The sequence below is a fragment of the Bradyrhizobium sp. 76 genome (assembly GCF_023073025.1).
Classification (GTDB): domain Bacteria; phylum Pseudomonadota; class Alphaproteobacteria; order Rhizobiales; family Xanthobacteraceae; genus Bradyrhizobium.
In genome coordinates this window covers 169,209-225,869 of record NZ_JADPIS010000109.1, presented here as the reverse complement: position 1 = coordinate 225,869, position 56,661 = coordinate 169,209, and the positions used below count along the sequence as shown (strand labels likewise).

At 64.9% G+C, this 56,661-nt stretch carries 52 protein-coding genes (2 of these 52 running past the window's edge); 24 read left to right on the top strand and 28 right to left on the bottom strand.

The genetic code is table 11. The annotated features are described in order from the left end of the window. The 6 genes from IVB48_RS30800 to IVB48_RS30775 form a co-directional block, all read left to right on the top strand. Positions 1-455, top strand: the 3' portion of a protein-coding gene (locus IVB48_RS30800; protein ID WP_247406010.1) for an outer membrane beta-barrel protein. 271 nt of this gene lie to the left of the window's left edge; only the last 455 of its 726 coding nucleotides appear in the window; its start codon lies off the left edge, out of view; it ends in the stop codon at positions 453-455. Positions 456-619: 164 nt separating this feature from the next. Beyond that, the gene (locus IVB48_RS30795; protein ID WP_247362938.1) at positions 620-2,773 is read left to right on the top strand and encodes a methyl-accepting chemotaxis protein; all 2,154 of its coding nucleotides are present in this window, start codon (positions 620-622) and stop codon (positions 2,771-2,773) included. A gap of 94 nt (positions 2,774-2,867) precedes the next feature. Further along, positions 2,868-3,929 (top strand): MBL fold metallo-hydrolase, encoded by a 1,062-nt coding sequence (locus IVB48_RS30790; protein WP_247406007.1) that lies wholly within the window; start codon positions 2,868-2,870, stop codon positions 3,927-3,929. 16 nt (positions 3,930-3,945) lie between these two features. Then, positions 3,946-4,563, top strand: a complete 618-nt coding sequence (locus IVB48_RS30785; RefSeq protein WP_247406003.1) for a HEAT repeat domain-containing protein — start codon at positions 3,946-3,948, stop codon at positions 4,561-4,563. Positions 4,564-4,753: 190 nt separating this feature from the next. Continuing rightward, positions 4,754-5,983, top strand: coding sequence for a 5-aminolevulinate synthase (gene hemA / locus IVB48_RS30780; protein WP_247406001.1), 1,230 nt, complete (start codon positions 4,754-4,756; stop codon positions 5,981-5,983). Positions 5,984-6,127: 144 nt separating this feature from the next. Further along, positions 6,128-9,637: a PAS domain-containing hybrid sensor histidine kinase/response regulator gene (locus IVB48_RS30775; RefSeq protein ID WP_247405998.1), complete on the top strand. Its 3,510-nt coding sequence runs from the start codon at positions 6,128-6,130 to the stop codon at positions 9,635-9,637. 10 nt (positions 9,638-9,647) lie between these two features. Here IVB48_RS30775 and IVB48_RS30770 read toward each other — a convergent pair whose 3' ends face one another. From IVB48_RS30770 to IVB48_RS30760, 3 genes are all read right to left on the bottom strand, one after another. Further along, the gene (locus IVB48_RS30770) at positions 9,648-10,151 is read right to left on the bottom strand and encodes a cytochrome P460 family protein (protein ID WP_247406464.1); all 504 of its coding nucleotides are present in this window, start codon (positions 10,149-10,151) and stop codon (positions 9,648-9,650) included. A 121-nt stretch (positions 10,152-10,272) separates the two neighbouring features. After that, positions 10,273-11,304 carry an alpha/beta hydrolase gene (locus tag IVB48_RS30765; protein WP_247405995.1) on the bottom strand — a complete coding sequence of 344 codons (1,032 nt, stop codon included), beginning with the start codon at positions 11,302-11,304 and terminating at the stop codon, positions 10,273-10,275. Between the two features lie 37 nt (positions 11,305-11,341). Then, on the bottom strand, positions 11,342-11,761 hold the full coding sequence (locus IVB48_RS30760) for an organic hydroperoxide resistance protein (protein ID WP_027570050.1): 420 nt from the start codon (positions 11,759-11,761) through the stop codon (positions 11,342-11,344). Between the two features lie 200 nt (positions 11,762-11,961). Here IVB48_RS30760 and IVB48_RS30755 point away from each other — a divergent pair, with 200 nt between their 5' ends. Next, a complete protein-coding gene (locus tag IVB48_RS30755) occupies positions 11,962-14,802 on the top strand; it encodes a winged helix-turn-helix domain-containing protein (RefSeq protein WP_247405994.1) in 2,841 nt (946 codons plus the stop codon). A gap of 400 nt (positions 14,803-15,202) precedes the next feature. Here IVB48_RS30755 and IVB48_RS30750 read toward each other — a convergent pair whose 3' ends face one another. Continuing rightward, the gene (locus IVB48_RS30750) at positions 15,203-15,874 is read right to left on the bottom strand and encodes a response regulator transcription factor (protein WP_027515287.1); all 672 of its coding nucleotides are present in this window, start codon (positions 15,872-15,874) and stop codon (positions 15,203-15,205) included. 343 nt (positions 15,875-16,217) lie between these two features. On the opposite strand from IVB48_RS30750, the gene IVB48_RS30745 reads away from it, so the two are divergent. Beyond that, entirely contained in the window at positions 16,218-17,843 is a 1,626-nt protein-coding gene (locus IVB48_RS30745) for an MFS transporter (RefSeq protein ID WP_197031213.1), read from the top strand. A gap of 128 nt (positions 17,844-17,971) precedes the next feature. Here IVB48_RS30745 and IVB48_RS30740 read toward each other — a convergent pair whose 3' ends face one another. Beyond that, a complete protein-coding gene (locus IVB48_RS30740) occupies positions 17,972-18,442 on the bottom strand; it encodes a secondary thiamine-phosphate synthase enzyme YjbQ (protein ID WP_247405990.1) in 471 nt (156 codons plus the stop codon). A 122-nt stretch (positions 18,443-18,564) separates the two neighbouring features. After that, entirely contained in the window at positions 18,565-19,101 is a 537-nt protein-coding gene (locus IVB48_RS30735; protein ID WP_247405987.1) for a hypothetical protein, read from the bottom strand. A 406-nt stretch (positions 19,102-19,507) separates the two neighbouring features. Here IVB48_RS30735 and IVB48_RS30730 point away from each other — a divergent pair, with 406 nt between their 5' ends. From IVB48_RS30730 to IVB48_RS30710, 5 genes are all read left to right on the top strand, one after another. Beyond that, positions 19,508-19,882: an AtpZ/AtpI family protein gene (locus tag IVB48_RS30730; RefSeq protein ID WP_007599457.1), complete on the top strand. Its 375-nt coding sequence runs from the start codon at positions 19,508-19,510 to the stop codon at positions 19,880-19,882. Between the two features lie 114 nt (positions 19,883-19,996). Beyond that, on the top strand, positions 19,997-20,746 hold the full coding sequence (locus IVB48_RS30725) for a F0F1 ATP synthase subunit A (RefSeq protein ID WP_018459993.1): 750 nt from the start codon (positions 19,997-19,999) through the stop codon (positions 20,744-20,746). A gap of 53 nt (positions 20,747-20,799) precedes the next feature. Further along, positions 20,800-21,030, top strand: coding sequence for a F0F1 ATP synthase subunit C (locus tag IVB48_RS30720; protein ID WP_007599451.1), 231 nt, complete (start codon positions 20,800-20,802; stop codon positions 21,028-21,030). Between the two features lie 59 nt (positions 21,031-21,089). Further along, a complete protein-coding gene (locus IVB48_RS30715) occupies positions 21,090-21,653 on the top strand; it encodes an ATP synthase subunit B (protein WP_027570044.1) in 564 nt (187 codons plus the stop codon). A 5-nt stretch (positions 21,654-21,658) separates the two neighbouring features. Next, a complete protein-coding gene (locus tag IVB48_RS30710; protein WP_247405985.1) occupies positions 21,659-22,144 on the top strand; it encodes an ATP F0F1 synthase subunit B in 486 nt (161 codons plus the stop codon). 128 nt (positions 22,145-22,272) lie between these two features. On the opposite strand, the gene IVB48_RS30705 is transcribed toward IVB48_RS30710, so the two are convergent. From IVB48_RS30705 to thrC, 4 genes are all read right to left on the bottom strand, one after another. Continuing rightward, positions 22,273-22,929 (bottom strand): hypothetical protein, encoded by a 657-nt coding sequence (locus IVB48_RS30705; RefSeq protein WP_027570042.1) that lies wholly within the window; start codon positions 22,927-22,929, stop codon positions 22,273-22,275. Positions 22,930-23,051: 122 nt separating this feature from the next. Further along, positions 23,052-23,639, bottom strand: coding sequence for a GNAT family protein (locus IVB48_RS30700; RefSeq protein ID WP_007605081.1), 588 nt, complete (start codon positions 23,637-23,639; stop codon positions 23,052-23,054). Positions 23,640-23,679: 40 nt separating this feature from the next. Continuing rightward, entirely contained in the window at positions 23,680-24,969 is a 1,290-nt protein-coding gene (locus tag IVB48_RS30695) for a pitrilysin family protein (RefSeq protein WP_247283171.1), read from the bottom strand. Then, positions 24,966-26,384 (bottom strand): threonine synthase, encoded by a 1,419-nt coding sequence (gene thrC / locus IVB48_RS30690; RefSeq protein WP_247283169.1) that lies wholly within the window; start codon positions 26,382-26,384, stop codon positions 24,966-24,968. The genes IVB48_RS30695 and thrC overlap by 4 nt, the downstream gene beginning before the upstream one ends. A 177-nt stretch (positions 26,385-26,561) precedes the next feature. On the opposite strand from thrC, the gene IVB48_RS30685 reads away from it, so the two are divergent. Beyond that, positions 26,562-26,873, top strand: a complete 312-nt coding sequence (locus tag IVB48_RS30685) for a hypothetical protein (protein WP_247405982.1) — start codon at positions 26,562-26,564, stop codon at positions 26,871-26,873. 66 nt (positions 26,874-26,939) lie between these two features. On the opposite strand, the gene IVB48_RS30680 is transcribed toward IVB48_RS30685, so the two are convergent. Continuing rightward, positions 26,940-27,584: a response regulator transcription factor gene (locus IVB48_RS30680; protein WP_247405979.1), complete on the bottom strand. Its 645-nt coding sequence runs from the start codon at positions 27,582-27,584 to the stop codon at positions 26,940-26,942. Positions 27,585-27,669: 85 nt separating this feature from the next. Between IVB48_RS30680 and IVB48_RS30675 the strand changes: the two genes are divergently transcribed. After that, positions 27,670-29,010, top strand: a complete 1,341-nt coding sequence (locus IVB48_RS30675) for a histidine kinase (protein WP_247405976.1) — start codon at positions 27,670-27,672, stop codon at positions 29,008-29,010. A 64-nt stretch (positions 29,011-29,074) separates the two neighbouring features. On the opposite strand, the gene IVB48_RS30670 is transcribed toward IVB48_RS30675, so the two are convergent. The 9 genes from IVB48_RS30670 to coxB form a co-directional block, all read right to left on the bottom strand. Beyond that, entirely contained in the window at positions 29,075-29,440 is a 366-nt protein-coding gene (locus tag IVB48_RS30670; RefSeq protein ID WP_027515278.1) for a nuclear transport factor 2 family protein, read from the bottom strand. A gap of 114 nt (positions 29,441-29,554) precedes the next feature. Then, entirely contained in the window at positions 29,555-30,307 is a 753-nt protein-coding gene (locus IVB48_RS30665; protein WP_247405974.1) for an SURF1 family protein, read from the bottom strand. Next, complete coding sequence (locus IVB48_RS30660) at positions 30,304-30,705, bottom strand: DUF983 domain-containing protein (protein ID WP_027570036.1); 402 nt, start codon at positions 30,703-30,705, stop codon at positions 30,304-30,306. Before IVB48_RS30660 ends, IVB48_RS30665 begins: the two co-directional genes overlap by 4 nt. A 100-nt stretch (positions 30,706-30,805) precedes the next feature. Continuing rightward, on the bottom strand, positions 30,806-31,702 hold the full coding sequence (locus IVB48_RS30655; RefSeq protein ID WP_007599437.1) for a cytochrome c oxidase subunit 3: 897 nt from the start codon (positions 31,700-31,702) through the stop codon (positions 30,806-30,808). 77 nt (positions 31,703-31,779) lie between these two features. Continuing rightward, positions 31,780-32,430, bottom strand: coding sequence for a cytochrome c oxidase assembly protein (locus IVB48_RS30650; protein ID WP_247405971.1), 651 nt, complete (start codon positions 32,428-32,430; stop codon positions 31,780-31,782). A 5-nt stretch (positions 32,431-32,435) separates the two neighbouring features. Beyond that, on the bottom strand, positions 32,436-32,612 hold the full coding sequence (locus IVB48_RS30645; RefSeq protein ID WP_007599435.1) for a hypothetical protein: 177 nt from the start codon (positions 32,610-32,612) through the stop codon (positions 32,436-32,438). Beyond that, positions 32,609-33,553 carry a heme o synthase gene (locus tag IVB48_RS30640; RefSeq protein ID WP_027570034.1) on the bottom strand — a complete coding sequence of 315 codons (945 nt, stop codon included), beginning with the start codon at positions 33,551-33,553 and terminating at the stop codon, positions 32,609-32,611. The genes IVB48_RS30645 and IVB48_RS30640 overlap by 4 nt, the downstream gene beginning before the upstream one ends. Positions 33,554-33,613: 60 nt before the next feature. Beyond that, positions 33,614-35,239 carry a cytochrome c oxidase subunit I gene (gene ctaD, locus IVB48_RS30635; protein WP_007605061.1) on the bottom strand — a complete coding sequence of 542 codons (1,626 nt, stop codon included), beginning with the start codon at positions 35,237-35,239 and terminating at the stop codon, positions 33,614-33,616. An 87-nt stretch (positions 35,240-35,326) separates the two neighbouring features. Continuing rightward, complete coding sequence (gene coxB, locus IVB48_RS30630; RefSeq protein WP_247362964.1) at positions 35,327-36,166, bottom strand: cytochrome c oxidase subunit II; 840 nt, start codon at positions 36,164-36,166, stop codon at positions 35,327-35,329. A 448-nt stretch (positions 36,167-36,614) separates the two neighbouring features. Here coxB and IVB48_RS30625 point away from each other — a divergent pair, with 448 nt between their 5' ends. The 4 genes from IVB48_RS30625 to IVB48_RS30610 all read left to right on the top strand — a co-directional run bounded on the left by IVB48_RS30625 (position 36,615) and on the right by IVB48_RS30610 (position 40,100). After that, the gene (locus IVB48_RS30625) at positions 36,615-37,160 is read left to right on the top strand and encodes an invasion associated locus B family protein (RefSeq protein ID WP_247405968.1); all 546 of its coding nucleotides are present in this window, start codon (positions 36,615-36,617) and stop codon (positions 37,158-37,160) included. Positions 37,161-37,278: 118 nt separating this feature from the next. Next, positions 37,279-38,706 carry a metalloprotease TldD gene (tldD, locus tag IVB48_RS30620; RefSeq protein WP_027570031.1) on the top strand — a complete coding sequence of 476 codons (1,428 nt, stop codon included), beginning with the start codon at positions 37,279-37,281 and terminating at the stop codon, positions 38,704-38,706. Then, on the top strand, positions 38,703-39,479 hold the full coding sequence (lepB, locus tag IVB48_RS30615; protein ID WP_018460010.1) for a signal peptidase I: 777 nt from the start codon (positions 38,703-38,705) through the stop codon (positions 39,477-39,479). Before tldD ends, lepB begins: the two co-directional genes overlap by 4 nt. Before the next feature lie 54 nt (positions 39,480-39,533). Then, on the top strand, positions 39,534-40,100 hold the full coding sequence (locus IVB48_RS30610) for a nucleotidyltransferase family protein (protein ID WP_247405965.1): 567 nt from the start codon (positions 39,534-39,536) through the stop codon (positions 40,098-40,100). Positions 40,101-40,223: 123 nt separating this feature from the next. Here IVB48_RS30610 and IVB48_RS30605 read toward each other — a convergent pair whose 3' ends face one another. From IVB48_RS30605 to IVB48_RS30595, 3 genes are all read right to left on the bottom strand, one after another. Beyond that, positions 40,224-40,808 (bottom strand): PAN domain-containing protein, encoded by a 585-nt coding sequence (locus IVB48_RS30605; RefSeq protein ID WP_247405962.1) that lies wholly within the window; start codon positions 40,806-40,808, stop codon positions 40,224-40,226. Between the two features lie 112 nt (positions 40,809-40,920). Beyond that, a complete protein-coding gene (locus IVB48_RS30600) occupies positions 40,921-42,291 on the bottom strand; it encodes a glutamate--cysteine ligase (protein WP_247405959.1) in 1,371 nt (456 codons plus the stop codon). A 99-nt stretch (positions 42,292-42,390) separates the two neighbouring features. Next, positions 42,391-42,885: a MarR family winged helix-turn-helix transcriptional regulator gene (locus tag IVB48_RS30595; RefSeq protein WP_027570026.1), complete on the bottom strand. Its 495-nt coding sequence runs from the start codon at positions 42,883-42,885 to the stop codon at positions 42,391-42,393. Positions 42,886-43,011: 126 nt separating this feature from the next. On the opposite strand from IVB48_RS30595, the gene gstA reads away from it, so the two are divergent. Next, positions 43,012-43,626 (top strand): glutathione transferase GstA, encoded by a 615-nt coding sequence (gene gstA, locus IVB48_RS30590; RefSeq protein WP_247405957.1) that lies wholly within the window; start codon positions 43,012-43,014, stop codon positions 43,624-43,626. A 71-nt stretch (positions 43,627-43,697) separates the two neighbouring features. Here the strand turns inward: gstA and IVB48_RS30585 are convergent, their stop codons facing one another. From IVB48_RS30585 to IVB48_RS30570, 4 genes are read right to left on the bottom strand one after another with little or no spacing between them, the layout of a single operon-like run. Then, complete coding sequence (locus IVB48_RS30585) at positions 43,698-45,911, bottom strand: FAD-dependent oxidoreductase (RefSeq protein ID WP_247405955.1); 2,214 nt, start codon at positions 45,909-45,911, stop codon at positions 43,698-43,700. 18 nt (positions 45,912-45,929) lie between these two features. After that, positions 45,930-47,138 (bottom strand): acetyl-CoA C-acetyltransferase, encoded by a 1,209-nt coding sequence (locus IVB48_RS30580; protein ID WP_247405953.1) that lies wholly within the window; start codon positions 47,136-47,138, stop codon positions 45,930-45,932. Positions 47,139-47,195: 57 nt separating this feature from the next. After that, on the bottom strand, positions 47,196-48,986 hold the full coding sequence (locus IVB48_RS30575; RefSeq protein ID WP_247405951.1) for an acyl-CoA dehydrogenase C-terminal domain-containing protein: 1,791 nt from the start codon (positions 48,984-48,986) through the stop codon (positions 47,196-47,198). 39 nt (positions 48,987-49,025) lie between these two features. Further along, entirely contained in the window at positions 49,026-49,412 is a 387-nt protein-coding gene (locus tag IVB48_RS30570) for a nuclear transport factor 2 family protein (RefSeq protein WP_027570022.1), read from the bottom strand. Between the two features lie 212 nt (positions 49,413-49,624). On the opposite strand from IVB48_RS30570, the gene IVB48_RS30565 reads away from it, so the two are divergent. From IVB48_RS30565 to IVB48_RS30550, 4 genes are all read left to right on the top strand, one after another. Further along, positions 49,625-50,215, top strand: a complete 591-nt coding sequence (locus IVB48_RS30565) for a PadR family transcriptional regulator (protein ID WP_027570021.1) — start codon at positions 49,625-49,627, stop codon at positions 50,213-50,215. A 227-nt stretch (positions 50,216-50,442) separates the two neighbouring features. Next, positions 50,443-53,922 (top strand): tetratricopeptide repeat protein, encoded by a 3,480-nt coding sequence (locus IVB48_RS30560; protein WP_247405950.1) that lies wholly within the window; start codon positions 50,443-50,445, stop codon positions 53,920-53,922. 331 nt (positions 53,923-54,253) lie between these two features. Next, complete coding sequence (locus tag IVB48_RS30555; protein WP_247283142.1) at positions 54,254-55,171, top strand: sulfite exporter TauE/SafE family protein; 918 nt, start codon at positions 54,254-54,256, stop codon at positions 55,169-55,171. After that, positions 55,168-55,938: a TIGR02186 family protein gene (locus tag IVB48_RS30550; protein WP_247362979.1), complete on the top strand. Its 771-nt coding sequence runs from the start codon at positions 55,168-55,170 to the stop codon at positions 55,936-55,938. Before IVB48_RS30555 ends, IVB48_RS30550 begins: the two co-directional genes overlap by 4 nt. 104 nt (positions 55,939-56,042) lie before the next feature. On the opposite strand, the gene IVB48_RS30545 is transcribed toward IVB48_RS30550, so the two are convergent. Beyond that, positions 56,043-56,661: the 3' portion of an MBL fold metallo-hydrolase gene (locus IVB48_RS30545; protein ID WP_247405949.1), read on the bottom strand. Its footprint extends 155 nt past the window's final position; only the last 619 of its 774 coding nucleotides appear in the window; its start codon lies off the right edge, out of view; it ends in the stop codon at positions 56,043-56,045.

The following is a 56,661-nucleotide window of genomic DNA, read 5'->3' as shown; positions in this document are numbered from 1 at the left end:
CGAACTTCGTTGTCGGCGTCGAAGGCCAGTATTCCTGGCTCTCCGGCAGCGTCGGCGCGGTGTTCCCGGGCGGCGTCGCCTACACCAACGACCAGCGTGGTCTCGGCTCGATCACCGGCCGCGTCGGCTACACTTGGGGTCCGGGCCTGCTCTATGTGAAGGGCGGCTACGCTTATTCGGACAACAACGAGAAGGTGACCGTCGGCGGCGTGCCGGCTGCCTTCGTCATCACGGGCGATCACCGCAACGGCTACACCGTCGGCGCCGGCCTCGAATACATGTTCGCGCCGAACTGGTCGGCCAAGGCCGAGTACCAGTACTACAATTTCGGCGACGCGCACTTCACCGGTGGTCCGCTGGCGGGCACCGGCAACTTCACCACCGACGACCACACCATCAAGGCGGGCGTCAACTACCGCCTCAACTGGGCCAACTCGGCGGTCGCGCGCTACTGAACGGTTACCAAGACCTTATCATGATGAAGGGCCGGCATCATTGCCGGCCCTTCTTTTTTCGCTGTGCGGAACGTACGCAACCGATTGAGCAACTTGCGATTTTTTAACCTGGCCCGAGGATACTCCGCGGCGAAAACATAAAGATCACGCGTGGGGGAATTTCGATGGCGATCCGTCTGGGCCTTGGCCGCTTGCTTGGTCGTATCCGGCCTCGTTTCAAAATGCCGACATGGGGCGTGCGCGGCAGCCTGTTCACGGCCTTCGCGGTGATCGCGGGCATGGGCCTCGTGATTGCAGCCGGCGCCGGCTTCGTCTTCAACCATCTCGGCAGCACCATGATGGACCTGAGCGGCCGCGACATCCCGCGCCTTTCCGCCAGCCTTCAACTCGCATCGCAAAGCGCAACGCTTGCGGCACAGGGGCCGGGCCTCCTGGCGTCGCCGTCCGACGAGGCGCTGAACGAACGCACCAAGAAGGTGCAGGAGATCCAGCAGCTCGCCATGGCCAAGCTCGGCGAGATCATCGAGCTCGGCGCCGACAAGCAGATCGCAACCGCGTTGCGCGACACCGCCAAGAGCATCGACGAGGCGACCCAGAGCCTGGTGTCGGCCGCGCGCGAACGGCTGGATACCGGCGCACTGCACGACAAGCAATATGAAGCGCTCCGCAAGGCGCAGCTCACCTTCGTCGGTGCGGCCGGTCCTGCCATGCTGGATGCGCAAACGCGCCTGAACGCGATCCTCGGCGCGGCGGAAGTTTCCGCCGACGATGCCACCGAAGCCGCCCGCACCGTCTCCCAGGTCGCGACCATCTCCGCCAACGGCAATCTGATGGCTGCCGACATGATGGCGGCGCTGTCGGCCAACAACAGCGATACGCTGGAGGCGATCGAGAAGGAGTTCAAGGCGACGCGCGACCGCGTCAAGTCGAACCTCGAGGACCTGCCGAACATGGCCTCGATGCAGGCGGTGCGCGACACCGTGCAAAAGCTGTTCGCCTTCGGCGAAGGCAAGTCCGGCGTGTTCAAGATCCGCCAGAAAGAGCTCGACGCGATCGACTACGGCCAGACCATCCTGGACGAGACCCGCAAGCTCAATGTCGGCCTCGGCATCAGCGTGCAGCAGCTCGTCGAGGGCGTGCAGAAGGAGACCAACGCGTCGACCTTCCAGGCGCGGCATGAGATCTCGCTCGCGACCACCGCGATGCTGGCACTCGGCGCTCTGACGCTGGTCGGCTCGGCGCTGTTCGTCTGGCTCTATGTCGGCCGCAACATCCTGCGCCGCATTCGCGAGCTTCAACGCGCCATGCAGTTGCTCTCGGCCGGCGACCTCGACACCGAGATCGTCCGCTCCCGGCAGAACGACGAGATCGGCGCGATGAAGGAAACGCTGACGGTGTTCCGCGACAGCATGATCGAAGCTCGCGCGCTTGCGAGCGAGCAAGACAGGGATCGCGTCGCCAAGGCCGAGCGTGCGGCGCAGATGGAAGCGAAGATTGCAGAATTCGAGGGCGCGGTCCGCACCGCACTCGACAATCTCGCGCAGTCAGCCAATTCGATGCAATCGACCGCGCAGAGCATGTCGAACACGGCAGACCAGTCCAATGCGCTGGTGAACGCGGTTGCCTCCGCAGCCGAAGAGACCTCGGTCAACGTGCAGACCGTATCATCAGGCACCGAGCAGCTCTCGTCCTCGATCGAGGAGATCAGCAAGCAGGTCGTGACCTCGGCCGCGATCGCCAGGAAGGCGGTCGACGAGGCCGGCGCGACCGATGCCACGGTGCAGAGCCTCGCCGACAGCGCGAGCCGCATCAGCGTGGTGGTCGACCTGATCCAGACCATTGCCTCGCAGACCAATCTGCTGGCGCTCAACGCCACCATCGAGGCGGCGCGCGCGGGCGAAGCCGGTCGTGGCTTCGCGGTGGTCGCCTCCGAGGTGAAGAGCCTCGCGAGCCAGACCGCCAAAGCGACGGAGGAGATCCGCAGCCAGATCGCCAGCATGCAGTCAGTGACGACTTCGGCCGTCGGCGCCATCCAGGGCATCGGCCGGATCATCGGCGAGATCAACGACGTCACCACGACGATCGCCGCCGCGGTCGAGGAACAGGGCGCGGCGACCCGCGAGATCGCCCGCAACATCCAGCATGCCGCCGGCGGCACCAGCGAGGTTTCCAGCAACATCGTCGGCGTCTCCACGGCTTCGGCGGAAGCCGGCGCAGCGGCGAACGAAGTGCTCGGCGCCTCCGACGCGCTCCGCCGCGAGGCCGACATGCTGCGCGGAGAGATCGACGCGTTTCTCAACAACATGCGGGCGGCGTAGGCGCCGTTCCGTAACCCGGAATGACCGCTATGCGGACCCCGCCAGCGTCCTTTTTCGGCTGGCGCGGCGGGGGCGGCGGGTTTAAGTCGGTAGCATGAACGCAAAGACCGACACCGTGCAGTCCTCCGCCGACGCCCTGCGCTATCCCTGGGAACAGCATCCCGGCCCCGAACAGGTCGTCGAAGTGAAGCCCGGCGTGTTGTGGGCGCGGCTGAAACTGCCGTTCCGCCTCAACCATGTGAACATCTACCTGCTCGCCGACGGCGACGGCTATGCCATGATCGATGCCGGCTTCGGCAATGAGGAGACGATCGAAGCGTGGACGAAGCTGTTCGACGGGCCGCTGAATGGCGTCAACATCACGCGCCTGATCGTGACCCATTCCCATCCCGATCATGTCGGTCTGGCTGGGTGGATCGTCGAGCGGTTCAACTGCCCGCTGGTGATGTCGCAGGTCGAATATCTGCAATCGGTCTATCACCAGAACCGCGGCACCGAGGAGCGGCAGGAAGCGCAGCGGCTGTTCTTCCGCCGCCACGGCATGGACGAGTCGCTCACCGAAAAGCTGCTCGGCCGCGGCCAGGACTATCTCAAGCGCGTCTCGGTGCTGCCGCCGTCCTACCGCCGCATCTCGCATGGCGAGGACGTCGTGATCGGCACGCGCCGCTTCAAGGTGATCACCGGCGGCGGTCACGCGCTCGACCAGGTGATGCTGTATTGCGCCGACGACAAGCTGTTCCTCTCCGCCGACCAGGTGCTGAGCAAGATCTCGCCGAACGTCAGCGTGTGGGCGGTCGAACCCGACCAGAACTCGCTTGGCGAATATCTGGCCTCGCTCGCCAGCCTCACCACGACTCTGCCCTATGACGTGCTGGTACTACCCGGCCACGGCGTGCCGTTCTACGGGCTGAAAACCCGCATCAAGCAGCTCGCCGATCACCACGAGGAGCGCTGCCGCCTGATCGCGGAAGCCTGCCGCGAGGTGCCGCAGACCTCGCGCGCATTGGTGCCCGTGGTGTTCAACAAGCACGTGCTGGACGAACATCAGATGGGTTTTGCTGCCGGCGAGCTGGTTGCCCACGTCAACTACATGATCGTCGAAGGCCGGCTGACGGCGGAGACGAAAGACGGCGTGCTCCAGTTCAGGACGACTTGAGTTTCAGGGGCCGCCGATGACCCATGAGGCCATCCGCAACCTGCTAGCACGGGACGACGACGAAGCGCTGGGCGAGCTTCGGACACTGTCAACGGCGAGCGATGCCTTTGTGCGGCGAACCGCAATCGAGGTCATCGGACAACACAAGCGGGGGCATGAACTCCGCACGAGCATTGCCGCTGCCTTTTCCGACACGTCGGATTACGTCAGGCGCACCGCCTGCGGCATCGTCGAGCAATGGAAGCTTGCCGAAGCTCATGATCTCGTGCTGCCCCTTCTGAGGGCGCCCGAAGCATCGACGCGGGAGTGCGCGCTTCGCGCCCTTGCTGAGATTTGGCATGAGGCGGATTTCCATTCGATCTTCAATCTCTACAGGCGCGATCCGGAAATCGGAGTTCGGAAGGAAGCCGCGTGGACCTTGCGGCGAGGCGCCGCTGCGGGCAATTGGCGGCTGCTGTTCGATGCTTTTTCCAGGGATGAGCTTCCCCGGCATCGATTGTGGGCCTGCGAGATCGCCAACACTTTCGGCGATCCGGACGTCCTGCCTGCGCTGACCCCGCTGCTGAACGATGACGACGGACATGTGCGCAAGTCCGCCGCGCAGGCCCATCAGGCGATCGGGGCGCGCAGTTAGCCCGGGCGCAATGGTGCAGAGCAACATTGAGCCTCGCGCGAACTTGATCCGGATCAAGTTTCAAATCGCACGATAGGGCATTTTGCCCAAATGCCCCGCAGGTCCAAATGTGGGATAGCGCATAGACATTGGAGCTGGAAAAGCTCTAAGGATATGCGGGTCTTTGGTCGGTTCCGCTGCAGGTTTGACGATGGATTACGCCCAGTTCTTCAATTCCGCCCTTGATCGTCTCCACACCGAGCGGCGCTACCGCGTGTTCGCCGATCTCGAGCGCATCGCCGGCCGGTTCCCGCATGCGCTCTGGCACTCGCCGAAGGGCAAGCGCGACGTCGTGATCTGGTGCTCGAACGATTATCTCGGCATGGGCCAGCACCCGAAGGTGGTGGGCGCAATGGTCGAGACCGCGACCCGCGTCGGCACCGGCGCCGGCGGCACCCGCAACATCGCCGGCACGCATCATCCGCTGGTGCAGCTCGAGGCCGAGCTCGCCGATCTCCACGACAAGGAAGCCTCGCTGCTCTTCACGTCCGGCTACGTCTCGAACCAGACCGGCATCGCGACCATCGCAAAGCTCATTCCGAACTGCCTGATCCTGTCCGACGAGCTCAACCACAATTCGATGATCGAGGGCATCCGCCAGTCCGGCTGCGAGCGGGTCGTGTTCCGCCACAACGACCTCGCCGATCTCGAAGCGCTGTTGCAGGCTGCGGGCCCGAGCCGACCCAAGCTGATCGCCTGCGAGAGCCTCTATTCGATGGACGGCGACATCGCCCCGCTCGCCAGGATCTGCGACCTCGCCGAGAAGTACGGCGCCATGACCTATGTCGACGAGGTCCATGCCGTCGGCATGTACGGCCCGCGCGGCGGCGGCATCGCCGAGCGCGACGGCGTGATGCATCGCATCGACATTCTCGAGGGCACGCTCGCCAAGGCGTTCGGCTGCCTCGGCGGCTACATCGCCGCCAACGGTCAGATCATCGACGCGGTGCGCTCCTATGCGCCGGGCTTCATCTTCACCACCGCGCTGCCGCCGGCGATCTGCTCGGCCGCGACCGCCGCGATCAAGCATCTGAAGACGTCAAGCTGGGAGCGCGAGCGTCACCAGGATCGCGCCGCCCGGGTCAAGGCGATCCTCAACGCGGCCGGCCTGCCGGTGATGTCGAGCGACACTCATATCGTCCCGCTGTTCATCGGCGATGCCGAGAAGTGCAAGCAGGCCTCCGACCTCCTGCTCGAGCAGCACGGCATCTACATCCAGCCGATCAACTATCCGACGGTCGCCAAGGGCTCCGAACGCCTGCGCATCACGCCCTCGCCCTATCACGATGACGGCCTGATCGATCAGCTCGCTGAAGCCCTGCTGCAGGTGTGGGACCGCCTGGGTCTGCCGCTGCGCCAGAAGTCGCTGGCGGCGGAGTAGCTCCGGGTCGTCCTGCTTAACGACAACTCCAGTTCCCGCACCCGCACGGCATTTCGCTGTCGCCTGCGGCCGTCCAGCGCGCTAGATTTACAGGGAAAATGAGATCGGGCGCGGCCAGCGCGCCCAGAGAGAAGCACGCTCGCCATGCTGCACGATTGGGGCGTGATCGCCGCCGCCTTCGGCTATATCGGCTTCCTTTTCCTGGTGGCGAGCCATGGCGACCGCCGCTCGCCGGCCGGGCGCGGCCGCGCCTCGGGGCTGATCTATCCGCTGTCGCTGGCGATCTACTGCACCTCCTGGACCTTCTTCGGCTCGGTCGGCTTCGCCACCCGCACCTCCACCGACTTCCTCGCGATCTATGTAGGCCCGATCCTGATGATCGGGTTAGGGGCCGGCGTGCTCCGCCGCGTGATCCAGCTCGCGAAGGCCCACAACATCACCTCGATCGCCGACTTCATCGGTGCGCGCTACGGCAAGAGCCAGGCGGTGGCGGCAACCGTCGCGCTGATCGCCATCATCGGCTCGGTGCCCTACATCGCGCTCCAGCTCAAGGCGGTCGCCTCCTCGCTCGAAACCATCCTGAGCGAAGACCAGGCCTTCTCCCACATCCCGATCGTCGGCGACGTGGCGCTGATGGTGACGCTGGCGATGGCGGCCTTCGCAGTGCTGTTCGGCACGCGGCAGACGGACGCCACCGAGCACCAGCACGGCCTGATGCTCGCGGTCGCGACCGAATCCATCATCAAGCTGGTCGCCTTCCTCGCCGCGGGCATCTTCGTCACGTTCTGGATGTTCTCGCCGCACGAACTGATCGAGCGCGCGATGAAGACGCCGGAGGCGGTCCGCGTCATCAACTATTCGCCGTCGATCGGCAACTTCCTGACCATGACGCTGCTGTCGCTGTGCGCGATCATGCTGCTGCCGCGCCAGTTCCACGTCAGCGTGGTGGAGAATTCCTCGGACGCCGAGGTCGGACGCGCGCGCTGGCTGTTTCCGCTCTATCTCGTCGCCATCAACCTGTTCGTGATCCCCATCGCGTTCGCCGGTCTCGTCAGCTTCCCGTTCGGCGCCGCCGATCCTGATATGTACGTGCTGGCGCTGCCGATGGAGGGCGGCGCGGATCTGCTCAGCGTCGCCGTCTTCGTCGGTGGCCTGTCGGCGGCGACCGCGATGGTGATCGTCGAATGCGTCGCGCTCTCCATCATGGTCTCGAACGATCTCGTGGTGCCCCTGGTGCTGCAACGACGGCCCGAGGGGCGCACCGGCGGCGCCGATTTCAGCGACTTCCTGCTGCGCTCGCGCCGGCTCGCGATCTTCGCCATCATGGTGATGGCCTATTTCTACTATCGCGCGCTCGGCAACACCCAGCTCGCGGCGATCGGCCTGCTCTCTTTTGCCGCCATCGCCCAGCTTGCACCAAGCTTCTTCGGCGGATTGCTGTGGCGGCGAGCGACCGCGCGCGGCGCGATCGGCGGCATGCTGGTCGGCTTTGCGGTGTGGCTCTACACACTGTTCATCCCGAGCTTCATGGATACTTCCACGGCGGGCATCCTGCTGCTCCAGCACGGCCCGTTCGGGATCGAGGCGCTGCGGCCGCAGGCGCTGTTCGGCGCCGATTTGCCGCCGCTGATGCACGGCGTGGTCTGGTCGCTGTCGCTCAACATCCTCACCTACGTGCTGCTGTCGCTGGCGCGCCGGCCGTCTTCGATCGAGCTGGTGCAAGCCGATCTGTTCGTCCCCAACACCCTGGCGCCGATCTCCCCGAGCTTCCGGCGCTGGCGCACCACCGTCACGGTGCAGGACATCCAGACCACGGTGGCGCAATATCTCGGGCCTGACCGGGCGCGGCATTCCTTCGAGGCATTCTCCGCGCGGCGCAATGTGCGGCTGGAGTCCGGGGCGCCCGCCGATTTCGAGCTGCTGCAGCACGCCGAGCACCTGATCGCCTCCTCGATCGGTGCGGCATCATCGCGTCTGGTGATGTCGCTGCTGCTGCGCAAGCGGACGGTCTCCGCCAAGGCTGCGCTCAAGCTGCTCGACGATTCCCATGCGGCGCTTCATTTCAACCGCGAGATCCTGCAGACCGCGCTCAACCATGTGCGCCAGGGCATCGCGGTGTTCGATGCCGATCTGCAACTGATCTGCTCGAACCGGCAGTTCGGCGATCTCCTCAACGTTCCCCCACATTTCATCCAGTTCGGCACGCCGTTGCGTGAAATCCTGGAATTCATGGGCGTGAGCGAGCCGGCCGATCCGATCGAGCGCGAGGCCATGCTGGAGCGCCGGCTAGTGGCTTACACCACCGACGGCGAGCCTTATCTCGAGCGCCTGCCCGACCGCCACATGGTGATCGAGATCTTGACCAACCGCATGCCCGGCGGCGGCTTCGTCATCACCTTCACCGACGTCACGCCCACGTTCGAGGCGGCCGAAGCGCTCGAGCGCGCCAATGCGACGCTGGAAAAGCGGGTGCGAGACCGCACCGAGGAGCTGACCCGGCTGAATTCCGAGCTGGCGTTGGCCAAGAGCGCGGCCGAAGACGCCAGCATCTCCAAGACGCGCTTTCTCGCCGCCGCCAGCCACGACATTCTCCAGCCGCTGAACGCGGCGCGGCTCTATGTCACGAGCCTGGTCGAGCGCCAGCACAGCGGCGAGGAGACGCGGCTGGTCGAGAACATCGACGAATCGCTCCAGGCGATCGAGGAGATCCTCGGCGCGCTGCTCGACATCTCCAGGCTCGACGCCGGCGCGATGACGACCTCGATCTCGAGCTTCAAGATGGCCGACCTGATGCGCTCGCTGGAGATCGAGTTCGCTCCGATCGCACGCGCCAAGAATCTGGCGCTCGTCTTCGTGCCGTGCTCGCTGCCCGTCGAGTCGGATCGTCTCCTGCTGCGGCGGCTGCTCCAGAACCTGATCTCCAACGCGATCAAATATACCCCGCGCGGGCGCGTGCTGGTCGGCTGCCGCCGCCGCGGCGCCTCGCTCAAGATCTGCGTCTACGACACCGGTGTCGGCATCCCGACGGTCAAACGCAGCGAGATCTTCAAGGAATTCCACCGCCTCGAGCAGGGCGCGCGGATCGCCCGCGGCCTCGGCCTTGGCCTGTCGATCGTCGAGCGGTTGGCGCGCGTGCTCAAGCACGACATCGCCATCGATTCCAATGTCGGCGGCGGCTCGGTTTTTTCCGTGACGGTGCCGACGGCGAAGGCGATCACCCACACCGCGGCCGTGACCAGCGCAACGCCGCTCGCACGCACCTCGATCTCGGGGACCCTGATCGTCTGCATCGAGAACGACGCCGCGATCCTCGACGGCATGCGCACACTACTGAAGGCGTGGGACGCCGAAGTGATCGCGGTCGCCGATCCCGAGGGCGCGATCGCCGCGATCGAAACTGCCGGCCGCCGCGTGACCGGCCTGCTGGTCGACTACCATCTCGACCGCGGCAACGGCATCGCCGCGATCCGCGACATCCGCCGCCGCTTCGGTGACGGCATTCCCGCGATCCTCATCACCGCCGACCGCAGCCCCGCCGTGCAAATGGCTGCGCGCGACGAAAAGGTCGCGGTGCTCAACAAGCCGGTCAAGCCGGCTTCGCTCCGCGCCCTGCTCGGCCAGTGGCGCACGCAGCAGATGGTGGCGGCGGAGTGAGCCTCCGCTCTCAGGGCGCAAGCCTCGTAAACACGTAGTCGCGGCTCTTCACACGAGCTTCGTGGCAGGCGAAGCAGGTGCGATGCTGAGCCTCGTCGACCGGCCTGCCGTTGACGAAGCGACCAAATCCCCAGCCGCCGGTCGAGGCATATTTTCTGGAATCCTTGACCATCACCTGGACGGTGGTGGCCTCACCGGGAATCGTCGCGGACGCAAATTCGGGGGATTGCTTCCGCTTCCAGGCGCGTTTGACCAGAATTGTGCCGTCCGGGAACGGAAGCTTGCCGCCTTGATAGGCATCGATCGCGGTGCTGTTGCCGACGACGGCACGCAGCTCGTCCAAGGGAGCCGCCTCTTCGGCCGGCGCGATCAGCTCCCACTGCTTGTAGCCTTCCGGGACAGTGACGCCGAAGATCGGCGAGGCATCGGCCTCGCCCTGCGCGAAAGCGATCGTGACCAGATACGGCACGCAGGTCAGGACAACGACGAGGAGGAGCACGGCCACCACGATCATCGTCGTAGACGTTGGAAATTTTGACTTTTCAGATTTCATTGTCGTCATGACGCCTCACTGAGCTGCGATCGCATATCAGGCCTGGGCCCGGCCTTGCCGGACCGAGGTGCTGCCAAAATTCTCAGGCACCGCCGTCGGCGTCGATCACGGCCTTGGCAAAGGCTTCCGGTGCTTCCTGCGGCAGATTGTGGCCGATGCCGCCGGTAATCAGGCGATAGTCGTACCGGCCCGAGAATTTCTTGGCATAGGCGCTTGGATCGGGATGCGGCGCGCCGTTGGCGTCGCCTTCCATCGTGATCGCCGGGACGCTGATGACGGGAGCTGCGGCGAGCTTCTTTTCGAGCTCCTCGTACTTCGCTTCGCCCTGGGCGAGCCCGAGCCGCCAGCGGTAATTGTGAATCGTGATCGCGACATGATCCTTGTTGTCCAGCGCCGCCGCGCTGCGATCGAAAGTGGCGTCGTCGAACTTCCACTGCGGCGAAGCCAGCTTCCAGATCAGTTTTACGAAATCATGCGTGTACTTCTCGTATCCGGCGCGGCCGCGCTCGGTTGCGAAGTAAAACTGATACCACCATTGCAGCTCGGCCGACGGCGGCAGCGGCGCGTTGCCTGCGGCCTGGCTGGAGATCAGATAGCCGCTGACCGACACCAGCGCACGACAGCGATCCGGCCACAGCGCGGCGATGATGTCGGCGGTACGCGCGCCCCAGTCGAAGCCGGCGACAACCGCCTTCTTGATGTCGAGCTTGTCCATCAGTGCGATGATGTCGACGGCCATTGCTGCAGGTTCGCCGTTGCGCGGCGTCTCGGCGGAGAGGAAGTGGGTCGAGCCGTAACCACGGAGATAGGGAATGATGACGCGATAACCGGCCTTTGCCAGGATCGGCGCGACGTCGACGAAGGCGTGAATGTCGTAGGGCCAGCCGTGCAGCAGGATTGCGACGGGGCCGTTCGCAGGACCGACCTCTGCGTAGCCGACGTTGAGGACGCCGGCATCGATCTGCTTGATCGCGCCGAACGGCGCATTCGTCGCGGCCGAGCGCGGCGCTTCCGATTCGGCGCGGGCGAGGCCGATCACGCCGAGGCCGGCGGCGACAGTTCCCGCGGCGATGCCGAAAAACTGGCGGCGGTGCTGATCGATGATCTGTTTCATGATGGTGCTACCTTGTTGATGGTTGGAGGTGGTGCCGTCAGATCAGCGCGACCGTGACGTCGATGTTGCCGCGGACGGCCTTGGAATAGGGACAGGTCTGATGCGCCTCATCGACGATCCCGCGCGCGATCTCGCGATCGAGGCCGGGCAGGCTGACATCGAGGCGTGCCCTGAGGGAATAGGCGCCCTCGTCGAGCACCAGGTCGATCTCCGCATCTATCGCGCATTTCCTGGGGAGCTCGATCTTCCGCTTGCGGGCCGCGATCTCCATCGCGCCCTCGAAGCAGGCCGACCAGCCGGCCGCGAACAATTGCTCGGGATTGGTACCGATGCCGGTGCCGCCCGGCGGCGACAGCTTGACATCCAGGCGGCCGTCGGAACTGCGAGATATCCCGTCCTGTCGCCCGCCGCTGGTGTGGGTCCGGGCCGTGTAAAGCAACTTTGCCGCCTGGGTCATGAAGGTCTCCTTGCCGTCGCACAAGTGACTAGCAGCGGCTGCCGCGACACACCCGTTGGGACTTGTGAGAAGTTGTGAGGTCTCCGCTCGCGCGCCTCACAGGGGCCTGCAACCGCAGTCTGATCGCGACGCGGGGAACGGTCTTGCCGGATTGCGGTCATCTGGCTATCCGGTCCGTTCGAAAGGATCAGGATTTCGCCATGACCGAGCCGGTCGACACCGCAACGGGAACCCTCTCGTTTGGGCCATTCACCGTGATGCCAAATGAAAGACTCGTGACCCGCGATGGCGTCGCGCTGCCGCTCGGCGCAAAGGCCTTCGACACGCTGCTCGCACTGATGTCGCGGCCGAACCAGGTCGTCAGCAAGTATGATCTGATGGCGCTGGTGTGGCCCGGCATGACGGTCGAGGACGCCAATCTCCGCTTTCACGTCGCGGCGCTTCGTAAGGCCCTTGGCGACGGCAAGGACGGTGCCCGCTACATCACCACACTCTCCGGCCGCGGCTATTGCTTCGTGGCGCTAATCTCGCAGGTGAATATCCCGGCAGAGCGGCGCACCGCCGCGCGAACGGAATTGCCGCCCGTCAAACTGCCGAACCGGCTGCAACGGATGGTCGGGCGCGACGATGCGGTCGCCGCCGTCTCCGACAGGCTCGTCGGCTCCCGCTTCGTCACGATCACCGGCCCGGGCGGTGTCGGCAAGACCGTCGTTGCGGTTGCGATTGCTCACGATCTGCTCGCGACATTTTCCGACGCCGCACATTTCGTCGATCTTGCCGCGCTGAGCGATCCCGATCTCGTGATCACCTCGATCCTGCTGATGCTGGGCTTGCCGGCGCAAACCGAGGATCCCCTGCCTGCGCTGCTCGCGCATCTCAGGGACAAGCGGATGCTGCTGATCCTCGACAATTGCGAACACGTCATCGCCACGGCGGCGCCGCTGGCCACCGACATCTTCCACGCCGCACCGCATGTCCATATCCTGGCGACGAGCCGCGAAGCCCTGCGGGTCGAGGGTGAGCAGGTCTATCGCTTGGCGCCGCTCGCCGTTCCGCCCGACAATCCTGGGCTGACGGCGGCCGCTGCGCAGACTTATCCCGCGCTTCAACTCTTCCTCGAACGTGCCACGGCCGGCGGCGCGCAGATCGCGCTCGACGATGCCAATGCCGCGATCGTCGCCGGGATCTGCCGCAAGCTCGACGGCATGGCGCTGGCGATCGAACTCGCCGCCGGCCGCGTCGAAGCCTACGGCCTGGAGCAGACCGCAGCACTGCTCGACGAGCGCCTCAATCTGCTCTGGCAGGGCCAGCGCACGGCGCCGCCGCGACAAAAGACGTTGCAGGCGACGCTGGCATGGAGCTACGGGCTCTTGTCCGACCTCGAACGCCTCGTGCTACGCAGGCTCGCGGTTTTCGCCGGTCACTTCACCATCGACGCCGCACTCGAGATCGTGCCGGACGAACGTGTCGACCGCTCCCGCCTGTTCGACGCCATCGACGGCCTGGTGGCCAAGTCGATGGTCGCGGCGCGGCCGATCGGCGCCATGATGCGTTACCGTCTGCTCGACACGACGCGCGCCTATCTGCTCGAGATCGAGCCTGATGACGCGGTGCTCGCCGCCCGGCACGCGACCTATTACCGGCAATGGCTGGAGCAGGCCGGCACGACGTGGGCCACGGTGCCGAGCGCCGACGAGCGCGCGATCCACTTCTCCGCCCTTCACAACGTGCGCGCCGCACTGGACTGGTGTTTTGGCAAGGACGGCGATGCCAGCATCGGCATTGCACTGGCCGCAGCTGCAGCGCCAATTTTTCTCGCGATGTCGTTGCTGGTCGAGTGCCGGCGCTGGTCTGAACGGGCGCTGCTTGCGATCGATCCCTCCTCGCGCGGCGGCGCCGAGGAAATGCACATCCAGGCCGCGCTCGGACTGACCTTGATGTTCACGCGCGGGGGCAGCGAAGCGGCGCGTGCCGCGTTGAGCCGGAGCCTTGCGATCGCCGAGGCGCGCGGCGACGGGCCGAACCAGCTCCAGTTGCTCGGGCGCATGCATATCTTCCACGAGCGCATGGGACAGTTCGACGCCGCGCTCGGCTATGCGCAGCAAAGCCTTACGGTCGCCGGGACACTCGGCGATGCCGCCTCCCTCGCCCTCGCCCATTCGCTCCTCGGTGTCTCCTTGCATCTTGCCGGCGAGCATCGCGACGCGCTGACGATGCTGGAGGCCGCCTGGCATGGGCCGGGCACGGAACGGATCAGCACCCTCTACGGCTTCGATCACCGCAACCGGGCCGGCATCTCGCTCGCGCGCGAGTTCTGGTTGCAGGGCCGCCCCGCGGATGCGCTGCAACTGGCCCGACAGACGGTCGTCGAGGCCGCGCAGATGGACCATCCGATCACGCTCTGCATTGCGTTGATCTGGGCGGTCTCGATCGATCTCTGGAGCGGAGACCTCGATGCCGCGGAAGAGAACATCGACCGCTTCATCGCCCATGCCGAATCGCGCTCCATGGGCCCCTATCTTGCGGTCGGCCGCGGCGTCAAAGGCGAACTGGCGATCCGGCGCGGCCATGCCGCCGAAGGCGTCGAAACGATCGGGACGTGTCTGCGTGAGCTCCACGATGCCGGCTACGAGCTTCTCACCACGACGTTCAATATCGCGCTTGTTCAGGGCTTGATGGCGCTTGGGCAGATCGAGCGGAGTGCGTGCCTGATCGACGATGCGATCCGCCTCGTCGAGCAAAGCGGCGATCATCTGTACATGCCCGAGCTGCTGCGCATGAAGGGAAGGGTTCTCTTGGCGAGGCCCAGGCCCGACGCTGATCAGGCAGAAGCCCACTTCGTCCAATCACTGGAATTGAGTCGTCGCAAAGGCGCCAAAGCCTGGGAGCTGCGGGCCGCGATCGATCTCGCCGGTCTCCTTGCCGAACGCGGCCGGCGCGAGGAAGCGAGGCGGTGGCTTCAATTGGCGTATGAAGGCTTCGCCGCGGGCTCGGAGACAGCGGATATCCGGGCCGCCGACAAGTTGTTGCAAACATTATGACGCGGACTCGGTGCCGCTCGTGTCCCGGGCGCACTGCAACGCTCTTGCGCTGCTGCGCAGAGCCGGGATCCACGAGCGACACGGTACAATGCAGCGACATGGGCCCCGGCTCTGCAGCGCACCGTCGAAGCCTAGCAGCGCCGCTCGTCGGCACGAAGTTTTGGGCTCACGGAGAGCAATCCGCCCTGCCCTTGGCCTCTCGTAGCCGAACGCTGCCGCGTCCACCGCAAGCCCGGCTCGCGAACGTGACGACCACAAGATCGCCCCTCAAGGATGAGCCGGGATGGGCGACACATACGCCAAAACCGAATTTCGGTAAAGTGGGATATTTTTGCGCGGTGGGATTGACAGGGGGGCGACACAGCGAGCGCATCCGGACTACGGGACGCTCGCTCCATGCTCACCCCGTCGGGGTGCCCTGCTTCCACTGGCCACCGGCGATCTTCGCGGCGGCGATCACGGCTTGGGTCCGGCTTTCGACGCCGAGCTTTTGCAGGATGGCCGAGACATGCGCCTTGATGGTGGCCTCGGAGACGCCGAGCTCATAGGCGATCTGCTTGTTGAGCAATCCCTCGGACAGCATCATCAGGACCCGGACCTGCTGAGGCGTCAGCGTCACCAGCCGGTCGCGCAGGCGCGTCATGTCGGGATCGGCGACGGCCGACAGATCGGTGTCGGCCGGAACCCAGACGTCGCCCTCCATCACCTTGAGGATGGCGTCGCGCAAGGTCTCGACGCCAAATCGCTTCGGAATGAAACCGGACGCGCCGAAATCGAGCGAGCGGCGGATCGTGGCGCTATCGTCGGAAGCGGAGACGATCACCACCGGGATCGCCGGATATTGCGCGCGCAGATAGATCAGGCCTGAAAAGCCGGAGATCCCGGGCATCGAGAGGTCGAGCAGGATCAGGTCGACGTCGGAGGTCTGTTCCAAAAGCTTGGTCAAATCCTCGAACGATCCAGCCTCGTCGATCTTGGCCGAGCTCAGGACGCCCGCCACCGCCTGCCGCAGCGCGGCGCGGAACAATGGATGGTCATCGGCAATGACGAGATGGGTCGAGGGAGCGTTCATCGTTCTCTTGCTGGCAATCGCACCGGGCCAGTAGGCCGGCGCGGGGCCTTGGTCAATTGTTTCCCGACCAGCCGTGGCATGCAAGTGGACATTATCCCTTTGCGGCAACGGGGTTAATCCACGGGCCGGCACTATGTTGCCGAATGGAACGCCCGCGACGTCAGGTGCGCGTCAGTGCGAAAGGCCGAAAGTCGTATTGGGGCGGGTTTCACGCCAATGTTACCTTGGGGACAAGGCTTGGGTTGATCCGGCATGACCGGACATCCAGGACGCGAGGAAACGATTTTTCGGGGAGCGACTCAATATGTCGACAATGGCTGTGTCTCAAGCAGGCGCGGGAGGGATGACGAAGGACGAACGGTTCGTCATTCTCGCCTCCTCGCTCGGTACCGTCTTCGAGTGGTACGATTTCTATCTCTACGGTTCGCTGGCCGGCATCATCGGCGCGCAGTTCTTCTCGGCCTATCCGCCGGCAACCCGCGACATCTTCGCGCTGCTGGCCTTCGCGGCGGGCTTCCTGGTGCGCCCGTTCGGCGCGATCGTGTTCGGCCGTGTCGGCGACATCGTCGGCCGCAAATACACCTTCCTCGTCACCATCCTGATCATGGGTCTGTCGACCTTCATCGTCGGCCTGCTGCCCAACGCGGCGACCATCGGCATCGCGGCCCCGATCATCCTGATCGCGCTGCGTCTCGCCCAGGGCCTGGCGCTCGGCGGCGAGTATGGCGGTGCGGCCACCTACGTCGCAGAGCATGCTCCGAACGGCAAGCGCGGCTACTATACCTCCTTCATCCAGACCACGGCGACGCTCGGCCTGTTCCTGTCGCTGCTGGTGATCCTGTTCACGCGCTCCGCGCTCGGCGAACCCGAGTTCGCGGCATGGGGCTGGCGCATTCCGTTCCTGGTCTCGGTGCTGCTGCTCGGCGTTTCGGTCTGGATCCGGCTTCGCCTCAACGAATCCCCGATCTTCCAGAAGATGAAGGACGAGGGGAAGAGCTCGAAGGCCCCGCTGACGGAAGCCTTCGGCAACTGGCAGAACGGCAAGCTCGTGCTGCTGGCGCTGCTTGGCGGCGTGATGGGCCAGGGCGTGGTCTGGTACACCGGCCAGTTCTACGCGCTGTTCTTCCTGCAATCGATCCTCAAGGTCGACGGCTACACTGCCAACCTGCTGATCGCCTGGTCGCTCCTGCTCGGCACCGGCTTCTTCATCGTGTTCGGCATGCTCTCCGACAGGATCGGCCGCAAGCCGATCATCCTCGGCGGCTGTCTGATCGCGGCGCTGACCTTCTTCCCGATCTTCAAGATGATCACCACCAACGCCAACCCGGCGCTGGAAAAAGCGATCGAGACGGTCAAGGTCGACGTGGTGGCGGATCCCGCAGGTTGCGGCGACTTGTTCAACCCGGTCGGCACCCGCGTCTTCACCTCGCCTTGCGACACCGCACGTGCCTATCTGTCGCAGTCGTCGGTCAAGTACTCGACCACGCCGGGTGCGGCAGGCTCCGGCGTGAAGGTGATGGTCAACGGCAAGGAAGTTGCCTACGCCAACGCCAAGGACGGCAACCCGGCAGTCCTCGCCGCCGTGCAGGGAGCCGGCTATCCGAAGCCCGGCGATGCGAGCATCGTGAAGATGGCGCATCCGTTCGACATCTTCCGTCCGCAGGTGGCCGCGGTCGTCGGACTGCTGTTCGTCCTGGTGCTCTTCGTCACCATGGTGTACGGCCCGATCGCCGCGATGCTGGTCGAACTGTTCCCGACCCGCATCCGCTACACCTCGATGTCGCTGCCCTACCACATCGGTAACGGCTGGTTCGGCGGCCTGCTGCCGGCGACCGCCTTCGCCATCGTGGCCTCGACGGGCGATATCTATGCGGGCCTCTGGTATCCGGTCATCTTCGCGTCGATTACCGTCGTGATCGGCTTGTTCTTCCTGCCGGAGACCAAGGACGTCGATATCAAGTCGACCTGATCGACGCAGATCCAGATCAACCACCAACCGGCCGCGGTCTCCGCGGCCGGTTTTGTTTTGATCTCCAAATTCTTTGTTTTGACGCGTTTTCTTGACGCGAACCGGTATCCACTTCGCTCGAAAACGCTCTACGGATTGCCGATGAATTGCAGCACGATTTCGCGTCGGTGCGGGCGCTTGCGGTGCTCGATCAGGTAGATCGCCTGCCAGGTGCCGAGCGCGAGCTTGCCGCTCAGGACCGGCACATGAAGCGAAGTCTGGGTCAGCATTGTCTTGACGTGCGCCGGCATGTCGTCCGGTCCCTCGGCATCATGCGTCCAGCCGGCGTTCTCCGGCGCGAGCCGGGACAATGCCGTGGTGAGATCCACGAGCACGGAAGGGTCGGCGTTCTCCTGGATCGTCAGCGATGCCGAGGTGTGACGGACGAACAGCGTCAACGCGCCATCTCGCGCGCCTGCCTCGGCAACGAACTTCGCAGCTTCGCCCGTGAGGTCGGTGAAGCCGCGGCCCGGCGTCCGCACGGTCAACAGCGACGATGTGAGGGTGGTGGCCTGCACCGACGATGGCGCCGAGCGCGTGATGGATTTGGCTGATGTCATGAAAGTCTCGCCTGATCGAAAGCTGCCGTAGGGTGAGCAAAGCGTGCCCACCCTGCATAGTCGGATAGATGGTGGGCACGGCGCGTCGCGCCTTTGCCTACCCTACGGCATCTCGCCGCGCGCTAAATCTTCCCCGACACGTCCTTCTGCACGCGATTGGCCATGTCGATCAGCCGGCGCCAGGCCCTTTCCAGGAACGACATCACGCGATCGACGTCCTGGTCGCTCGGCAGCGGGATCTCGATCCTGCGCTCGCCCTCGGCGGCCTTTGGTTCTCGTGCTTGCGGCTCCGCCTTCTTGAGCGGATCGGTCTTCGGCAGCGCCTCGTCGATCTTGCCCGAGACGGTCGGACCCGCCGCGAGCCGTCCCTTCAGCGTCTCGACTTCGGCCTGGAGCCTGCCGATCTCGGCGTCGAGCGCGGTACGTTCATCGGGCACCGCGTAGCAGGCCCAGCCGGCGCCGCTGCGTGTGCAGGTCGACACCGTGCCGGTGCGGCTGTCGAGCCGCAGCACGCCCTCGGGGATGGGGGTCATGCTGTAGCGGCCGCTTTCGCCGTCGGGCGCGGATTGCGCGGCGAGGCCGCCGGCGCTGACCGCCATCACCGCCGCGAACGCCGCCGCCGCAAGCCATGATGCTGTGGATGAATTCGCTGGTCTCATCGCGTTCTCCGCCACGACGGGCCGGTAGCACGTCCAAAGATGGCGCTCATAAAGGTGGCAATCATAAGGGTGGCACTTCTTGCAAATTCTACACCCCGGCGAGGCGATCCGCCGCTCAAAACGCGCCTCTGACATGAACGATCACGGCGCCCCCTTTGATCCCGGCAGCCGCGCGAAATGGCGACTGCGTCCGCCGATCAAGCGGAGACCTGCTGCGGTGCGGCGTCACGCTGTGTGCAGCGCTGCCGCTTGCGCCAATATTGTCAAATAAATCAGTCACATAACTGGAATGGACACAATCGTGACTTGGCTTGACTTGATTATGGGCCATCAGTATGGTCCGCGCGGCTTTTGAGGGTGGCGGGCGTAATTTCCATTCAGCCGCGGCGTTTCGGGTCTTCGTTGCATGACACAGGGCACGGGACACGGCGAGAATGGAGATCGCGATAGATCGCCCGAGGAAGCTGCGCTTTCCGATCGGCTCGGAAATCTTGATCAGCGGTTGTCCGAATTTCGCGGCCGCCACGTCAAGACCGAGCAACCCGCAGGTGACGGTGAGGACAGAGCGGCCAGAGCCTCGGCGATGGCGCTTGGTTTCCGGTTATCCTCCGAGTTGGTCGCCGGGGTCGTTGTCGGAGCGGGGATTGGCTGGGGGTTCGACCGCTTGCTGTCGACGTCGCCTTTCGGATTTATCGTGTTCCTGCTGCTGGGCTTCGTCGCCGGCGTGGTGAATGTGGTGAGAACGGCAGGCGCGGGTCAAAACAGGCGCGGTGGTTCTTAAGCGATCCACACCAGGAGAGGAATGATCGTGCCGGCTCGTGCCGGTACGGGCCGGGCCCGACCGGCAGACCGAGACCCGCCGGCATCGCCCGGCAGACCAAGAGATGCCGCGCTGATGAAAATCGATCCGATCCACCAGTTCAACATCGAGCCTCTCTTCACCCTGGGCCATATCGGCAACCACACGATCGCCTTCACCAATTCGTCGCTCTACATGCTGGTGGCGGTCGCGATCATCTCGATCCTGATGCTCGCCAGCGGCACGCAGCTGGTTCCCGGGCGCCTGCAGTCGGTCGCCGAAATCTCCTACGAGTTCGTGGCCTCGACCATCCGCTCGACGGCCGGCGCGGAAGGCATGAAGTTCTTTCCGCTGATCTTCTCGCTGTTCATGTTCATCTGCGTTTCGAACCTGGTCGGCATCATCCCCTACACCTTCACGATCTCGAGCCATCTGATCGTCACCGCCGCTCTGGCGCTGCTGGTCTTCTTCACGGTCCTGATCTACGGCATTGCCAAGAACGGCCTGAAATTCTTCTCGATCTTCGTGCCCCACGGCGTCCCCGGCTACATCCTGCCCTTGGTGATGTTCATCGAGATCCTGTCGTTCTTCCTGCGGCCGGTCTCCCACAGCGTCCGTCTGTTCGCCAACATGCTGGCCGGCCACATCGCGCTGAAGGTGTTCGCGGGCTTCGTCGCCATGCTCGGCTTCTCGCTCGGCGCCCTTGGCTGGGTCGGCGGCGTGCTGCCGCTGGCGCTCACGGTCGCGCTGTACGCTCTCGAAATTCTGGTCGCGTTCCTGCAAGCCTATGTGTTTGCGATCCTGACCTGCATCTACCTCAACGACGCTATTCATCCGGGACACTGAGCGGTCCGGGGAATTTCCACCCAAAACCCAATCTTTCTTCCAAGGAGTCTAAAATGGATCCGGCAGCAGCAAAACTTATTGGCGCGGGCATCGCATGCATCGGCATGGGCGGCGCGGGCGTCGGCGTCGGCGTGATCTTCGGCAACTACCTCGCCGCAGCAGTTCGCAACCCCTCGGCCGCTCAGGGCCAGTTCGGCAATCTGATCTTCGGCTTCGCCGTGACCGAAGCGCTCGGCATTTTCTCGCTGCTGATCGCGCTGCTGCTGCTGTTCGTTCCGCTCTGAGGACGATTTTCGCGCCGCTTCGACCGGAGCGACGCGCATGACAGCAACAGGAGTACTCCATGGCTGAGAGTCATGGCGGCGCAAAAGGTCCGGCGGCGGGCGCTCACACCGGGTCCGAAGGCGGTCACGGTGGCGGCTTTCCGCCGTTCGAGAGCGGCACCTATGCTTCGCAGCTGGTGTCGCTCGCGATCTTCTTCGTCGCGCTTTACGTGATCGTGTCCAAGCTCGCTCTGCCGCGCGTCGGCGGTGCGATCGAGGCGCGTCAGAACAAGATCGAGGGCGACCTCGCCGAAGCGCAGAAGCTGAAGGACCAGTCCGAAGCGGCGCTGAAGGCCTATGAAAGCGAGCTTGCTTCGGCACGCTCGCGCGCGCAGGCCATCGGCAACGAATCCCGCGACAAGGCGAATGCGCAGGCGGACGCCGAGCGCAAGGCGCTGGAAGAGCAACTGGCGGCCAAGCTCGCCGAGGCGGAGAAGACCATCGCCTCGACCCGTGCGACCGCCATGAGCAACGTCCGCGGCATCGCGGCCGATGCGGCAGGCACCATCGTGCAGCAGCTCACCGGCGTGGTTCCGGACGCGGCATTGGTCAATGCCGCCGTTGATGCGTCCTTGAAGGGTTAATCGATATGTTCTTCGATCCTGAAACCTGGGTCGCCATCGCCTTCGTGATCCTGATGGTCGTGTTCGGCTATCTCGGGGTCTTCAAGAAGGCCATGACTGCGCTCGACCATCGCGCCGATCGCATCAAGGCCGAGCTCGACGACGCGACGCGCCTCAAGCAGGAAGCCACCAAGGTGCTCGCCGACTACAAGGCGCGCACCGCCTCGGCCGAACGCGAAGCCGCCGACATCATCGCGAACGCGAAGAGCGAAGCCGAGCGCATCGCAATCGAGGCCAAGGCCAAGGTGGAAGATTTCGTCGCTCGCCGCACCAAGACCGCGGAGGGCAAGATCGCGCTCGCCGAGGCTCAGGCGGTGGCCGATGTTCGCGCCGCAGCCGCGGAAGCGGCCGTCCAGGCCGCCTCCACGATCCTGTCGCAGTCGGTCAGGGGCCAGGTCGCCGACGATCTGCTCGCCAAGGGCATTACCGAAGTCAGGCAGAAGCTGAACTGAGGGGCTTCGCCTTCACTCATCAAAAAAAGCCGGCGCGATGAGCGCCGGCTTTTTTGTTTGATAGTTTGCTTTCTCGACGTCATGGCCGGGCTTGTCCCGGCCATGACGGTCACTTGCAAAATCATTCGCTACTTCTTCTTCGCCCGCGCCTTCGGCTCGGGTGACAGCGCCTGCGGATCGAAGCCGACATAGAAGATGTAGCTATCGGCGTCCTTGGCCGAAGGCATCGGATAGACCAGATCCTCGGCCACGAAGGTGAAGGGGACGCTGCCGCCTTCCGACATTCCGACCGTGGTCCGGTAGGCCTTGGAAGCGATCACCTTCTCGCCGATGCCGCCATGCACCACGGCGACGCGCAGCGGCACCTCGACGCTCGCAGGCGCGCCGGCGGGACCGGCAATGACGCGGCCCTGGATGCCGATCCGGGCCGTGATATCGCCGCCATTGCGGGTGCATTCGCGGGCCATCTTGGTGATGGTGGCCTGGAAGCGGATCTCGTTGCCAACGGCCGGCTTGCCGGTGGCACCGACCGCGTAGGTGGAGGCTCCGGCACGCACCGTGACCTGCGGGCAATCAAGATCATCATCAGCCGCCGGCTGTCCCGGTGCAGGCGCCGGCTTGGGTTGGGCCGGCTCGTCCGACTTGCCGCCGAACAGGCCCTTGAATCGATCGGTCAGCGACTGCGCCGCGACTGGCGAGACGGAGACGAGCGCAACTGACAACACCAGCGCGACCGCTGCCCCCCGCCGCAACGCATTCCGCGGTGACCGAAGCTCCTGCACCATCAACACCCAAACTCCATGACGACATCACGGCCGATCACCGGCCGGGCTGCGCCGTTATATCGTCAAAACCGGCGAACCCAAGGCAGCAAACAAGCAGACTTTGGTCACATGGATAAGCGGGCTCAGCCGCGGAAATCCTCGTGCAGCAGGCCGAACAGCAAATGGTCCTGCCAGATCCCGTTGATGCAGAGATAGCGGCGCGCCAGCCCCTCGCGGGAGAAACCGCACTTCTCCAGCACCCGGATCGACGGCGCATTGGTCGGGATGCAGGCGGCCTCGACCCGGTGCAGATTGAGCTCGCCGAACAGCGTCGGCAGCAGCACCCGCAGCGCGGCCGTCATGTAGCCGCGCTGGGCGTGGGGCTTCCCAACCCAATAGCCGATGGTGCCGGCCTGGACGATGCCGCGGCGAACATTGGCGAGCGTGATGCCGCCGACCATGGCGCCGTCGAGCTCCCGGAAGATCAGAAAGGGATAGGACCGGTCTGCGGCGATGTCCTCGGAATAGCGGCGCAGGCGACGGCGGAAGCCGGAGCGGGTGAGATCGTCCGACGGCCAGATCGGCTCCCAGGGCGTCAGGTAATCGCGGCTGGACTCGCGCAGATGGGCCCATTGCAGGAAGTCCGACATCTGCGGCGCGCGTAGCAACAGGCCGTTGCCGCGCGGCGCGAGAGCGGCGGGTCCACTGGATGGCAGGCGAAAGAGGGCCATGGTGATGCTTCCCGGGGGCGGATCAACCCGTGCGCGGCTCCTAATGCAGCCGCGCCTTGGCGCGTGCCCGGGTCAATCCTTCCGCAAAAGACACCGCCGTGTCCAGACCCCTGCCACTGCCCAATGCGACAACCGCAGGGCGGCTGCGCGAAAGCAGTGCACGCGCCGCATCCCGGGTCGATTCGACGCTGACGGCGTCGATCCGGGCCACCAGCTCCTCGGCGGTCTGGGGCCGGCCATAGGCCAGCACATGCCGGGCGAGCTGCTCGGCACGAGAGGAGCAGCTCTCCAGCGCCATCAGCAGCCCCGCCTTCATCTGCGCCTTGGCCCGCGCAATCTCGACCTCGGTCAGGGTCTCGACCGAATCATTCATGATGTCGACCACGACCTCCATCATCTCGGGCGCATCGGCCGGATCGGTGCCGGTGTAGAGGCCGAAGAAGCCTGTGTCGGTATAGGGCGCGTGGAACGAGTAGATCGAGTAACAGAGGCCGCGCTTCTCACGCACCTCCTGGAACAGCCGCGACGACATCCCGCCGCCGAGGATGTTGGTGAAGACCTGGAGCGAGAACAGCGACAGATCGGTCTGCGGCACGCCCTCCAGCGCCAGCGTCAGATGCGCCTGCTCGAGTTCGCGATGAACCACCTTGGTACCGCCCTTGCCGAACTGCGCGGCTTGCGGCTTGGGACCCGCCGTCCCCTCAAAACTGGCAAAGCGCTGCTCGACCTCGGCGACCACCTGCTTGTGATCGACCGCACCGGCTGCCGCCACCACCATGTCGGGGCCGCGGTAATGCGTCGACAAATAGTCGCGCAGCGAGTCACGGCTGAAGGCACGCAAGGTCTTGGCAGTGCCGAGCAGCGAGCGGCCCATCGGCTGGTCGGGATAGCAGAGCTCGTTGAGGTGCTCGAACACGACGTCGTCAGGCGTGTCTTGCGCCGCGCCGATCTCCTGCACGATAACGTTCTTCTCGCGCTCAAGCTCGTCGGGCTCGAAGGCCGGGTTGGCCAGGATGTCGGCGAGCACGTCGAGCGCAAGCGGCACGTCGGCCTTCAGCACCCGCGCATAATAGGACGTGGTCTCGGTCGAGGTGCCCGCGTTGAGGTCGCCGCCGACTGCCTCGATCTCCTCGACGATCTCGCGCGAGGAGCGCTTCGTCGTGCCCTTGAACGCCATATGTTCCAGGAGATGCGAGATGCCGTGCTCGTTGGGCTTCTCGTCGCGCCCGCCGACGCCGGCCCAGACGCCGAGCGCCGCAGTCTCGAGATGGGGCATCTTGTCGGTGACGACAGTCAGGCCGGACGCAAGCTTGGAAATCTCGACGCTCATCCGGCAACTCCCTGTTTCGCGGCGCGGCTGACCGACAGCACGAACCGCTCGACCTCGGCCTGGTCGTTCTTCATCACCTTCATGTGTTCGGATTTGGTCATCAGGCCATCGAGCCAGGCCGGCAGTTGCGGCCGCTGGCCGCAGGCCGCTTCGACCGCGTCGGGGAATTTGGCCGGATGGGCGGTGGACAGCACGATGCTGGGAACCGTCCTGTCCGTGGTGTCGCGGTCGGCGACCGCAAGCGCGACCGCGGTATGGGGATCGACCAGCTCGCCCGCCTCGCGCCAGGCGGCGCGGATCGCGGCCGCGGTCTCGGTCTCGTCGGCCCGGCCCGCGTCGAATCCCTCGCGGATCGCGGCCAGCGTCGCATCGGGCAGCACGAAGCGGCCGGACTGCTTCAGCGAATCCATCAGACGGCGCACGCCGGCAGCATCGCGGCCGCCAGCCTCGAACAGCAGCCGCTCGAAATTCGAGGAGATCTGGATGTCCATCGACGGCGACGCCGTCGCGTGGACCTCCCGCACCTCGTAGATCCCGGTCTTCAGCGTGCGCGCCAGAATGTCGTTGACGTTGGCGGCAATGCCCAGGGTCCGCACCGGAAGACCCATGCGCTTGGCGACATAGCCGGCAAAGATGTCGCCGAAATTGCCGGTCGGCACGACGAAGTCCACCGCGCGCGCGGGTGCACCGGCGGCAACGGCGGAGGTGAAATAATAGACCACTTGGGCGACGATCCGCGCCCAATTGATGGAATTGACGCCGGACAGCGACGTCGCATCGCGGAAGCGATGGTTGTTGAACATTGCCTTCACGAGGGCCTGGCAATCGTCGAAATTGCCCTCGACGGCGAGCGCATGGACGTTGGCCGCGCCCGTCGTCGTCATCATCCGCCGCTGCACCTCGGATATGCGGCCATGCGGGAATAGCACGATGAGATCGACATTTTCGAGCCCTGCGAACGCGTCGACTGCAGCACCGCCGGTGTCGCCCGAGGTCGCGACCACGATGGTGGTGCGCTGGCCGCGCTTGGCGAGCACGTGGTCCATCAGCCGCGAGATCAGCTGCATCGCCACGTCCTTGAAAGCGAGCGTCGGACCGTGGAACAGCTCCAGCACGAATTGGTGCGGCGCCATCTGGCGCAGCGGCACCACCGCCGGATGGCGGAAAGTGGCGTAGGCCTCGTTCGCCATGCGGCCGAGCTCGGCGTCCGAGATCTCGCCGGCGACGAAGGGGCGGATCACCTCGACCGCGACCTCCCAATAGGGACGACCGAAGAAGCCGGCGATGGCGTCAGTCGAGAGTTGCGGCCAGGTGGCCGGCACATACAGGCCGCCGTCGCGGGCGAGCCCGGTCAGCATCACATCGCAGAAGCCGAGTTCGGGGGCCTCGCCCCGGGTCGAGATATAACGAGTCAAACTGCCCTCCAAAGGCCGGCCGAGCCTGGGCTCGATCCGCAAGCCTTTGATTTTACGAAATTACTTGTCAACAGCCAGAGGCTTTGAGCCACCATAAAGTGTTTTGCGGCATCAGGAAACCGCTTCGCGGCTGGGGCCATCCAAGGAAAAAGGCTGCCAACAAAAAGGGCTGCGGCAATGCCGCAGCCCTCTCTTGGAAGGTCTGTCGTTGTGTGCAGACCGGTTTGGCCTCTTGGGGTCACCGACCCGCAAAAACTGTTCGCGCAAGCTTTCGTCGGCTGTCACGACATCGTCAAGGGACAAAACGGGATGTGTGAGAAAATGTTCCTGTTTTTCCCGACAGGTTTCGGCTCGGACAAGCATTCGCCAGCGGCATCGCATCGCACATTGCCATTATATCCCGAGCGACAGACCGTTCGGGAACGAACGACGGCTGCGCTCATTGTGTCGGCGGATGGTGTCGGCGCTATCCATGCATTGCCCGGCTGAGCGCCGAGACCGGTCCGCCCGCCGAACCGGCAGCATCCTGGAGCAGCCGGTTCGGCGCCCCGGGCGTCAGTTCATCCCGATTTCCACCGCGATCCGGATCAGGTCGGAATGGTTCTTGGCACCGAGCTTCTGCTTGAGCAGGGAGGTGGTGTTGGCGACGGTCTTGTAAGAGATACCGAGCGCCTCGGCGACCTCGACGATCTTGTCGCCTCGCCCCAGCAGGCGGAGAATCTCGAGCTCCCGCGGCGTCATCTGCGAGGCGGGATTGGCCTTGATCGCCGCGCCGGAAAACGTCACGGCTTCCGCGAGCTGCGGTGAGATGAAATTGTCGCCCGCAATGACCTTGCGCACCGCCTTGAGCAGGATCCGGGGATCGTCGCCCTTGGAGACGTAGCCCTGCGCGCCCAGCTCGACCGCCCGCACCACGAAGGCCGGATCGTCGTTCATGCTGAACATGATGATCTTGGCGGCGGGATCGTCCTTGCGAATGCGCCGCATCAGTTCAAAGCCGGAGACGTCGGGCAGGCTGATGTCGATCACAGTGACGTCGGGCCGCTTGCTGACATAGGCGCGATGCCCGGATTTGGCGTCGGTCGCCTCGTCGATCCGGATCGAATGGTCGGAGGCGAACAGGGTGCGGCAACCGGACAGGACCACGGGATGGTCGTCGACAATCAGGACGCGGGTCGCCGGCTTGGCAGTATCTTGCATTGTAACTCTCTAGTTTTTCGACTCATAAACCGACGGGAACAAATGGAAAGAGCAAATCCGACCGATGCGCGTTAGAATTGACCTAATGTGGCAACGCCTCTCGTTCCGAACCCAACTGTTTCTGCCGCTCGGCCTGAGCTTCCTCGCCGCGCTGATCATGAGCGGCGTGCTGCTCCAGATCTTCGCGACCGACCAATTGGCGGACGAGAACGAGCCGGGGCGGCGTTCGATCCAGACCGTTGCCGCCGCGCTCAACAACGCCCTGCGCACCTCGAACAATCCGCGGCAGACGCTCGACGCCTTTGTCCATTCTCTGGACAACTCCTCTGATATCCAATTCCGTGCCGCGGAGATGGGTCCCGCGTCCTCAGCGAGGGACGGCCCGCGCAAGCCGCATGGCGTCCCGCAATGGTTTGTCGACCTGCTCACCATTCCGGACATGGAGGCGGCAGCTCCGGTGACGATCGGCGAAAAACGTGTCGGCGATCTCGTCTTCCGGCCGGACCTGTCGGCCGACCTGTTCGAGAAATGGATCGGCTTTCTCGCGCTGACCAGCCTCGTTGCCGTGCTGATGGTGCTCACCGGCACCATTGCCTATGTTTTCGCGGGATCGGCCCTGCGCCCGCTGCAATATCTCGGCGAAGGGCTCACGCGGATGCGGCGCGGCGACTACGCCACGCCGATCCCGGTCGGAGGACCGCCGGAAATCCGGCAAAGCTGCGAGGAGGCCAACGCGCTGGCCGAAACGCTGGCGCAATTGAGCCAGGACAATCGCGACCTGCTGCACCGCCTGGTGTCGCTCCAGGACGACGAGCGGCGCGATCTCGCGCGCGAACTGCACGACGAACTCGGTCCGCTGCTGTTCAGCATCCGCGCCGGCACGATCGCATTGGCCGACGCCTCGCCTCCGGCGGGAAATCCCGGCAGTTCGGCGCAGGATGTGTTGCAATCGGTCGAGGCGCTCCAGCAGACCAACCGCCGCATCCTCGACCGGTTGCGACCGCTCTACATCGAGGAATTGGGTCTGGAGACCACCGTGCAGACGCTGCTCCGGAATTTCCGCAAGCAGGCGCCGTCACTCGACCTGACGGACACGATCGATCCGGATCTCAACGCGATCGACGGGCCGCTGGCTCAAACCGTCTATCGCGTGATTCAGGAGGCGCTGACCAACGTGTTGCGTCATGCCGGCGCCAGCAATGCCCATGTGCAGGCGACCTTCGCCGGCGAGGCGGTCGTCATCGAGATTTCCGACGACGGTGGCGGCTTCCCCGAAGGCAATTTGTTCGGTCGCGGCCTGACCGGCATGCATGAGCGCGTGCGCGCACTCAGCGGATCGCTGTCACTGCTGCGCGTGGACGACTGGACCTATGTGCGCTGCCGCCTTCCCGCCGGACCGGCGCGCGAGGCGCCGGTCACCGGCTAGCGTTTTCGCGAGGTGGATACCGGTTCGCGTGAAGAAAACGCGTCAAAACAACAATCTGGAGTCTCTAGCAAGCACAGCCAAGCTGCGCGTTCTGTCGCGCCGGTTCGCACAGCGTGGCGCGGATCTTGCCGTCCGGGCTGAAGCAAAACGAGGCGCGGATGCGCAGCGCGCCGGCGACGGAATATTCGAGATCGATGCCGTGGGGCGCAGGATGGATTTCCTCCAGCCCGAAACCGGCCGACGAGAAAGCGCTGAGCCGCGGCTGCCAATAGGCTTCGAGCTCGCTCCGGCCGCGATAGTGCTGCGTGCCGTTGCACGTGCATTCGACCTGGGCATCGTCCGCGTAGAGGTCGAGAAGCGTCGCGAGGTCGCCCTTCCTGCAGGCATCCACCCAGTCGACGACAATTCCCATCTGGTCGAAATCGCTCACGCTGCAATCCTGTCTGCCGCGAAAAAACGATGGCGGCTTAGGACCACACTCGTGAATGTGCGCTGAATGGTAAACCCCGGGCGATACCGGGTTCCCTAGGTGGATCTACGGAGCTCAGCCCCGCCGCCGCCCTCTTGCCCACACGGCGAAGGCGATGAGCACGGCGCCTGCAAGCGTGAACCAGGTGATGGCGTATTGCAGGTGATCGTCCTTGAGATGCACGTCGAGCGGTCCCGGCCGCGGAATGCCGTTCTCGGGCGCCGGCTGCTCAAGGTCGACATAGAACGGCGCAACCGCGCCCCAGCCCAGCGCGCTCGCGATCGCCACGTGATCGCGCACGAACCACAGCCGCTTGTCGCGGTTCTCCGCCGGAGTCAGCCAGCCAGGCGCCTCGGGAAAGCGCAGATAACCGGTAAACGAGACCTCCTGCCCCGTGACGAGCTTCTTGACCGCGCGATCCTCGACGCTGCGATCCTGCATGGTGTTTTCGACGAAGCCCGCATCGATCACCACCGTCTCGCCGCTCGGCAGCCGCGCCGGCAGGAACGCCCAGGTGCCGGGGCCCGACGCGTCCTTGCGCACGGCGGAGCCGGGGGAATAGACCATCGCGTCGGGCAAGGGCGCATAGATCGCGGTAAAGCTGACGCGGCGGAATTCATCGCGCGCGGGACTTAGCGCGGCCCATCGTGCCGGCGGCGGCAGAGCGACCGGTGCCTCCGCGAGGCGCTCGGTCAGTGCGGCGATCAGCTCGTGCTTGGCGATGCGGCGCTGCAATTGCCAGACACCGAGCACGATACAGACCGCGGTCAGGAATAGCGTGAACAGCGCGAAGCCGGCCACGCGGGGCTTGCGCGCGGTCTCGTTCATTTCGCGCGGTCGACCAGCCGGCCCGGCGCCGCCTTATGGTGGAATTGCAGCGCGATCAGCAGCGACTTCATCGCGCGCAACGGCAGCAGGGTCGTCGCGAGGATCAGCGGCAGCCACAACACCGCGTGCAGCCAGTACGGCGGCTGGTACTTGACTTCGACGACGAGCGCGCAGCCGACCACGATCGCGCCGGCCAGCATGATGATGAAGATCGCCGGACCGTCACCGGAATCGATGAAGGCATAGTCGAGGCCGCAACGCTCGCAGGACGGCGCTAGCGTCAGGAAGCCCGCATAGAGCTTGCCTTGGCCGCAGCGCGGGCATTTGCAGGCAAGCCCGCGCAGCGCGCTCTGCAGGACGGTGGCTTGCGGCTCGGACGTATCGGCGGCTTCGTTCATGATGACAGGGTCTATCACAGTTTCTGCCGAAACCCCTGCGCGCAAAAAAGCGAAAGGGCGGCCCCGGAGGCCGCCCTTTCTCGATCCGAAGTCAGCCCGCTTAGTGCGCGCCGTGGGCCATGGTCTCGGCGCCGTGTCCCCAGACATAGATGCAGAGGAACAGGAACAGCCAGACCACGTCGACGAAGTGCCAGTACCAGGCGGCGAACTCGAAGCCGAGATGCTGGGTCGGCGTGAAGTGGCCGGCATAGGCGCGGAACAGGCACACCAGCAGGAAGATGGTGCCGACCAGCACATGGAAACCGTGGAAGCCGGTCGCCATGAAGAAGGTCGCGCCGTAGACGTTGCCGCCGAAGGAGAAGGCCGCGTGGCTGTACTCATAGGCCTGCACGCAGGTGAAGAGCGCCCCGAGCACGACGGTGAGGATCAGGCCATATTTCAGGCCCTGGCGATCGTTCTCGAGCAGCGCATGATGGGCCCAGGTCACCGTGGTGCCGGAGGTGAGCAGGATCAGCGTGTTCAGGAGCGGAAGATGCCAGGGATCGAAGGTCTCGATGCCGTGCGGAGGCCAGGTGCCCGGCACGGCGCAGGCGCCGGCTGCCGTCCCGAGACCACAGCCGAACACCGCATCGCGGGTGGCGTGGACGGCGTCGGCCGGGAAGAGCGCCGCGTTGAAATAGGCCCAGAACCAGGCGACGAAGAACATCACCTCCGAGGCGATGAACAGGATCATGCCGTAGCGGTGATGCAGCTGCACCACGCGGGTGTGATCGCCCTTGTACTGGGCTTCCCTGATCACATCGCCCCACCAGCTCGCCATGGTGTAGAGCACACCGACGGTGCCGACACCGAAGATGATCGGCGCAGCCGAGAACATGTGGTGCATCCAGGTGATCGCGCCGACCGCCATGATGAAGGCGGAGATGGAGCCGACGACGGGCCATGGCGAGGGATCGACCAGATGGTAGTCGTGATGCTTGGTGTGCGCCGTTGCCATTTGCGGTCTCGCTCCTCAATCCCGTGCCTGTCAGGCACTTATCCCCTTATTCCAACCCCGGCGCGTGAGCCCGGAGATCAGAGATTTCCCTTGCGTTTGTCGTCTTCGCTGGCCGCGAGCGGCTTCACCACCGAATCCTTCACCGGATAGAACGTGTAGGACAGCGTGATCGTATTGAGACCGTCGTTCTCGTGGTCGTCGGCAATCGACGGATCGACGTAGAACACGACCGGCATCTCGCGCTTCTCGCCGGGCGCCATGGTCTGCTCGGTGAAGCAGAAGCAGTTGATCTTCTGGAAATAGGATCCGACCGTCAGCGGCGCGACATTGTAGGCGGCCTGGCCTGCGGTGGTCCGCGCGGCCTGGTTGGTCACCGTGTAGAAGACGGTCACGACCTGGCCGATATTGACCTCGATCTCGCTCTGCTCCGGTTCGAACTTCCAGGGCAGGCCGGGCGCAACGTTGGAATCGAAACGCACCGCGATCTTCCGTGCGATCGGGCCGCCGGCCGGCGCCGAGGTCGCGACCTGGGTCGTGCCGTTGAAGCCGGTGGCGCGACAGAACCAGTTGTAGAACGGCACCGCCGCGTAGGAGGCGCCGACCATCAGCGCGACCACGCCGCCGCAGATCGAGGCGACCACCACGTCGCGGCCAAGCCCCTTGGCAGGCCTGCGGCCTTTGGTGGCCGTCCGGCTCTGATCCCGCGATATGATCGGCTTCTGATCCATGTTTCCTACATCGGCCGGACGAGCACGGCCGGCCCCTTGACCATGGTCACGGCGAAGAACAGCACCACGAGCACGCCGAGCGCGAGCGCGATCGCGATCGAGCGCTGACGACGGCTCTTCTTCTGCGCCTCGGTGAGGACGATTCCATCTATCTCGGGTTTGTCGGCCATTCCTGCGATCATGCGCCCCCTACCATCGGCGCAAGCGCCCGGAACACGACCTCGGCCAGCAAGGTCGCAAACAGCGCAAACAGATAAAGGATGGAGAACGCGAACAGCTTGCGGGTCGCCCGCAGCGATTGGCTGCGCTCGCGGCGCACATAGACATTGATGGCGAACGCCAGCATGCCGGCGCCGAGGATAAGCGAGACGATGCCGTAGATGGCGTCGAAATAGCCGAGCGCCCAGGGCGCAGCCGCGACTGCGATCAGCACGATGGTATAGAGCAGGATCTGAAGCCGCGTCGCGTCGGGACCGGCGACGTTGGGCAGCATCGGAATGCCGGCGCGCGCGTAGTCGTCGGAGCGGAACAGCGCCAGCGCCCAGAAGTGCGGCGGGGTCCAGAAGAAGATGATGGCGAACAGCAGCAGAGGCTCGACGTCGACCGTGCCTGTGACCGCGGCCCAGGCCACCACCGGCGGCAGCGCGCCGGCGGCACCGCCGATCACGATGTTCTGCGCGGTCCAGCGCTTCAGGCCGATCGTGTAGATCACGACGTAGAAGAAGATGGTGAAGGCGAGCAGCGCGCCCGCGATCCAGTTGACGAGGATGCCGAGCGTCATCACCGAGAAGAAGGCGAGCGTCATGCCGAAGGTCATCGCCTCGGGACGGGTGATGCGGCCGCGCGGAATCGGCCGGTTCGCCGTGCGCGACATCTTGGCGTCGATGTCGCCTTCGAGCGCCATGTTGAGCGCCCCGGACGCGCCGGCGCCGACGGCGATGCAGAGCAGCGAGGTGAAGGCCAGCACCGGGTGGAAATGCCCGGGTGCCATGGCCATTCCGACCAGCGCGGTGAAGATCACCAGCGACATCACCCGCGGCTTCAGTAGCGCGATGTAATCGCCAACCTCCGCTTCGGAGATGCGGGGATTGATGTCGACGGCATTGTGGTCGAGGACGGACACTAGATTGACTCGCTTCTTTGTCGAGCCGCGGCGCCCGTCACGGGCGCCGCGAGCGTTGGCTTACTGCACGCGGGGCAGCACTTCGAACTGGTGGAAGGGCGGCGGCGAGGGCAGCGTCCACTCCAGCGTGGTCGCACCTGCACCCCACGGATTGTCGCCAGCCGGCACCTTCTTCGCGAAGGCGTCGATCACGCAATAGAGGAAGATCAGCACGCCGAAGCCGGAGATGTAGGAGCCGACCGACGAGACCAGGTTCCAGCCCGCGAACGCGTCGGGATAATCGACATAGCGCCGCGGCATGCCCGACAGACCGAGGAAGTGCTGCGGGAAGAACACCAGGTTCACGCCGATGAAGGTGACCCAGAAGTGCGCCTTGGCGAGCCCTTCATTGTACATGTAGCCCGACATCTTCGGGAACCAGTAGTACCAGCCGGCGAAGATTCCGAACACCGCGCCGAGTGAGAGCACGTAGTGGAAGTGCGCGACGACGTAGTAGGTCTCCTGCAGCACGCGGTCGACGCCGGCATTGGCCAGCACCACGCCAGTGACGCCGCCGACGGTGAACAGGAAGATGAACCCCACCGCCCAGATCATCGGCGCGCGGAACTCGATCGAGCCGCCCCACATCGTGGCGATCCACGAGAAGATCTTCACGCCGGTCGGGACCGCGATGACCATCGTGGCGGCGACGAAATAGGCCTGCGTCGCCGAGGACATGCCGACCGTGTACATGTGGTGCGCCCACACCACGAAGCCGATGCCGCCGATCGCGACCATGGCGTAGGCCATGCCGAGATAGCCGAACACGGGCTTACGCGAGAAGGTCGAGACGATCTGGCTGACCATGCCGAAGGCGGGCAGGATCAGGATGTACACTTCGGGGTGACCGAAGAACCAGAACAGATGCTGGAACAGCACGGGATCGCCGCCGCCTTCGGGGTTGAAGAACGTCGTGCCGAAATTGCGGTCAGTGAGCAGCATCGTGATCGCACCGGCGAGCACCGGCAGCGACAACAGCAGCAGGAACACCGTCACCAGGATCGACCACACGAACAGCGGCATCTTGTGCAGGGTCATGCCCGGCGCGCGCATGTTGAAGATGGTGGTGATGAAGTTGATAGCGCCGAGGATCGACGAGGCGCCCGCCAGATGCAGCGACAGGATCGCGAAGTCGACGGCCGGGCCCGGATGGCCCGAGCTCGACAGCGGCGCGTACATGGTCCAGCCGGCGCCGACGCCGTTGGCGCCCGGCTCGCCCTCGACGAAGGTCGACATCAGCAGGAGCGCGAACGACGCCGGCAGCAGCCAGAACGAGATGTTGTTCATGCGCGGGAACGCCATGTCGGGCGCGCCGATCATCAGCGGCACGAACCAGTTGCCGAAGCCGCCGATCATCGCAGGCATGACCATGAAGAAGATCATGATCAGACCATGGGAGGTCACGAACACATTGTAGGTGTGCGTCTCGTGGAAGATCTGCACGCCCGGATACATCAGCTCGGCACGGATCGCGATCGACATCGCGGCGCCGATGACGCCGGCGATGACCGCGAAGATCAGGTACATCGTGCCGATGTCCTTGTGGTTGGTCGAATAGACGTAGCGCCGCCATCCGGTCGGATGGGCGTGCTCGTCATGTCCGTGGTCTTGCGCGTGATCGCCGTGTGCCGCTGCGCTCGTTGCCATTTTCTAATCCTGCCTTGCGTCCCGATCGGACCTCTGGAGGTCCCGCCTTATGTCGCTTTCAGTTTCCTCGACCCCGTCACCCGGCGCTTACTGCGTCGGGCCGGCCGTGGAGGCGTAGGTGCTGGTGCCGCCGCTCGCGTACTTCTTCTTCGCGGTCTCGACCCAGGAGGCGAACTCCTGGTCGCTCACCACGCGGATGGCGATCGGCATGAAGGCGTGGTCCTTGCCGCACAATTCCGAGCACTGGCCGTAGAACATGCCGGTCTTGGTGGCCTTGAACCAGGTCTCGTTGAGCCGACCCGGAATGGCGTCGATCTTGACGCCGAAGGCCGGCAGAGCAAAGGCATGAATCACGTCGGCCCCGGTCACCTGAACCCGGACCACCTTGTTGACGGGCACCACCATCTCGTTGTCGACGCCGAGCAGACGGGGCTGCTTGTCCTGGGCCATCAGCGAGTCGAACTCGAACTTGCCGTTATCCGGATAGGCGTAGGACCAGTACCACTGCTTGCCGGTCGCCTTGATGGTCAGATCCGCTTTCGGCACGTCGAGCTCGAGGAACAGGAGGCGGAACGACGGCACCGAGATACCGACCAGAATCAGCACCGGAACGAGCGTCCACGCCACCTCGATCAGCGTGTTGTGCGTGGTCCGCGACGGCACCGGATTGGCTCTCGCGTTGAACTTCACGACCACGATCACGAGCAGCGCCAGAACGAACAGCGTGATCAGCGTGATCAGCACGAACAGGAAATTGTGGAACCAGACGATGTTGTCCATCACCGGGGACGCGGACTGCTGAAGAGTCCACTCCCACGCAGCCGGTTGCCCGAGCTCGGCAAATGCCGCGCCGCCCGTCGCCAGCGTCAGACCCGCCACGGCCAATCCCAGCAAGTGCCGGCCCACCGGGCCCATCGACATCTTCATGCCGTTCGCGCTCCCCTAACGAAATCACCCCAAGTGCATTCCCCTATTTTCGGGAAACGCTTTATTCGATCCCCCCGTCTGACAAACCGCCGCGCAAGAATACCTCTAAGAGGAATTGGGGCCAGATCGCTAGAACGCCGAAATCAAGCCTCTCAAACCATAATTCTTGATCTATCGCAATGCAGTCTTGAGCCTCGTCTGTCAGCCATCACCCGCAAGATATTTCCTAGTAACATCAGACAAAATTACCATTTCCCGGGATGCTGCGGCTTGACAGCGGAATTGCCCGCGGTAGGCACTGGCAGACAGCCGCACAGGAACCTGATTCGTGCGGGCGACGGCGGCCGTGGCGGCGTGGAATTTGCTTGCGAATCGCCTCCAAGACGCCGTCATTCCCGTATCAGTCCGCCCGGCGCGAGCGACCCAGGCGAGCAGAGGGACCGACCCGATGGGGTTTTCGAGATCCATGGCAAGGCGAGCTAAAAGCCAGGCTGGCAGCCTCACGATGCTGGTTGCCCTGCTGGCGGCGGTCGCCGTCCTGGCGCTTCCGGGCCTCGCCCATGCGCAGGGCGCGGTGCGCTCCGTCCATGGCGACTGGCAGATCCGCTGCGACACCCCGCCGGGCGCCCAGTCCGAGCAATGCGCCCTGATCCAGAGCGTGGTGGCCGAAGACCGCTCCAACGCCGGCCTGACCGTGATCGTTCTCAAGACCGCCGACCAGAAGAGCCGCCTGATGCGGGTGGTCGCCCCCCTCGGCGTTCTCCTGCCCTCCGGCCTCGGCCTCAAGCTCGACAACCAGGATGTCGGCCGTGCCGGCTTTGTCCGCTGCCTGCCCAATGGCTGCGTCGCCGAGGTCGTGATGGACGACAAGCTGCTCGGCCAGCTCCGCACCGCCAAGACCGCGACCTTCATCATCTTCGAGACCCCGGAAGAAGGCATCGGCTTCCCGCTCAGCCTGAACGGGCTCGGCGAGGGATATGACAAGCTGCCGTAGGGTGAAGGGCGGTTAGACCCGCGAATCCTATTGTTTCCGTAATGTGAGACTTGGCGCCCTCGCGGAACTGCCGGGAAACCATTATCTTGCCTCACATCCCCCGATAATGGACGGACGCATGACCAACCCTGCCACAACCTCCCTGCTCGACCGCGCCAATCTCGACCGCGACCAGGTTCGCAACGAGCTCGCGCGCGGGCTTGCCGGTGCCGACGACGGCGAATTGTTCCTCGAATACAGCCAGACCGAAGCGCTGATGTTCGACAATGGACGGCTGAAGCAGGCGACCTACGACACCTCGCAGGGTTTTGGCCTGCGCGCCGTCAAGGACGACGCCGTCGGCTATGCGCATTCCTCCGACGTGTCGCTGCCGGCGCTGATTCGCGCTGCGGACGCGGTCGCGGCGGTGCGCGGTGGTTATTCCGGCAGCTTCGCCGCGCCTCCAGCGCATACCAACGTGCGGCTTTATAGTGACGACAATCCGCTCGATGCCCCCGGCTTCGAGACCAAGGTCAAGCTGCTCGCCGAGATCGACGCCTATCTGCGCGACAAGGATCCGCGGGTGCGGCAGGTCAGCGTCAGCCTGGGCGCGACCTGGCAGGTGGTCGAGATCCTGCGGCCCGACGGCGAGAGCTATCGCGACATCCGCCCGCTCGTGCGCGTCAACGTCTCCGTCGTCGCCGGTCAGGGCGACCGCCAGGAGAGCGGCAGCAAGGGCTATGGCGGCCGCGCCGGCTACGCCGAATTCATCGAAAGCAAGAATTGGCGCGACGCCGCCGATGGCGCGCTGCGCGAGGCCCTGGTCAATCTGGAATCGGTTCCCGCCCCCGCCGGCGAGATGGACGTCGTGCTCGGGGCCGGCTGGCCCGGCGTAATGCTGCATGAGGCGGTCGGCCATGGCCTCGAAGGTGACTTCAACCGCAAGAAGACGTCTGCGTTTGCCGGCCTGATGGGTCAGCAGGTCGCGGCCAAGGGCGTCACCGTGGTCGACGACGGCACCATTGCCTCGCGCCGCGGCTCGCTGTCGATCGACGACGAGGGCACGCCGACCAACCGCACCGTGCTGATCGAGGACGGCGTCCTGGTCGGCTACATGCAGGACCGTCAGAACGCGCGCCTGATGAACATGAAACCGACCGGCAACGGCCGCCGCCAGGGCTATGCCCATGTGCCGATGCCGCGCATGACCAACACCTACATGCTCGCGGGCGACCGTGATCCGGCCGAGATCCTCGCCTCGGTGAAGAACGGCGTCTTCGCCGCGAATTTCGGCGGCGGCCAGGTCGACATCACCTCGGGCAAATACGTGTTTCAGTGCACCGAGGCCTACAAGATCGAGAACGGCAAGATCGGTGCGCCCCTGAAGGGCGCCATGCTGATCGGCAACGGGCCGACCGACCTGCATCGCATCCGCATGATCGGCAACGACCTCGCGCTCGATACCGGCATCGGCACCTGCGGCAAGAACGGTCAGGGCGTGCCGGTCGGCGTCGGCCAGCCGTCGCTGTTGATGGAACGCATTACGGTGGGTGGAACAGGCGGATGAGTGTCGAGAAGATAACTGTCACCACCAAGCGGAAGAGCAGCGGCTGGGGCGGCCAGCTCGTGCAGCTCGCAGGCATCGTCGCGGCGGTGTTCATCGCCAAGGGTGCGCTGGCCGAGCCGTTCTACGTGCCGTCGGGGTCGATGGAGCCGACACTGTTGATCGGCGACGCCTTGATCGCCTCGAAATTCCCCTACGGCTACGGCACCTCGTCGCTGCCGATCCAGATCAACCTGCCCGAGAGCGGCCGCGTGTTCGCGGAGACACCGAAGCAGGGCGACGTCGTGGTCTTCCGCTGGCCCGGCGACCGCTCGCAGGCCTGGGTCAAGCGCGTCGTGGGCCTGCCCGGCGACCGCATCCAGCTGCGCCAGGGCCAGCTCTTCGTCAACGACCGCCCCGCCGAGCTGAAGCCGGACGGCGTTGGCGCCGCCGAGGACGACAATGGCGGCAGCGAACCCGCCTATCGCTATGTCGAGACACTGCCGAACGGCGTCTCGCATCTGATCTTCAAGATGCGCGACAACGGTCCGCTCGACAATACGCAGGAAGTGACGGTGCCGGCCGGCCATCTCTTCGTGCTCGGCGACAACCGCGACAACTCCGCCGACAGCCGCGTGCCCTTGCGCTCCGGCGGCGTCGGCATGCTGCCGATCGACAATCTGGTCGGCCGCGCGGATGCCGTGCTCGGATCCTGGGATCTCGGCATCCGGGGCCAGCCGGTGTGGACCTGGCTGTCCGGATTTCGCATGGCACGGTTTTTCACCGCCGTGCATTGAAGGCCGGAATGTCTTCACTCCTCTCCTGCACGCAGGAGAGGGAGCGCAACAGTAATGATCCGCGACGAATTTCTGGGTCTCGCCCTGCGAAATCCGTTCAACGCAGCGATCCTCGATGAACTCCATCGCCTCGCGCTGCCGGATGCGTGGCTCGTCGCGGGCTGCCTGGTGCAGACGGTGTGGAACGTGCTCACGGGCCGCCCGATCGATCACGGCATCGCCGATTACGACGTGTTCTATTTCGATTCCGACACCTCATGGGAGGCGGAAGATGCGGTGATCCGCAAGCTGCACGCGCAGCTCGCGCATCTCAGTCCCAAGGTCGAAATCCGCAACCAGGCGCGGGTGCATCTTTGGTATCCCGGCAAGCACGGTCTGCCCTATCCGCCCTTGATGCGCGCGACCGACGGTATCGACCGCTTCCTCACGGAGAATACGCAATTGGGCATTCGCCCTGCCGGTGGGGATTTCGACGTCTACGCGCCGCACGGGTTCGACGACGTGGCGAAGCTGATCGTGCGACCCAATCGGGCGCCGAATTTTTCCGCGGCCAATTACGTGGCGAAGGCGGCACGCTGGAAGACGCTGTGGCCCGAGATCACGGTGATCGCGGCCGAGTGAGATGTCCGCTTTACCCTCCTCGTCATTGCGAGGGCGAAACGACGAAGCAACCCAGACTGCCGCCGCGGAAGCAATTCTCGAGTGCTTCGCTACGCTCGCAATGACGGTGGTGAGAGCTGCATGCTACCGCACCACGCCCGACGTGAACCCCGCCTTCCGCCGCGGCGGCTTGATTTCCTTTTTCAGGAAGCAGCGCGCTTCGCGTCCGGTGTAGCCCGGGCGGGCATAGGTGAAGGCGCGACATTTGTTGTCGGCGGTGCAGGCGGCCTTGCAGGCTTCTTCGCCTTCGCCGTCCTTCATCTCGAAATTGCGCAAATCGCCGCCGGGACGGTCGATCGAGGTCTCCACGCCTTCGACACGCGGCTCGATCACGCCGGCGCCGCGCACACCGGAGATGCAGCAGCTTCCCGGCACCCGCGCAGGCACGGTGTTCTTCAGCCAGCACACCGCCGAGCCGCCTTCGACGTCAGGGTAGCTGAAGCTCCACGAGCGGCAACGACGGTCGCGCTCGCACAGCAGCGCGCAATCCTCCGGATCGCCCGACGTGACCGGGGTGCTGAAATAGTCTCCGCCTGGCCGATCGAACGCCGTCTGCGCGCGCGCAGGCCAGCTCGCAAACGCGAGCGAAAGCAGCGCGGCGCAGGCCACGACGCTTGCCAAGACGCTTGCCAGGACCCTTGCCATGACGGCCAGGCGGCCCTTCCCCATCGGAACAGCTTTCGAGTTATTGACGACGCTCGGGTTTTTCAGCCGGCCATTTGATCGCCGCAAACCTGTACGGGCGATGAACGGCTCGTCTCCCGACCGTTGGGACCTTGGTCTAGAACGCGTATTCCGCGTACGCCGGTTCCACCGAGCCGTTCCACGGGCCCTTGAACTTCTCGAGCATCTCCTCAGCCGGCGTGCGGCCGGAATCGATGATGCGATCGAGCGGCTCCAGATGCCTGGTCTCGTCGCGGCCGAGCTGGTCGATCCGGCCGCGCCGGCGCAGGCCGGCATGCGCCAAAGCGAGGCAGTCCTTGGCGATCTCGAACAGATAGCGGTCCTTGATCCGCGCCTTGAAGCCGAAGCGCGGCACGTCGTCGCGCAGGGCCTGGCGCTCATGCGCGCTCCAGTGCTTCACAAGGTCCCAGGCGGCATCCAGCGACACATCGTCGTAGAGCAGCCCGGCCCAGAACGCCGATAGTGCCGGCAGACGGCCCCACGGACCACCATCGGAGCCGCGCATCTCGAGATAGCGCTTGAGCCGCACCTCCGGGAAAATCGTCGAAAGATGGTTGGCCCAGTCGGACAGCGTCGGACGTTCCCCGGGCAAATTGTTGTTGCGGCCATCGAAGAAGGCGCGGAACGAGGAGCCCGAGACGTCGATGTAGTCCTCGTCGCGTTTGACGAAATACATGGGCACGTCGAGCGCGTAGTCGACATAGCGCTCGAAGCCCATGCCATCCTCGAATGCCCAAGGCATCATGCCGGCACGCGCGTTGTCGGTGTCGCGCCAGATCTCGGACCGGAAGGAGAGGAAGCCATTCGGCTTGCCCTCGGTAAACGGCGAGTTGGCGAACAAGGCGGTTGCGGCTGGCTGGAGCGCGAGCGAAACACGCAGCTTCTTGACCATGTCGGCTTCGGAGGAGAAGTCGAGATTGGTCTGGACCGTGCAGGTCCGGTACATCATGTCGAGGCCGTACTGGCCGACCTTCGGCATGTAATTGGTCATGATCTTGTAGCGGCCCTTGGGCATCACCGGGATGTCGGCGCGCGACCAGGACGGCGTCATGCCGAGCCCGAGAAAGCCGATGCCGAGCGGCGTCGCGATCTCGCGCACCTGCGCCAGATGCGCCATCAGCTCACTCTGGGTCTGGTGCACATTCTCGACCGGGGCGCCCGAAAGCTCGAACTGCCCGCCGGGCTCCAGCGAAATCGCGCCGCCGCCGGTGACGTCGTAGAGGCCGATGATGTTGCCCTTCTCCATGATCGGCTCCCAGCCGAGCAGGAGTTTCATGCCTTCGAGCAGCGCGCCGATACCGCGCGGGCCTTCGTAGGGCACCGGGCGGTGGCCTTCGAGCGTGAACGGCGTCTTCTCATGCTCGGTGCCCATGCGGAATTCGGACGGGTCCTTGCAGCCTTCCTCGAACCACTTGACGAGCTCGTCACGCGATTGCAACGGCGTCATATCGATCTGGTCTCGCGCCATATCAGACTCTAATCAAAAGCGCTTCGATCGAACGCGCGTGGGTGACAGGGATGGTCCGCGCAGCCACCGGCTGCACGGACGAGCTCGTGTGCCGCGCGCTCATCGCGACGGCGTGGTTTCGTTGACGTGGGCAGGCGGCAGTTTCATCTCGCCGCACGAGCAGCCGAGACGGTCGAGCAGACCGCTGAGCTTCACGGCATCCGCATCGGACAGTTTCGAACCGACATATTTCTCGATCGCGGCCGAATAGGCGCCCCACATCCGCTTCTGCAATTCGCGGCCGGCTTCCGTGATCTCCACGAATTGGCCGCGCTTGTCGATCTTGCATTCACGCCGCGAGGCGAGGCCTTCGTCGACCAGACGGTCGATCAGCCGCGATGTCGAATATTGCGGGATCAGCATCTGCCGTTCGAGTTCGACCGGCCGGAGCTCGCCCGAGGGCGCCCGTGACAGTTCAAGCAGCGCGTCATACCATGCCAGCGGCGGGAAGCCGGCCTTCTTCAGGTCCTGCTCGACGCAATTGAGCACGCGGCTCTGCACCCGCATCAAGCGGATCCAGGCGGAAGTCGCCTCGGTCGATGGTTTGCGTTTCATGGTCCCGCTCAAGCTCGTCGCCCGTCTCTTACCCTATTCGATGCACCTGCATCAATCTTGACTATTTCAAGCAGATGCATGTAGTCGTTCTTTCGCCTGAGCCAAGCAACAAGAGGAGGAAATTCCATGAAATTGTACTATTCGCCCGGTGCCTGCTCGCTATCCCCCCATATCGCGCTGCTGGAGGCCGGCCTGCCCTATGAACTGGTCAAGGTCGATATCCGGGCCAAGAAGCTCGAAAACGGTGAGGATTATCTGAAGCTGAACCCCAAGGGCCAGGTCCCTGCGCTGGGCCTCGATAGCGGAGAGATCGTGACCGAAGGCCCGGTGATTGTCCAGATGATCGCCGATCAGGCCTCAGCCAAGGCGCTGGCGCCGGCCCACGGCAGCTCCGAGCGCTACAAGCTGCTCGAATGGCTGAACTTCCTCACCTCGGAGGTCCACAAGAGCTTCGGCCCGATGTTCGCGCCGGCGCTGAACGACGAGGCCAAGGCCTTCTTCAAGGACCGCGTCATGGGCAAGCTGAAATACATCGACAGCCAGCTCGCCGGCCGCGACTACCTCATGGGCAAGCAGTTCACGGTGGCCGACGGTTATCTCTTCACGATGCTGACCTGGGGCGACCGGATGAAGTTCGACCTCTCGGCGATGCCGAACCTTGCCGCGCACAAGACCCGCGTCGCGGCGCGGCCGCAGGTGCAGGAAGCGATGAAGAAGGAAGGGCTGATTCAGGCTGCCTGAGGCGCAGATGCGAAAGGCCGGATCGAGATCCGCCCTTTCGTATTTTTCATCCCGGCTAGGGGTTCAGAGAATCACGCGGCCGCCTTCTTCGGCGCGAAGCGGCCGTAGAAGGTTTCTCCCTTCGCGGCCATCTCCTCGAGGAGCTTCGGCGGGGTGAAGCGCGAGCCGTATTTCGCTTCCAGCTTGTGGCAAAGCTCGACGAACTTCTTGGGACCCATGAAGTCGATGTAGGACAGCGTGCCACCGGTGAACGGCGCGAAGCCGAAGCCGAGGATCGAGCCAACATCCGCTTCGCGCGGATCGGTGATGACGTGGTCCTCCACCGTGCGCGCGGCCTCCACCGCCTGCACCACCAGGAAGCGCTGCTTCAGCTCCTCGACGTCGAGGGTATCAGGGTCGAGCTGCTTGGGTTGCAGCGCGGACAAGCCCGGCCACAGGCTCTTCTGACCCTTGCCTTTCTCGGGGTAGTCGTAAAAACCCTTGCTGTTCTTGCGGCCGAGACGGCCCTGCTTCTCGACCATTTCCACCATCAGCTTCTTCTGATCGGGATTGATGGCGTTGGGGCCGAGGTCGGCTTCCGTCGCCTTCATGATCTTGAGACCGAGGTCGAGCGCCACCTCGTCCGACAGCGAGAGCGGGCCGACCGGCATGCCGGCCATCTTGGCGCAGTTCTCGATCATCGCGGGCGGCACGCCTTCGAGGAACATCTCGTTGCCTTCGGCGACGTAGCGGCCGACGCAGCGATTGGCGAAGAAGCCTCTGGAGTCGTTGACGACGATCGGCGTCTTGCCGATCTGCCGGACGTAGTCGAGCGCGGTCGCGATCGCGAGATCGCCGGTGTTCTTGCCCTGGATGATCTCGACCAGCATCATCTTCTCGACCGGCGAGAAGAAGTGGATGCCGACGAACCGGCCCTGGTCCTTGAAGGATTCCGCCAGCGAGCTGATCGGAAGCGTCGAGGTGTTGGACGCGAAGATCACGTCCGGCTTCATATGCTCCTGCGCCTTGGCAAAGGTATCAGCCTTGACCTTGCGGTCCTCGAACACGGCCTCGATGACGAGATCGACGTCCTTCAGCGCGGAATAGTCCGCGGTCGGCGTGATGCGGGCGAGCAGCGCTTCTGCGTCACCGGGCTTGGCGCGGCCCTTCTTGATCTGCTCCTCGATCACCTTTTGCGCATGCGCCTTGCCCTTGTCGGCGCTCTCCTGGTCGCGATCGATCAGGACGACGTCGAGGCCGGCACGGGCCGAGACATAGCCGACGCTCGCACCCATGAAGCCGGCGCCGATCACGGCGATCTTCTTCACCTTGGTCGGCGGCACATCCTTCGGACGGCGCGCACCCTTGTTCAATTCCTGCATCGACAGGAACAGGCTGCGGATCATCGCCGCCGCTTCCTTCGAGCGCAGCACCGAGGTGAAGTAGCGCGATTCCACGCGCAATGCGGCGTCGATCGGCAGCTGCAGGCCCTCATAGACGCAGCTCATGATCGCGCGTGCGGCCGGATAATTGTCGTAGGTCTCGCGGCGATAGATCGCGTTGCCGGCGGGGAACATCATCATGCCGGCCTTGGAGAACACCGGGCCGCCTGGCAGCTTGAAGCCCTTCTCGTCCCAGGGCGCAATGGCCTTGCCGCCGCCCTTGATCCAGTCCTTTGCCGCCTTGATGAGATCGGCGGCGGGAACGACGGCGTGAATCAGATTCAGCGCCTTGGCTTTCTCGATCGTGACCGGATCGCCCTTGAGCAGGATCGTCATCGCGTCCTGCGGCGGCACCAGGCGCGGCACGCGCTGCGTGCCGCCGGCGCCCGGGAACAGGCCAACCTTGACCTCGGGCAGGCCAAGCCGCGTCTTGGGATTCTCCGCCGCCACGCGATAGTGGCAGCACAGCGTGATCTCGAAACCGCCGCCGAGCGCGAGGCCGTTGATCGCCGCTGCCCACGGCTTGCCGGAGGTCTCGATCGAGCGCAGCACCTGCGAGAAGCGCCGGCTCTGCTCGAACAGCATCTGGTTTGCGGCGGTCTCGCCCTGCTCCCCAAACACTTTTGCGTAGGCCTGGTTCATGCCCTCGAGCATGGACAGGTCCGCGCCGGCGCAGAACGCCTCCTTTGCAGAGGTGATGACGACGCCCTTCACCGCAGCATCCGCCGTGGTTGCCTTGACGATCGCGTCGAGCTCATTGGTCGAGGTCTCGTCGAGCACGTTCATCGAACGGCCCGGGATGTCCCAGGTCACGAGCGCGATGCCGTCGGAATCGGTCTCAACCTTGAAGTTCTTGTAAGCCATGCTGGTTGCTCCCTACCCTTAGACGCGTTCGATGATGGTCGCGGTGCCCATGCCGCCGCCGATGCACAGCGTCACCAGTGCGGTCGCCTTGTTGGTGCGCTCGAGCTCGTCGAGCACGGTCCCGAGGATCATGGCGCCGGTCGCGCCGAGCGGATGGCCGAGCGCGATCGCGCCGCCATTGACGTTGATCTTGGCGTTGTCGATGTCGAAGGCCTGGATGTAGCGCAGCACGACGGAGGCGAAAGCCTCGTTGAGCTCGAACAGGTCAATGTCCGACTTCTTCATGCCGGAGCGCGCGAACAGCTTTTCGGTGACGTCGACCGGACCGGTCAGCATCATCGCCGGCTCGGACCCGATATTGGCGAACGCGCGGATCCTCGCGCGCGGCTTCAGGCCGTACTTGCCGCCGGCTTCCTTGCTGCCGAGCAGGACCGCGCCGGCACCATCGACGATGCCCGACGAATTGCCGGCGTGGTGCACGTAATTGACGCGTTCGATTTCCGGATGCGACTGCACCGCGACGCCGTCGAAGCCGCCCATCTGTGCCATCATCGTGAACGCCGGCTGCAGCTGCGCCAGCGACTGCATCGTCGTCGAAGGACGCATATGCTCGTCCTTGGCGAGGATGGTGAGGCCGTTGGTGTCCTTCACCGGGACGACCGACTTGTCGAAGCGGCCTTCATCCCAGGACTTCGCCGCACGCTGTTGGCTCTGCACCGCATAGGCATCGACGTCGTCACGCGAGAAGCCGTATTTGGTCGCGATCAGATCGGCCGAGACACCTTGCGGCATGAAATAGGCCGGCACTGCCATCGACGGGTCCATCGGCCAGGCGCCGCCGGAGGCGCCGATGCCGACGCGGCTCATCGATTCGGCGCCGCCGCCGATCACGAGCTCGTGCTGGCCGCTCATCACCTGGGCTGCGGCAAAATTCACGGCGTCGAGGCCGGAGGCGCAGAAGCGGCTGATCTGCACGCCCGGTACCGCTTCGCCGAGGCCCGCCTTCAGCGCGGCGAAGCGCGCAATGTCGGAGCCGGCTTCGCCGACCGGATCGACCACGCCGAGAATGACGTCATCGACGGAATCTTCCGGCAGGTTGTTGCGGTCCTTGAGCGCCTTGAGCGGCACGGTCGCGAGCGCGAGCGCGGTGACTTCGTGCAGCGCACCGTCCGCCTTGCCGCGGCCGCGCGGGGTGCGGACGTGGTCGTAAATGAATGCCTCAGGCATGACGCCCTCCTGATGTGATGATCTTCTGGTCTTGATCGGGTCGCAGCGAAAGCGGCTTCAGAACGCTTCCGCCGGCAGTTCCATGATGGTCGCGCAGCCGGCCTGGATGCGCGCGAGATTGGCGGCGGTCTCCGGCAGCATCCGCTCCATGAAGAAGCGGCCGGTGACGAGCTTGGTCGAGAGATAGGGAGTCGCCCCGCTCTCGGCAATCTTGGCTTGCGTCACCTTCGCCATCTTCGCCCACATGTAGCCGAGCGCGACGAAGCCGAAGAGATTCAGGTAATCGGTCGCGGCGGCGCCGGCATTGTCGGGCTTGGCCATCGCGTTCTGCATCAGCCACGTCGTGGCCTGCTGGAGATGGCCGAGCGAAGCCGAGAGCGGGGTAACGTAGGGCTTCATCGCCTCGTCGCCGCCGTTCTCCTTGGCGAAGGCCATGACCTCGCCGAAGAACGCCATGATGGCGCGGCCGCCGTCGCGCGGCAGCTTGCGGCCGACGAGGTCGAGCGCCTGGATGCCGTTGGCGCCTTCGTAGATCATGGCGATGCGGGCATCGCGCACGAACTGCTCCATGCCCTGCTCGGCGATGTAGCCGTGGCCGCCATACATCTGCTGCGCCTGCACCGCATTGGCGAAGCCGTAGTCGGTGAGGAAGCCCTTCAGCACCGGCGTCATCAGGCCCATGTGATCGTCGGCGGCCTGGCGGTCCTTGGGATCCTCGGAGCGATGGGCGACGTCGCTCTTCAGCGCGGTCCACATCACGAAGGCGCGCGCGGCCTCGTTGAAGGCGCGGATCGACAGCAGCGTGCGGCGCACGTCGGGATGGACGATGATCGGATCGGCCGGCTTGTCGGGCGCCTTGGGACCGGTGAGCGAACGGCCCTGGATGCGATCCCGGGCATAGGCAACCGCGTTCTGATAGGCCACTTCCGATTGCGCGAGACCCTGCACGGCGACGCCGAGGCGGGCCTCGTTCATCATCACGAACATGCCCTGCATGCCCTTGTTCTCTTCGCCGATCAGCCAGCCCACGGCGTTGTCGTAGTTCATCACGCAGGTGGAATTGCCGTGGATGCCCATCTTGTGCTCGATCGAGCCGCAGACCACGCCATTGCGTGCGCCGACCGAGCCATCGGCATTGACGAGGAATTTCGGCACCACGAACAGCGACACGCCCTTGATGCCGGCGGGCGCGCCCTCGACGCGGGCGAGCACGAGGTGGATGATGTTGGGGGCGAGGTCGTGTTCGCCGGCCGAAATGAAGATCTTGGTGCCCGTGATCTTGAAGCTGCCGTCGGCCTGCCGCACCGCCTTGGTGCGGAGCATGCCGAGGTCGGTGCCGCAATGCGGCTCGGTCAGGTTCATGGTGCCGGTCCACTCGCCCGCCACCATCTTCGGCACGTAGGTCTGCTTCTGCTCCGGCGTGCCGTGGACGATCAGCGCTGCGGTCGCGCCCATGGTGAGGCCGCCATACATCGAGAACGCCATGTTGGCGGAGATCTGGAATTCGTTGACGGCCTGGGAGAGCGTCACCGGCAGACCCTGGCCGCCGAACTCGGTCGGCGCCGACAGGCCGAGCCAGCCGCCCTCGGCGACCTGCTTGAACGCCTCCTTGAAACCCGTCGGCGTGGTGATGCTGCCGTCATTGGCGCGCTTGCAGCCTTCGAGATCGCCCACACGGTTGAGCGGCTGCAGCACCTCTTCGGCAAGCTTGGCAGCTTCGCCGAGAATGGCTTCACGAACGTCGCTCGACGCATCGGAGAAGCCGGCCAGATTGTCGTAGCGGTCGATCTGGAAGACGTCGTTGAGCAGGAAGTTCACGTCTTCGACGGGGGCTCTGTAGATCGGCATGGTGGTCTCCCGGCAGGCCTTGAAGTGATCGGTGTTGGCTTATGATTGAGCGGCGGCCAACTGCTCCGCCATCAGGCGATGCAGCATGTTGATCGCCTTGAGCGGCCGCACCATCACCTTGAAATGCGTGATGCGGCCCTCGCCGTCGAAACTGATGATGTCGACGCCATTGATCTCGATGCCGTCGATCATGGTCTTGAATTCGAGCACGGCGCCGCTCTCACTCTTCCATTCGCCGACATAAGTGAAGCCGGGACCGCCAAGCACCTTCTCGGCGCTGGCCAGATATTTGAAGGTGATGTCGCGGCCGCGCTGCGGCGCGTGCACGACGGGGCTTTCGAAGACGGCGTCGGGATGGAGCAGGTCCCAGAGCGCTGCCCGGTCATGCGACTTCATGTAGCCGTACCAGGAATCGAGGCCGGTCATTCAGGTGCCTCCCTAAAGGCAAAGCAACTAAGGCTTCGGCAAAAAACGCGAAAACAACCCCATGCACAGTAGCGCGAAGGTTGATTCCATTGAGGTTTTCGGGGCGGTGTTTGCCCTCTTTTTGGGTCGCCTCATATGCACATTGACGCATATGCGCCGATGCGCATAAAGTCAAGCCAATTGGTTAAGGTCGGGAACAGGAGGACCGGGTCATGGCTTTAGGCGACGCAATCCTCGCATGCCTGACGGAACGTCCGATGACGGGCTACGAGCTCGCCAAGACATTCGATTCCTCGATCGGCTTCTTCTGGAAGGCCGACCACCAGCAGATCTACCGCGAGCTCTCCAAGCTGCGCGACCGCGGCTACATCCAGGGCCGCGAGGTCGTGCAGACAGGCAAGCCCAACAAGCTGATCTATACGCTGACTCCGGAGGGCCGAACAGCGCTGCGGCACTGGGCCGCGCGGCCAAGCACGCCCCCCTCCATCAAGGACGACCTCCTGGTGCGGCTGCATGCGCTGGACAGTATCGGCCTCGAGCCCATGCGCACCGACCTGATGGCCCGGCTCGAGCACCACCGCGATCGCCACGAGAACTACGAGCGCATCCTGAAGAAGCGTTTTCCGGAAGGGGCAGCCTCCGGCGTGCTCGACCTCGGTAACCTGCTGCTGCTTCAGCTCGGCGCCCGGCACGAGCAGATGGTGGCCGATTTCTGTGAAGAGGCGCTCGAGGCCCTGTCGGCGATGAGCGCAAGCGGCACCGTGGTGGCGCTGGAGGACGGCAAGCGCGAGGGCAAGGGCTGAGGTGTCTCTGCTTCGTCATGGCCGGGCTTGTGTGCAAGCCACCCGCACCCCGCCGCTCAACTTTAAGACACCGTCAACGGGTTCCTTAACCCGTTATTTACCGTAACAGACAAAAGTCGGTTTTCGAGGCAGACGACCCGCGCCAAATCCGATTGTCTTTGCAACCGGCACGCGAGGGAAGACTGGAGGCGCCGGGTGGGGCGCCGGAGTCGGAACCGGACAGAGTCATGAATTCGCGCGTATCGTGGAGTGTTGACGGCATCGATCCATCCGTCCGGGAGCGGGCCGAAGCTGCTGCGCGTCGCGCCGGAATGTCACTCAACGATTGGCTGAACTCCACGCTCGGCGAGACCGCCCCGCCGAACTTTCGCGGACTTTACGACCAGCGCCCGCAAGCCCAGCACGTTCCGAGTCAACTGCCGAGCCAACTCCCCAGTCACGTGCCGAGCCAGGAAAGCCGCGAAGTCGCCGACATCCACCAGCGGCTCGACGCCATCACCCAGCAGATCGAACGGATTTCAAAGCCGGCGCCGCGCCAAGATTCTTCGCGCCAAGATCCTTCGCGGCAAGACACTCCGCGGCAAGACACTCCGCGGCAAGACGTTTCGCGCGAGCAGGGCGTTGCGCGCCAGCTCAACGACGCGATCTCACGGCTCGATGCAAGGCTGTCGCAAATTTCGAAGCCGCAGCAGGCTCCGGCACCGCGACAGGCCCCCGTTGAAACGCGCCAGCGCCAGGCCGATGCGGTCGAGCGCGCGGCAGCGCAGGTCTATCGCAGCTCACCGCCCCTGAGCCCCGCTTCGTTCGACGTCGCGGTCGCCGAGATCACGGCACGGCAGAGCGAGCTCGACGGCTTTACGCCCAGGCAGATGCCGCCGCGCGCCGCGCCCTCGATCGCGCCTGCGGCAGCTCCTTACGCGCCCCCCGCGCCGCCTGCCTACGCTCCGCCGCCACCGCAGCCGGGGCCGGATTTCTCTGCGCTCGAGCGCCATCTGCTCAAGATCACGAGCCAGATCGAATCGCTGCAGCGCCCTGACAATACCGAGCAGGCGATCAACACGTTCCGCAGCGAGCTTGCGGAGATCCGCAACGCCATCACCGAGGCAATGCCGCGCCGCGCGATCGAATCGATCGAGAACGAGATCCGCTCGCTGCATCGGCGCATCGACGAGACCCGCTCCAACGGCACCGACGGTCAGGTCCTGTCCGGCATCGAGCACGCGCTGTCCGAGATCAAGCAGGTGCTCCGCACGCTGACCCCGGCCGAGCAGCTCACCGGCTATGACGAGGCGATCCGCAATCTCGGCGCCAAGCTCGATCTGATCCTGCGCGCCAATGACGATCCCTCGACGGTCCGCCAGCTCGAAGGCGCGATCTCGGCGCTGCGCGGCATCGTCTCCAACGTCGCCTCCAACGAAGCGCTGGCACGGCTCTCGGACGACGTGCAGCTGCTGTCGTCCAAGGTCGACCAGGTCACCCGTGCGTCCGGCCAAGGCGACAGTTTTGCGGTACTGGAGCAGCGCATCGCGGCGCTCACCGCCGCTCTGGAAACGCGCGAGCGCCCTCAGCCATCCGAGAGCAGCGAGCAGCTCGAAAGCGCGATCCGCGCCCTGTCCGACCGTTTCGACCGCATGCAGGTCGGCAACGACTCGGCTTCGACCTTTGCTCATCTTGAACAGCGGGTCTCGTATCTGCTGGAGCGGCTCGAGGCCGCCGCCGATCCGCGCAACGGCAATTTCAGCCGCGTCGAGGACGGGCTGCACGACATCCTGCGCCATCTGGAGCGGCAGCAGGCGACCTATTCAGCGCTCGCCGAGAGCCGCAACTCCACGCCGCCTGCCGATTCCGGCATGGTCGATCTCGTCAAGCGCGAGCTCTCCGACATCCGCTTCAGCCAGGCCGAGACCAACCGGACCACCCAGGATTCGCTGGAGGCCGTCCACAACGCCCTTGGCCACGTCGTCGATCGTCTCTCGATGATCGAGGGCGATCTTCGCAATGTGCGCACCGCGCCGCCCGCCCCTGCGCCGCAGCCGATGCCGATGCCGATGGCCGCTCCCATGGAGCCCGCGCCGATGGCGCGCGAGCCACGGCCGCAGCCACAGCAGCACCCGAAATACGATCCGAAGCCCGAGTTGCCCAATCCGGCCGCCGCGCAGGCGGCTCACGCCGCCTTCGCCGCCGCGCCGCGCGAATTCCATGCCGCCGCGCCGGCAGCGCCGCCGCCGATGCCGATGGCGCCGCCGGTTCCGCCACGCGCGATCAGCGAAATCCTGGAGCCGCATACGGCGCCCACGCGCGCCGCGCTTGCGCCCGAACTGCCGCCGGATCATCCGCTCGAGCCGGGCACAAGGCCGGGTGCACGCATCGCCACGCCGTCGGAGCGCATTGCTGCGTCCGAAAGCGCGATCAGCGAAATCCCGGCCGCGCCCAAGGAGCCGGTGTCGTCGTCGAGCTTCATCGCGGCCGCGCGCCGCGCAGCGCAAGCCGCCGCCGCGCAGCCGCCCGAGAAAACAGGCCGGGCCGCCAAGGCGTCTGCCGGCGGCGCAAAGGACAAGGGTAAGGCCAGCGATAAGGACGGCGGTTCGACCATCACCTCGAAGATCCGCTCGCTGCTGGTCGGCGCGAGCGTGGTCGTGATCGTGCTCGGCACCTTCAAGATGGCGATGAACCTGCTCGATGGCAGCAGCTCGTCACCGTCGCCGCAGGCGATGGAGAATTCGTCGCCCGCACCCGCGCCGCAGGCATCGCCGCCGGTCGAGAACAAGCCCGCCACGCCCGAGCAGGTCACGCCGTCAATGACCTCGCCGACCCCGATCGGCCGGCAATCCCAGAACAATGCCGCGCCTGCTGCCGCCAATTCTGGCAACTCGGCCTCGGTCGAAATTCCGCCGGTGCCTGCCGCAGCGCCGCAGCCGGCCTCCAGCGACGTCACCGGCGCGCTGTCGGGCACGAGCCGCGCGAAACTCGCGATGATCCAGGTGCCGCCGACCGAAAAGCTTCCTGACGGCATCGGTGGCCCCGGCTTGCGTACCGCCGCGATGAAGGGCGATGCGACCGCGGCCTACGAGATCGGCGTGCGCTTTGCCGAGGGCAAGGGCGTGACTGCAAACTATGAAGAAGCCGCCAAATGGTACGACCGCGCGGCGCAGGCCGGCGTCGTACCCGCGACCTTCCGCCTCGGGACACTCTACGAAAAGGGTCTCGGCGTGAAGAAGGACGCCGACATCGCCCGCCGCTACTACACGCAGGCGGCCGAGCGCGGCAACGCCAAGGCGATGCACAATCTCGCGGTGCTCGACGCCGATGGCGGCGGACGCGGCGCCAACTACAAGAGCGCGGCACTGTGGTTCCGCAAGGCCGCCGACCGCGGCGTCGCCGACAGCCAGTTCAACCTCGGCATCCTCTATGCCCGCGGCATCGGGGTGGAACAGAACCTCGCCGAGTCCTACAAATGGTTCACCCTCGCCGCCGCCCAGGGCGATGCGGACGCAGCAACCAAGCGCGATGATGTTGCCAAGCGGCTCGACCCGCAATCGCTCGCCGCCGCCAAGCTCGCGATCCAGACCTTCAGCGCCGAGCCGCAGCCCGACGACGCCGTCAATGTTGCGGCCCCGAACGGCGGCTGGGACAGCGCGCCGCAGGCCAACGTGAAGCCTGCGCCGAAGCCGGTTGCCGCCAAGCGCGCGGCGTCGGCGGTGCATTGAGAGCGGTCACTCAACCGTCTCTGACGAAAATCTGGACTGGTCGTCCTGGCGAAAGCCAGGACCCATTACCACAAGCGATCGTTGTTGGAGGACGGTGTGGCCACAGCCTGCCGCGATAACTACCAGTCGGGATAATGGGTCCTGGCTTTCGCCAGGACGACATTGGAGGAGCCACGGCTCCTCGATCACCCTCCTCACCCCCATTCACCACGCCCGAAATTCCTGGTCCCGCCCGCCGCCGAATTCCGCTATTGAGGGACGCGGCAATCGTTCTGCCCTCCTGCGAGCATTCCGCGCAACCGATCCGTCTCGCGGGAAGCGTGGTCTCTCGATGCAGCTCTATCTCCCGATCGCCGATCTTCCGGTCAACGTCTTCCTCGTGCTGGCGATGGGCGCCGCGGTCGGCTTCGTTTCCGGCATGTTCGGAATCGGCGGCGGCTTCCTGATGACGCCGCTTTTGATCTTCATCGGCATCACGCCGGCGGTCGCGGTCGCCTCCGTCGCGAGCCACATCGCGGCCTCGTCCTTTTCCGGCGCGCTTGCCTATTGGCGGCGCCGCGCGATCGACCCCGCGCTGGCGAGCGTGTTGTTGTGCGGCGGCGTCACCGGGACGGCGCTCGGCGTGTGGACCTTCACGCAGCTGCGCGCGCTCGGCCAGCTCGATCTGATGATCGCACTGTCCTACGTCGTGCTGCTCACCACCGTCGGCAGCCTGATGTTCTCCGAAGGCCTGCGTGCCCTGATGCGGACCCGGCGCGGCGCGCTGGCGCCACGACGCACGCATAACTGGATTCATGGCCTGCCGCTGAAGATGCGGTTCAAGCGCTCCAAGATCTACCTCTCGGTCATTCCGGTCGTGATCGTCGGCATCCTGATCGGCTTCATCGGCGCCATCATGGGCATCGGCGGCGGCTTCATCCTGGTGCCGATCATGATCTACCTGCTTCGGGTGCCGACCTCGACGGTGATCGGCACCTCGATGGTCCTGACGCTGGTCACGATGCTGTTTGCGACCCTGCTGCATGCCGTGACCAACCACCTGGTCGACGCCGTGCTGGCGCTGATCCTGATGGTCGGCGGCGTCACCGGTGCGCAGTTCGGTGCACGCGCCGGCCAGAAGATCCGCGGCGAGCAGTTGCGGCTGCTGCTCGGCCTGCTGATCCTCTCGGTCGGCGTTCGCTTCGCGATCGAGCTGGTGATCCGGCCAGAGGATCTCTTCACCATTCGGGAGCTGGGAGTGAACGGATGATGCGCGCAGCTCTCGCGGTCCTGCTCGTGCTGCTGCTCGGCTCCGCCGCGCGCGCCGAGCGGCTGATCGTGTCGGTCTCCAACCATCGCGTCACGGTGACGCCAAACTATTCCGGCGAGGAGCTGGTACTGTTTGGCTCGGTTGAGAAGGACGCCTCCACGGCCGCCGACCGCAAGACCTACGATCTCGTCGTCACCGTGATGGGCCCGCGCGCCGACATGGTGACGCGGCGCAAGGAGCGTACCTTCGGGATCTGGATCAACACCGACTACCGTCAGTTCCTGGCGGTGCCGAGCTATCTTGCGCTGTTCGCCAACCGCTCCTTCGATGTCATCACCTCGCCCGAGATCGCGCGGCGCCAGCAGATCGGGCTCAATAACGTGCTGCTGACCCAGCGTGTCAGCGGCGACTATGCCGACGTGGTGCCGAACGACGCGTTCCGCTCCGCCTTCATCCGCCTGCGCACCCAGCGCGGTCTCTACCGCGAGGATCCGAGCGCGGTGACGTTCCTGACACCGACATTGTTCCGCACCGGCATTCCACTGCCGGCGGAGGTGCCGATCGGCACCTATGAGGTCGAGATCAAGCTGTTCGCCGACGGCGCGTTCATCGGCAAGACCGAGACCGCGTTCGAGATCGTCAAGGTCGGCTTCGAGCAGTTCGTCGCAACCACCGCGCGGCAGAACGGGCTGATCTACGGCCTCGTCACCGCGGCGATGGCGCTGATGACGGGGTGGATGGCGTCAATTGTGTTCAGGAAGGATTAGCCGCATACGCTCGTCATTGCGAGCGCAGCGAAGCAATCCAGACTGTCGCCGCGGAGGGATTCTGGATTGCTTCGCTGCGCTCGCAATGACGGCTGTGGTGCTAACTACGGCGCCTGCACCACCGTCGGCACGCCGGGCTCGAGCAACCGCAGCCGCGTCCCGAAACCCAGCACATCAAATGTCTTGCGCAGATCCCCGCTGTTCTGGCGGAAATGCGCCCAACCCTCCGTATGAACCGGCACGATCATCGCATCGGGGAAGGCGCGTGCGGTCTCGATGGTGTCGTTGGTGTCCATGGTGAGATGGAACGGCCCGCGCGTTTGCGCGGCGCCGGCGAACGGCATCACCACGCCGCATTTGAAGCGGCGCGCGACCTCGGCGACGCCGTCGAACCAGGTGGTGTCGCCGCTGATGTAGACCGATGTGGTGTCGGTCCGGCTCGACGTCACCACGAAGCCGATGACATCGCCTGACAGCGGCTCGATGCCGGCCGGGCCGTGACGCGCCGGGGTCGCGGTGATCGTCAGCGAGTTGCCGTCACGATCTTTCAGCTGCGCCGTGCCCCACGGCGCCAAACCTTCGACATGCCCACCGAGGCGCTGCGCGCCGGCCTCGGTGGTCAGCACGTGCTTCACATGTTTGAGAAAGTCGCGGCCGGAATTGTCGAGATTGTCCGAGTGCTGGTCGTGGCTGAGCAGGACCGCATCGATCGGGCCGATTGCG

Excerpts from the sequence above, each read along its gene's own strand:
- IVB48_RS30795 (WP_247362938.1), top strand. The coding sequence starts at position 620 with ATGGCGATCCGTCTGGGCCTTGGCCGCTTGCTTGGTCGTATCCGGCCT.
- IVB48_RS30790 (WP_247406007.1), top strand. The coding sequence starts at position 2,868 with ATGAACGCAAAGACCGACACCGTGCAGTCCTCCGCCGACGCCCTGCGC.
- IVB48_RS30785 (WP_247406003.1), top strand. The coding sequence starts at position 3,946 with ATGACCCATGAGGCCATCCGCAACCTGCTAGCACGGGACGACGACGAA.
- hemA (WP_247406001.1), top strand. The coding sequence starts at position 4,754 with ATGGATTACGCCCAGTTCTTCAATTCCGCCCTTGATCGTCTCCACACC.
- IVB48_RS30775 (WP_247405998.1), top strand. The coding sequence starts at position 6,128 with ATGCTGCACGATTGGGGCGTGATCGCCGCCGCCTTCGGCTATATCGGC.
- IVB48_RS30770 (WP_247406464.1), bottom strand. The coding sequence starts at position 10,151 with ATGATCGTGGTGGCCGTGCTCCTCCTCGTCGTTGTCCTGACCTGCGTG.
- IVB48_RS30765 (WP_247405995.1), bottom strand. The coding sequence starts at position 11,304 with ATGAAACAGATCATCGATCAGCACCGCCGCCAGTTTTTCGGCATCGCC.
- IVB48_RS30760 (WP_027570050.1), bottom strand. The coding sequence starts at position 11,761 with ATGACCCAGGCGGCAAAGTTGCTTTACACGGCCCGGACCCACACCAGC.
- IVB48_RS30755 (WP_247405994.1), top strand. The coding sequence starts at position 11,962 with ATGACCGAGCCGGTCGACACCGCAACGGGAACCCTCTCGTTTGGGCCA.
- IVB48_RS30750 (WP_027515287.1), bottom strand. The coding sequence starts at position 15,874 with ATGAACGCTCCCTCGACCCATCTCGTCATTGCCGATGACCATCCATTG.
- IVB48_RS30745 (WP_197031213.1), top strand. The coding sequence starts at position 16,218 with ATGACGAAGGACGAACGGTTCGTCATTCTCGCCTCCTCGCTCGGTACC.
- IVB48_RS30740 (WP_247405990.1), bottom strand. The coding sequence starts at position 18,442 with ATGACATCAGCCAAATCCATCACGCGCTCGGCGCCATCGTCGGTGCAG.
- IVB48_RS30735 (WP_247405987.1), bottom strand. The coding sequence starts at position 19,101 with ATGAGACCAGCGAATTCATCCACAGCATCATGGCTTGCGGCGGCGGCG.
- IVB48_RS30730 (WP_007599457.1), top strand. The coding sequence starts at position 19,508 with ATGACACAGGGCACGGGACACGGCGAGAATGGAGATCGCGATAGATCG.
- IVB48_RS30725 (WP_018459993.1), top strand. The coding sequence starts at position 19,997 with ATGAAAATCGATCCGATCCACCAGTTCAACATCGAGCCTCTCTTCACC.
- IVB48_RS30720 (WP_007599451.1), top strand. The coding sequence starts at position 20,800 with ATGGATCCGGCAGCAGCAAAACTTATTGGCGCGGGCATCGCATGCATC.
- IVB48_RS30715 (WP_027570044.1), top strand. The coding sequence starts at position 21,090 with ATGGCTGAGAGTCATGGCGGCGCAAAAGGTCCGGCGGCGGGCGCTCAC.
- IVB48_RS30710 (WP_247405985.1), top strand. The coding sequence starts at position 21,659 with ATGTTCTTCGATCCTGAAACCTGGGTCGCCATCGCCTTCGTGATCCTG.
- IVB48_RS30705 (WP_027570042.1), bottom strand. The coding sequence starts at position 22,929 with ATGGTGCAGGAGCTTCGGTCACCGCGGAATGCGTTGCGGCGGGGGGCA.
- IVB48_RS30700 (WP_007605081.1), bottom strand. The coding sequence starts at position 23,639 with ATGGCCCTCTTTCGCCTGCCATCCAGTGGACCCGCCGCTCTCGCGCCG.
- IVB48_RS30695 (WP_247283171.1), bottom strand. The coding sequence starts at position 24,969 with ATGAGCGTCGAGATTTCCAAGCTTGCGTCCGGCCTGACTGTCGTCACC.
- IVB48_RS30685 (WP_247405982.1), top strand. The coding sequence starts at position 26,562 with ATGCCGCAGCCCTCTCTTGGAAGGTCTGTCGTTGTGTGCAGACCGGTT.
- IVB48_RS30680 (WP_247405979.1), bottom strand. The coding sequence starts at position 27,584 with ATGCAAGATACTGCCAAGCCGGCGACCCGCGTCCTGATTGTCGACGAC.
- IVB48_RS30675 (WP_247405976.1), top strand. The coding sequence starts at position 27,670 with ATGTGGCAACGCCTCTCGTTCCGAACCCAACTGTTTCTGCCGCTCGGC.
- IVB48_RS30665 (WP_247405974.1), bottom strand. The coding sequence starts at position 30,307 with ATGAACGAGACCGCGCGCAAGCCCCGCGTGGCCGGCTTCGCGCTGTTC.
- IVB48_RS30660 (WP_027570036.1), bottom strand. The coding sequence starts at position 30,705 with ATGAACGAAGCCGCCGATACGTCCGAGCCGCAAGCCACCGTCCTGCAG.
- IVB48_RS30655 (WP_007599437.1), bottom strand. The coding sequence starts at position 31,702 with ATGGCAACGGCGCACACCAAGCATCACGACTACCATCTGGTCGATCCC.
- IVB48_RS30650 (WP_247405971.1), bottom strand. The coding sequence starts at position 32,430 with ATGGATCAGAAGCCGATCATATCGCGGGATCAGAGCCGGACGGCCACC.
- IVB48_RS30645 (WP_007599435.1), bottom strand. The coding sequence starts at position 32,612 with ATGATCGCAGGAATGGCCGACAAACCCGAGATAGATGGAATCGTCCTC.
- ctaD (WP_007605061.1), bottom strand. The coding sequence starts at position 35,239 with ATGGCAACGAGCGCAGCGGCACACGGCGATCACGCGCAAGACCACGGA.
- coxB (WP_247362964.1), bottom strand. The coding sequence starts at position 36,166 with ATGAAGATGTCGATGGGCCCGGTGGGCCGGCACTTGCTGGGATTGGCC.
- IVB48_RS30625 (WP_247405968.1), top strand. The coding sequence starts at position 36,615 with ATGGGGTTTTCGAGATCCATGGCAAGGCGAGCTAAAAGCCAGGCTGGC.
- tldD (WP_027570031.1), top strand. The coding sequence starts at position 37,279 with ATGACCAACCCTGCCACAACCTCCCTGCTCGACCGCGCCAATCTCGAC.
- lepB (WP_018460010.1), top strand. The coding sequence starts at position 38,703 with ATGAGTGTCGAGAAGATAACTGTCACCACCAAGCGGAAGAGCAGCGGC.
- IVB48_RS30610 (WP_247405965.1), top strand. The coding sequence starts at position 39,534 with ATGATCCGCGACGAATTTCTGGGTCTCGCCCTGCGAAATCCGTTCAAC.
- IVB48_RS30605 (WP_247405962.1), bottom strand. The coding sequence starts at position 40,808 with ATGGGGAAGGGCCGCCTGGCCGTCATGGCAAGGGTCCTGGCAAGCGTC.
- IVB48_RS30600 (WP_247405959.1), bottom strand. The coding sequence starts at position 42,291 with ATGGCGCGAGACCAGATCGATATGACGCCGTTGCAATCGCGTGACGAG.
- IVB48_RS30595 (WP_027570026.1), bottom strand. The coding sequence starts at position 42,885 with ATGAAACGCAAACCATCGACCGAGGCGACTTCCGCCTGGATCCGCTTG.
- gstA (WP_247405957.1), top strand. The coding sequence starts at position 43,012 with ATGAAATTGTACTATTCGCCCGGTGCCTGCTCGCTATCCCCCCATATC.
- IVB48_RS30585 (WP_247405955.1), bottom strand. The coding sequence starts at position 45,911 with ATGGCTTACAAGAACTTCAAGGTTGAGACCGATTCCGACGGCATCGCG.
- IVB48_RS30580 (WP_247405953.1), bottom strand. The coding sequence starts at position 47,138 with ATGCCTGAGGCATTCATTTACGACCACGTCCGCACCCCGCGCGGCCGC.
- IVB48_RS30575 (WP_247405951.1), bottom strand. The coding sequence starts at position 48,986 with ATGCCGATCTACAGAGCCCCCGTCGAAGACGTGAACTTCCTGCTCAAC.
- IVB48_RS30570 (WP_027570022.1), bottom strand. The coding sequence starts at position 49,412 with ATGACCGGCCTCGATTCCTGGTACGGCTACATGAAGTCGCATGACCGG.
- IVB48_RS30565 (WP_027570021.1), top strand. The coding sequence starts at position 49,625 with ATGGCTTTAGGCGACGCAATCCTCGCATGCCTGACGGAACGTCCGATG.
- IVB48_RS30560 (WP_247405950.1), top strand. The coding sequence starts at position 50,443 with ATGAATTCGCGCGTATCGTGGAGTGTTGACGGCATCGATCCATCCGTC.
- IVB48_RS30555 (WP_247283142.1), top strand. The coding sequence starts at position 54,254 with ATGCAGCTCTATCTCCCGATCGCCGATCTTCCGGTCAACGTCTTCCTC.
- IVB48_RS30550 (WP_247362979.1), top strand. The coding sequence starts at position 55,168 with ATGATGCGCGCAGCTCTCGCGGTCCTGCTCGTGCTGCTGCTCGGCTCC.